The sequence below is a fragment of the Mesorhizobium sp. WSM4311 genome (assembly GCF_002295115.1).
Lineage (GTDB): Bacteria > Pseudomonadota > Alphaproteobacteria > Rhizobiales > Rhizobiaceae > Mesorhizobium.
The window spans coordinates 394232-436077 of the sequence record NZ_NSFV01000007.1; the positions used below are offsets into that span (position 1 = coordinate 394232).

The following is a 41846-nucleotide window of genomic DNA, read 5'->3' on the forward strand; positions in this document are numbered from 1 at the left end:
GCCGTGATGGAGCACCTGGATGGAATCGCAGAGTTCGAAGAGTTCCTCCAGTTCCTCGGAGATGACGAGGATCGCCATGCCTCCGTTGCGCAGTGTGACGAGGCGCCTGCGTATGGCGGATGCGGCACCGATGTCGACGCCCCATGTCGGCTGCGCCACGAGCAGCAGTTTCGGGGACAGCATGATCTCGCGGCCGACGATGAATTTCTGCAGATTGCCGCCCGAAAGCGCGCCGGCCTCCGCGTCCGGGCCGGGCGTGCGCACATCATATTGCCGGATGCAGTCATTGGTGAACGCCGTCGCCCGCGCCCTGTCGACCAGACCGCGTCTCAAAAGCCCGAGCGGATGAGCCGTCAGCAGGCTATTGCGGACGAGCGACATCTCGGGTACCGCGCCGCGACCGAGCCGGTCTTCAGGGACGAAGGCAAATCCGAGTTTTCTGCGCGAGGCCGCGTCGAGCGCGCTCACATCCTTGCCCATCATGTGGATATGGTCGCGCTGTCCCTTCGGCAGCAGCGTCTCGCCGGAGACGAGCGCGGCGAGCTCGCTCTGCCCATTCCCCGAAATGCCGGCTATGCCGAGGATTTCGCCGGAACGCAGCGTGAGGTCGACATCTGAGAGCGCAACGGCAAAGAGGTCGTGGGGCCGATAGTCCAGGCCGATAATCTCGAGCCGCTTTTCCCCCCGGGGCATGGGAAGTGCCGGCGCTGGCTCCGGCATGTCGCGGCCGATCATCATGCAGGCAAGGTCGTGCGTATCGTGATCGCGCGGGTCGACGTTTCCGGTCACGCGCCCGCCGCGCAGGATGGTCGCCCGGTCGCAGACTGCACGGATTTCGTCCAGTTTGTGCGAGATAAACAGGACGGAGACGCCGCCGTCGCGTAGCCGGCGCAACGTCTCGAAAAGCTTGCCCACCGATTGCGGGGGCAGGACAGAGGTTGGTTCGTCGAGGATCAGCAGCTTCGGATTGGTCATCAGGCAACGGATGATCTCTACCCGCTGCCGCTCGCCTACGGAGAGCGCATGCACTTGGGCGAGTGGATCGACCTCCAAGCCGAACTCGTCCCCGAGCGCGCGGGTGCGCTCCGCCAGGCGGGCTTTCCGGCCTGGCACGACCAGTCGAATGTTCTCCACAACGGTCAGGGTTTCGAAGAGCGAAAAATGCTGGAAAACCATGCTGATCCCCTTACGCCGCGCCTCCGCGGGGGAGGCAAGGCGCAAGGGTTCGCCGTCCCAGAAGGCGGTTCCGCCGTCTGGCTGTTCGACGCCGTAAATCAGCTTCATCAGCGTCGATTTGCCCGCCCCGTTTTCCCCGAGGATCGCGTGAATCGACCGTGGAGCCACGTCCAGATCGATGTCCTGATTGGCATGGATCTGGCCGTATTTCTTGGAGATGCCGCGAAGCGACAGGAGCGAAGCAGTCATAGGATCACTTCGGCAGAGGGGTGGTGACGCCCTTGACGTGCCAGTCCATCGCGACAATCTCGGCATCCGTGAGCGTAGCGCCGGCGGGGACGCCATCGCTGCCATCGGCTTTGGCGATCCGTCCGGTGAATGGCGAGAAACCGCCATTAGCGATCTTGGTCTCGACCTCCTTGATCCTGGCCATCATGTCGGCGGGCACGTCCGGGCTCCAGTCGACGACCTCGACGACCTTGTCGCCGACGCCGAGGAAGGCGTTGGCACCCTTGAACGTGCCAGCGAGATGGGCGTCGACCGAGGCCTTGAAGAAAGGCGACCAATCCGTCGCGACGCAACCGAGATAGGTTTTCGGAGCGTATTTCTTCATCGAGGAATTGAGGTTGAAGGTGTAGATGCCGGCCTCCTCGCAGACCGCGATGACCGACGGCGTGTCCTGTGCATTGGAGAAGATCACGTCGCATTTCTGCGCCAGCAAGGCCTTGGCGGCTTCCTGTTCCTTGGCCGGATCGAACCAAGAGTTTACCCAGACGACCGAGACCTCGATATCAGGCTTCACCGCCTGCGCGCCCAACGTGAAGGCGTTGATGGAGGTGATCAGTTCTGGAATGGCGAAGGCAGAGACCGAACCGAGCTTGCCGGTCTTGGACAGCGCGGCAGCGGCCATTCCCATCAGATAGGTACCCTGGAAATACTTGGCGGCGAAGGGCGAGAAGTTCGGCGCCACCTGAAAGCCGGAGGCGTGCAGCACGGTGACGCCGGGATTGCGGTGGGCGGCCTGGAGGGCGCCGTTCTGGTAGCCGAAGGAGCCGGCGATCAGGAATTTGTTCCCGTCGGCAACGGTCTTGTTCATGATGCGGTCGGCATCCGGGCCTTCCGCGATGTTTTCGATGATCGTGACTTTTACCTTGTCGCCATAAGCGGCCTTTACCGGCTCCAGGCCGTCGGCAAGCGCCCGGCCCCAGCCGACGTCGCCGACCGGCGAGGGGACCACGAGCGTGATGCCCAAGGGTTCGTCGGCGGCGAGCGCGGAGCGACCGCCCAGCACCGCGGCGAGGCCGGAGGCGGCGGCGGCCTTCATCAGTATTCTGCGGTTGAGATTTTTCAGCATTTAGGTTCCCCTGTTTTCAAGTTTCTAGATTTGAACCGAGGCAAGTGCCGCCTCGGCGTCGGCGAATAGCCGCCCCTCGTCGAGCCCGGTGAACTCGCCTTTCGACCAGACGACACGGCCGTTGATCATGGTCAGGTCCGTCGGCATGCCGATGCCGACCTTGGCGATCAGGCTCAGCGGATCGTGCCGGGTGCCGACATAGTCCATGCGCCGGGTGTCGATGGCGAAGAGATCGGCGGCCATGCCGGGCGCAAGCCGGCCGATGTCACCTCGGCCCAGGAGCGCCGCGCCGCCCGTCGTGGCATAGCCGAGGAAGTCGGCCGGTGGCGGGACAGGATGCGCACGCGTCGATGCCGCCAGGCACTGCAGCACGTAGGCGGAGTGGATGCAGTGCATCAAGTTGGAATTGTCGTTCGAGGCGGCACCGTCGCAACCGAGCCCCACACGGAGGCCGAAGGCCGACATGGCCGGAATGTCCGTGACTTCCGCGCCAACCAGATAGACCGGTTCTGGGCAATGGGAGACGCCGGCTCCGCTTGCAGCCATCTTGCGCAGTTCGTCGTGGGTCAGTTCCCAGCAATGGGCATAGAAGGCGTCCGGCCCCGCGAAGCCGAGTTCCGCGCAGTAGTCGACGGTCCGCATGCCGTACCGGGCCTCGATAACCCGGCTTTCGCCTTCGCCGACATGCGTGTGCATCTGGACGCCCCGATCTCGTGCCAGCGCCACCGATTCCACAAAGGTTTCGCGGTAGCAGTTGACCGGCTGGCAAGGGGCGACGACAAGCTGGCGCATGCTGAACGGGCCGGCGTCGTGATAGGTGTCGATAAGGCGGGCGCAATCGGCGATGAACTCGTCAGTCGTTTCCAGCATGGCGTCGGGAATGGTGGAGCCTTCCGACTTCGGCAGAGTGTTGCCACCGCGGCCCGCATGGAAGCGCATGCCCAGGAGGTCGGCGGCCTCGAATTGGCGGTCGATCAGCCGCTTGCCGGCATGGCGTGGAAAACAATACTGGTGATCGAACGCCGTGGTGCAGCCGTGCTTGATCATCTCGGCCATCGCGGTGACCGAGGCGTGGTAGAAGCAGTCTTCGGTCAGCCGCGAAAAGATCGGATAGATGCGGTCGAGCCATTCCATCACCGACAACTTCGTCCAGTCGAGATCCGCTCGGTTGCGCACGAAACACTGGAAGAAGTGGTGGTGGGTGTTCACGAGCCCAGGATAGACGAACCAGCCAGCGGCGTCGTGCGTGATGGTCCCGGCGGGCAGCGGTCCTTTGCCAAGACCTTCGCCGATCGCCCTGATCGCGGGGCCATCGGTCAGCACGTCCACGTTGCGCCGGACACCAAGGCCGTCGCCCGTGTCGACGATGACTGCCACGCAATTCTCAAAAAGGTAGCCTGCCACGTCAGAACCCACTGGTTTCAGGGAGGGGTTCCGGCTTCAAATCGTGCAACCGGTGGATGCCGGGCATCTCGATGAAGCCTTCTATGCTGCGTACGGCACGGGACCAGAGCCGGATCGTGGGGTAGGGATCGAGCGAGACGCCGCCGTCCGGCGCCAGCGCCACATAGGGAAAGCAGGCGATATCGGCAATCGTCGCCCGTTGCGAGGCGAGGAACCGCATGCCACGGATACTCTGTTCGACGAGACCCGCTTCCAATTCGCGCAAGGCTGCGGTTCCCTGTGCCTGTAGGCCGGCGATATCGCCAGGACGCAGAAGCATCTCGTGGAGGCGCGCGCCTCCGAGGCTGGCCGTCAGCCGATGCGAGAAGGAAAGCCATTGCTGGACACGCGCTGCTTCCTCGGCCGTACCGCCGCCAAGCCATCGCGGGTCGACCTTTGAGGCGAGGTAGACGAGCATGGCCGAAGATTCGGTTAGGATCAGGTCGCCATCCTGCAGAATTGGAATGGCACCGGCGGGATTGAGCGCCAGGAGTTCGGCACCGCGATGCTCGGCGCCGGGATGGAAATCGACCGCGCGGATGTCGATCCGCACATCCGTCAGCGCCGCCATCAGGCGAACCTTGTAGCAACTGGGCGAAAGAATGTAGTCGTAAAGCTTCATTGCGCCACCAGTTGCGCGCCATAGGTATAGCCGTGGCGCTTCAGCCAGCGCCGGTAGGCGACCGAGGTCAGATCGGCCCGGGTCGGGATCTCCATGCCGGGGTCAAGCGGCAGCAGCCGGGGGATCTGGTTTTCGAGGATCGACCTGTCTTGCACGAAGATGGTCTGCTGGAAGTGGATCAGGTCGGTCATCGACGTCTCATCGTCGAAGAGCGCCATCCATGGCCAGACGTCGCACAGGTCTTCCGCGAGCGGCTGGACGAAGAGGGTGATCACGTCCCATTCACCGGGACGCGGCGGGCAGGTCTTGTAGAGGATGGAGCAGGTTGGCGCCGGCACGCGGTACATGTATTCCGTGGTGACGCCCCCGCTTGCCGATTTGGCGGCCTGCGGCTGGTAGAATTTCACTTGCGTTGCCCAGACCTCGTCTTCGTCCTCGCGTATGTCGACCTTGTAGTTCTGAACTTCCGTATGCGGCTCGGCACCAAGGATGTCCGTGTGCACAAAGGGAAAGTGCGCGATGTCCAGAAAGTTTTCCACCGCGCGCAGCGGCGAGCAGCGCACCCGGACCACGCCGACATCGACAAGCCGGCGGCCGAGTTGGTCGGCCTCGGGAATCGCAAAGAGCGGCTTCCGCGGTTCGCCGAGCGACGTCCATATATGGCCGTAGCGCACGCAGACGGGCAGCATGCGGCCATCGGCGGATGTAACCCTGACGGTTCCCTCGGCGTCGCGTCCCACCTCGACCGGCTCGCCCATGAGGGCCGTCTTGCGCCCACTCACATCCAGTTGGCTGAAAAGGCCGACCGGATACCATTCGTCGACCATTGCGTTTGGGATCATCATGCGATCCCTTTCCGCTGAATATGCTCGGCCATGCGCCGTAGGGCCTCCGCTGCCCGTGACGCGGCGATCCGCTCCGGTGGGCTGGCGTCACCCTCCACAAGGACATGAATCAGCGCCTGTTCGTCTTCCAGCGAGGCAACCAGCATCCGGATCGTCTGTGAATTGTTGGCAAATCCGACAATGCCCCCGGGGGAGGCATCGGTGCCAGCGGCCGCCTCTATCGCCGCAATCCCGGCACATGCCGTCAGGGAGCGCAGCGGAGCGAGACCGTCAAGTCGCGGAGGACGAGTTGCCGATTGATCCGCGGCAATCCAGATGATCCCGTCGCCTTCTTCGACCTGCCGCGTCGCGACCCGGATCGCCTCCGGCGGTGTCAGGCCCGGATGGGCCGGGATGCGCACACAGTTTCCGGCTTGGGCATAGCTCCAGCCATGATAGATGCAGGAAAGGGCCTCGCCGCGCACGAATCCATGGGACAACCGCATGCCGCGATGCGGGCATCTATCCGCGAATGCCGACACGCCCCCGGACTGGCTTCGCCAAAGGGCAATCGGTCCGGTCGGCGTCCTTGCCGGAATTACGGTTCCCACCGGCAAGTCGGCGGAAAGGGCGACTGGCGTCCAAGAGCCGGTCGTACGTGACTTCATGCTTCAACTTTCCGAACAGGATCGACATCTTCTGAATGCAAATTCGTGGCCGACGACCTCCTACCGGCGTTGTCACGTTTGCACAATGTTTTCGCACTGGCAATAATGACTAAAAAAAAGGCAAGACTGGTCCAATGCGCCGAGGAGCCGGTCCCTGCATGAGGTTCAAGCTAGCCGGTTTCTCCCTTGATCGGCGCGCGGTGGATTGCCTCGACCCAGACATCGATGGGACCGAGGGAACATCCCATTTCCATCATATCGATCAATTCCACTGGGCCGGCAACGTCGAGTTCGATCCGGCCGGTACTGGTGCTGGATATGGTCTGCACAAGCCCGAGCTTGGCGGCATGGCGCCGGATCCACGGCACGAAGGAGACAGCATCGACGTCGCCAAGGATCGTCATACGCTCGCGCGAGGCGCTCTTAATTTGCTCCGCCATGAAGGACCTAACACATTAGCCTAGTCGGTCATGCAACACAATTTCTCACGAGCAAATGGGCGCCGGCAATTTTCCGTGGATCCGACCGGGCAATTGCGACATTTCATCACCGGGAGGCACCGACGCGAAAGGGATATCTTGCCGGCTCCTGTCTTGGAGGCGGAAGACCATCTCCCGCGCGACAGGCGCCCGATGTGTCGGGCCGGGGCCGCAATCACCGCGGAGGCAACGCCTCACGCGGCGATGAGCTTGATGATACGCACGGCTCGAAGGCGTGCGACCGCGCGGCCATAGACAGCCAGATTGGTGTGCCCGTTCAGTCGGGAGAGATAGAGAATGCCATCCGGTTCGTCCGGATGATCATCGAGAGCAACGGACCACGCACGCGCCAGGGTCTGGTTAGTCGCCTTGGCGACGTCCACAGGAATCCCCATGACCACCGGCCCGTCATCTCGCAAATCAGCAAGCCCGCGAAGCCGACCAATTCTGCGCCGGATTCGTGCCTTACGCCGCCTGAACGATCTCGACCAGTTCAACGTCGAACACCAAATCCTTTCCGGCCAATGGATGATTGCCGTCGAGCTTGACGCTGGCGTCGTCAACTTCGACGACTGTTACCGGGATGGGACGACCGTCGCGGGTTCTGACCTGCAATCGAGTGGCGATATCAACGTTGATGTTGTCTGGCACCTTGGCGCGGTCGATGGTCATGACCGCTTCGGGGCGGTGAGGGCCATAGGCGGCGTCGGCTGGAACGGTGACGGTGCTTTTCGCACCCACCTCCATGCCCTCGACATGGGTTTCAAGACCGGGGATCACTTGTCCTTCACCCAGCGTGAATTGCAGCGGTTCGCTGCCGGAAGCATCGAATTGAGTGCCGTCGACTAGGCGTCCATTGTAATTGATGCGCACGGTGTCGCCATTCTTGGCCTGTGTCATAGCAGTCATCCTTTCGGAAGTTCTTGAGGGGCCGGCCTAAGCTCACGGTCCCGTTCTCGATCATCCACGCACTCGGGGTGCACGGCGCGAAGCTCTAAAACTAGGGGCTTGGCTACCGATGTAAACCCAGAATGCCGATTTGAGCTATTCGATGCCGTGGCTCGGTACGAAATCAAGTCGGAGAGCGTTTTCCGTCTGGTGGGAGTGCCTTCTGGAGCAGCGTCAGGTTCTCCCTTAGGACTTCAATCGAGAATTCGATCTTGGTCACCAGACCAGGATAGGCTGGGCGGTCCTTCTCCAGCAGCGCGATTGTCAACTCCCGGATTTGCTTCTCCGCCATTTCAAGCCGTCCCGCCATCCGCTCGGAATACAGGCGCACCAGGAACCCCACCTGTGCGGCTTCAATGAGCCGCTGGCGACGGCGCCGCTGACGCTCGGCTGGGGACATCGGAGCGCTGCCCTTCAGTGGGCGGCCTCGCTTCCGTTTGGGCGTGTCGTCGGCCATGGTATTTTCGCGATTATCGTGCGTCACGAAAACTGAATCTGACGCCGACCGTCAAGAGGGGGTGTTGCAATTTTGCGAGCAAGGACTGGACGAACTCGTTGAGAACGTAGGTTTGCCTTTGCGGTAAGGATTCAAACTGGCCTCGTTCACCTCTAGCAAGGATCTGCTCGCGTCAGGTGCTGACCTTCGGAACGTGCCCCTGTAAGCGACCGCTATTGGGCCGAAAAAGCGGACTGGCGAGTTCGAGGCTCGGAAGGCCAGAAGCGGACCTTCAGGCTCGTCGCGCGTATCGACTTGATCTGACCCGAAGCAAACTCTCGCAGGTGACGTCCGGCATGACCGCTTCGCGCCCCATCCTCGCCGTTCCCGGGCCTGAAAACGGCCATTCGTTTCGATTGCCCGTTTTGCTACGCTACGGAGATCGACGGCGGCCCCGGATAGGGTTGCGAGCAACCGGATACCTCCGAACTTGATACGGAATGGTTCTGTGCATGGGCACGGCGTTGGGGAGACAGAAGGCGGAAAGTTTGAGGACATCTCATGTCGGACGTCAAAGGTCGCCGGTTTCAGTGCCGCATTCTGTTGGACCGCCGACCGGCAGACATAGCTTCAGAATGTTGATTTCGACGGCGGCACGGAGATGTTCGTCTCGCTACTCCATATACGGCGCCAGCACATCTTCGATCCATTTCATGAATGCGCGGACCCGGCGCGACAGATTGCTCCGATGTGCCACGACGAGGGACACGGCGAGCGCCCGGCGACGAAAATCGGGTAGGATCTCCACAAGCGTGCCACTCTCCAAGTATCGACCAATCCCCAAGAGCGGCGCTTGTATCAGGCCAAGGCCGGCGAGGGCAGCGGCTTCGTAGGTCTGCGCGCTGTTGACGTGCAGCGCACCTGGCAACTGAAGCGTCGCGTAGCTGTCGCCGTCCGGATATTCCCATCCATGGGGCCTTGCGCCCAGTGTCGTCGAAAAATGAATTGTCCGATGTTCCTGACGCTGGAGATCGTCTAGCGATCGAGGGACGCCAAAGCGCGCGAGATAGGCGGGACTGGCAGCGTTGACCATACGCAACAGGCCCAGTGGGCGGGCAATCAGCGTGTCGTCCCTTATGGGGCCAAGCCGCAATACGCAGTCGAACCCCTCTTGAACCAGATCCACCTGTCGATCCGTGCTCGACACCTCCAGCTCCAACTCGGGATGTGTCGCCATGAAATCCGGCAAGGCCGGCACGATCGTTGTGCGCGCCACCTCGGTCGGAAGATCGACCCGCAAACGCCCACGAAGTGCCACGCGATCGCCTGCGAACATCGAGTGCAGGTCATCGACTTCAGCAAGCAGATCGCGGGCACGGGCATGAAATGCGCGTCCGTCCTCCGTCAATTGCACGCTGCGCGTCGTCCGGTGCAGGAGCCTGACACCGATATCTTCCTCCAGCTTCCGGACCGCCGTTGAGGCCCTCCCTTTTTGGATACCCAGGCTATCCGCCGCGCGGGTGAAGCTCCCCATTTCCGCTACCGTTATGAAAATGAGGACGGGTTCGAGATTCTGCATTTTCGTGCCTCGGTATTGTGTCCAAAAAAGAGAACAGTTGGTTCGTTTTCTCGGTGTTTATCATGCCTAAGAGGCACAGTAAGCTTCGAATATGGGATCCTCCCATCGGAGAATGACAAGTGTCCGAAACTATGAACCTGCGTCGTCAGATGCCTAAAACTGTGGCCCTGCATGGCGCCCTGTGGGCCGGCCGGATCATGAGCGCGTTTGTCGTTGTCGCTCTGGCGGCAGACGGCACCATTCAGCTTTTCGCGCCGGCACAGATCGCCGGCATGTTGCAGGAAACCGGGTTCTCGATGGACCTGACCCATGTCGTGGGTCCGATCATACTCGCCTGCGCCATCCTTTACGCCATCCCAGCTACCACCGTGCTCGGCGCGATCCTGGTGACGGGCTTTTTGGGAGGTGCCATCTGCGCCCATGTCCGCATCGGTGAGTTGGGGTCGGCGCCGGAAATCATCTCCCTGCTTCTGGGCGCGATGACATGGGGCGGCCTCTACGCGCGCCATCCCCGTATCCGGGCCGTTCTGCCGCTCATCCGTTGAACCAATAAGGGCAGTCCTCTGTCCCCCAAGATCAGGAGAAAACACATGCTTTTAGTGACGGGAATCACAGGAAATGTTGGCGGTGCCGCCGCAAGGCATTTGCTGGCGCAAGGCAAGAAGGTACGCGCGCTGGTCCGCGACCGCGCCAAGGCGGCAAGCTGGGCGGACCAGGGCGTCGAACTGGTCGACGGCGACTGGAACGATGCGACCGCCATCGAGCGGGCGCTCGAGGGCATCGACGGCGCGTTTATCATGTTGCCGGCCGTCTGGGCACCTTCGCCGGATTTCAGGGAAGCCAAGGGCGTCATCGCGAACTATGTCGAGGCGCTCACCAAGGTGGCGCCGCCGCGGATGGTCGCACTCTCGTCGATGGGCGCGAACAGGACCAGCGGGCTGGGGATGATCACGGCCCTGTCGCTTCTGGAGCAGGGCTTTCGCGACCTGACACTGCCGATCGCATATGTACGGGCCGGCGGGTTTTTCGAAAACTTCCTCTACGGCTTGCACGTAGTCCAGGGCGGCACGCTGCCCGTCTACTACAACCCGACAAATCGGAAATCGACCATGGTCGCGACCAACGACATCGGCGCTGAGGTTGCAAGGCTTCTGAGCGGGCCGGCGTGGTCGGGGCATCGGGTCATCGAACTCGGTTCGATGGTGAGCGCGGATGAGGTCGCCGCGCAATTGGGTGAAGTCATGAAGCTCGACGTCAAAGCCTTTGCCGTCCCGCGGGCCGAGTGGCCAGCAGCATTCGAGCAGTTCGGCATTCCGAAGGGCCAGACAGGACCGGCCGAAGCGATGTTTGAGGCCGTCAACGCGGGATGGATGGCCCTCGGGGTCCAGGGTACGGAGCACGTAGCGGGTACGACGTCCGCACGCGATGTATTCGAGGCTGCCCGGAACGCCGCCAAGACGTAAGACCTGGACGGATCAGGCATGAGACGGATACTCCCCCGCTTCGCGTCGGAAGCGGGGGAGCCGCTCACAGTTCAAAGCAACGCGAAGCTCCTCTACTCCCGCCTGACTTCCTGAATCTCCGCAGAATCCAGTAGTTTCCGATGCATGCATCCGCTGGTGCGAAATTCAAGGCATCTTCAAGCTGAGTTCGAACTGATGTTATAAATTGGATGCGGCTTTGAAAGATATGAGCAAAACTCTGAAGACATCGGTCAGGCTTAACCTTGTCTTCTGATCTCGACGGCTTCTTCCCACATTATTGGGTAAGTTTTTGACTCTTGTGTGACGTCAGGTATACGGTGCTGATTTCCGGCCTCGACCCCATTGGCGCACTGACATTGCTAGCCGTCCGCGGCTGGTGCCGCGGTGATCTTCGTGAGCGAGCCAAAATGCCCATCGCCGCGGTCTGGCAAAATAGCTAATGCTGGATGCGGTCTGCCTCGATCCCACAAGCGTGCCGGCCTTCGTCAGCGAGCACACGGAAGAAGGCGTTGGTATTGATGTCGCCATTGAATGCGCGAGGGCAGGTCGCGGTCTAGAGGCCAGGTCAATAGCTAGCTTCGCCAATTCCAGGAGGCGACCGTCGTTGACCTCTCTGAAAGCGACGATGAGGTCATCGGGATCGTCAGCCCGTCTCACGCCAAAGTCTGTGGGTGGCGCAGACGCAGCAGTGCCGGCTTGGTTAGGCCCAGCCTAAGCAGAATTATCGAAAATCATTATTTGTGCATCGCACACAGCGTGCTTTGCTCCATCCGCCGGCTGAAAGAGAACAAAAAGAACGTCAGGTGGCAGCCTTCGGCGATGCGTCCGAAGCGGGTTATTTTGGTGCGGACAGCGCCTGCCCTCAGAAAAAGACAGGGGAACATAATGACGACAATAATCTCGAAGTTTCGCCGTGCCGCGCTTGCGGCCGGCATTGCCCTCAGCGCGCTTTCGGTGAGCCTCCACGCCGAAGCCGGCAGCTTGAAGCTGGGCATGACGACCTGGGTCGGATACGGCCCGCTCTTCCTTGCGCGCGACATGGGCTACTTCAAGGAAGGCGGCCTCGATGTCTCGCTCGAAGTCATCGAGGAAGCATCGATGTACATGGCGGCCGTCGCCGCCGGCGAGCTCGACGGCAGCGCCTCGACCATCGACGAAATCATGAAGTACCGTTCCAAGGACGTCTGCTTCAAATCGGTCTATGCCCTGGACGACAGCCATGGCGGCGACGGCGTCCTGGCGCCCAGCAACGTCAAGAGCGTCGCTGATCTCAAAGGCATGGAAGTCGGGCTGAACGAAGGCTCGGTCTCTCAGTTCTGGTTCAACATCCTGCTCAAGCAGGCCGGTCTCAGCCAGGCCGATGTGAAGATCACCAACATGACCGCGGATGATGCCGCCGCCGCCTTCATGGCCGACCGCATTCCCGTTGCCGTCACCTGGGAACCGCATCTGACGCTGGCCAAGAAGGAAAACAAGGGACAGGTGCTGATCGACTCCTCAAAGACACCCGGCCTGATCGTCGATGTGGTGGCGCTGAACTGCGATTACATCACGAAGAACCCCGGCGATGTCGAGGCGCTGGTGAAGGGGCTCTACAAGGCCAACGAGTTCATCAAGGAAAATCCCGAGAAGGCTTACGAGGTGATGGCCAAGGGCGTCGGCGGCTGGCTGAAGGAGCCGAAGGACTTCGCCTCCTCCGCCGCGGGCGTGAACTTCTATGGCAAGGAGCGCAATGCCCAATTCTTCGCCGGCGGCGAGGGTGGTGAAGCCGGCAAGCTGATCAAGCTCGGCGGTGATATCTGGGGCGGCTTCGGCAAGCTCAAGATGGACATCAAATACGACGACCTCGTCGATACGTCTTTCCTTGCGAAGTGATCTGGCCCTGCGAAGTAACCTATCCTGGTAAAGTGAGCTCGCTGGACCGCGGGCCGAGCCTCTCGCCTGCGGTCCATCCAGCCCAAAAGGTTTCCCTGTGACACTGGCACCGAATGCAACGTCTCCCATCAGCCATATCGTGACCACGAGCGTGGAAAAAAATCAGCCCGGTCGATCCGCCTGGAAAGCCATCACCACGCCTTTTCAGGCCGTGTCGCGCCCTCTCTCCATCACGCTCAGCGTCCTGGTCTGGGGCGCGGTCATCGGCGGCTGGTTTGCCTTGACCTATTCCGGAGCGGTCAAGGAAATGTTCCTGCCGCGCCCGGAATCCGTACTGTTCACCACCATCAGCATGGCGCTTGACGGGTCGTTGTGGGAGCACGTGCTCGCCAGCGTCCAGGTGGTGCTGATCGGCTTCGTCATTTCGAGCGTCGTGGCGGTGCCGCTCGGTTTGACGATGGGCACCTACCGCATCGTCCAGGCGGCGCTCGACCCGCTCGTCAACTTTATCCGCTATCTGCCGGTGACGTCCTTCGTGCCGCTTTTCATCTTGTGGATCGGCATCGGCATCGAGCAGCGCGTGGCCGTGATCATCTTCGGCATCTTCTTCCAGCAGCTGGTGATGATCGCCGACAGCGCCCGCGGCGTTCAGCGCGACCTCGTCAACGCTGCCTATACGCTCGGCACGAAACGCGGCGACACGGTCTTCCACATCGTCTTTCCGGCCACGCTTCCGAACGTGCTCGACGTGCTGCGCGTCACCATGGGCTGGGCCTGGACCTATCTCGTCGTTGCCGAACTCGTCGCCGCCCGCAGCGGGCTTGGATACATCTCGCTCAAGGCGATGCGCGGCTTCCAGGTCGACGTCATCTTCATGGCCATCGCCATGATCGGCATCCTTGGTCTTTGCACCGACCAGTTGTTCCGGGGCATTCGCCGCCTCGTCGCTCCCTGGGCCAATTGAGGAGTTTGCCGACATGGACGCCCTGACACTCGCGACGAAACCGAAGAGTTCCGACATCGCCATCGACAATGTGGTCCTGCGCTACGGCAAGGGCGACAACGCGGTGCTGGCGCTGGACGGCATCTCCTTCCATGTCGTGCCCAATGAGTTCTGCGTGATCGTCGGTCCGTCCGGCTGCGGCAAATCGAGCCTGCTCTATCTCATCGCTGGCCTCGAGGAGCGCACCGGCGGCATGATCTCGGTCGGCGGCAAGCCGGTTACCGAGCCAGGTCCGGATCGCGGCATGGTGTTTCAGGCCTACACGCTGTTCCCCTGGCTGACGGTGGCGCAGAACGTCGAATACGGTCCCAAGCGCAAGGGCATGTCGGCGGCCGAGCGCAGGGCCATCGTCGAACATTTTCTCCATGAGGTCGGCCTGGCAAAATTCGCCAACCATTATCCCTCGCAGCTGTCGGGCGGCATGAAGCAGCGCGTGGCGATTGCACGTGCGCTCGCCAACGATCCGCAGGTGCTGCTGATGGACGAACCCTTCGGAGCGCTCGACAGCCAGACACGCCACTCAATGCAGAAGCTTTTGCTGAGGATCTGGGACCATTCCAAGAAGACGGTTCTGTTCGTCACGCATGACATTGACGAGGCGATCCTGCTGGCGGACCGGGTGCTCGTCATGTCGGGCCGGCCCGGCCAGATCAAGAAGGAAATCCGCGTCGGCCTCCGGCGCCCACGCAGCATGGATCTGGTCATGGAGCCGAGCTTCATCGCCATGAAGCGGGAAATCCTCGAGCTCTTGAAAAACGACGAAGACGAAGAGCACTAGCAGGCATGGCATGAGCATCGCGACCGCGGAATTCGACTACATCGTCATCGGCGCGGGCTCGGCCGGTTGTGTCCTGGCCAACAGGCTGAGCGCTAGCCCCGCCAACCGCGTCTGCCTGATCGAAGCCGGCGGTAGCGACGACCGCACAAGGGTGCGGGTACCGGCCGGCATTCTCTCGCTCTACGGCAATCCGAACTTCGACTATGGCTACAAGGGCGTGCCGCAGCCGCTGCTCAACAACCGCCGCATACCGGTCAACCGGGGCAAGCTTCTTGGCGGGTCGAGTTCGATCAATTCGATGGTCTATATCAGAGGCGCCGCGCAGGACTATGATGAGTGGGCGGCACTCGGCTGCGCGGGGTGGTCCTATGCCGACGTGCTGCCGGTGTTCAAGCAGCTCGAGCGCAATCTCCTGTCGCAAAACCCGGCCTATCATGGCTTCGAGGGCGAACTGCTGGTCGACAATCCGCGTGACCCCAACGCCGTATCCAGGCTGTGGGTAGAGGCGGGTCGGGGCGTGGGCCTGCCCGAAAACCGCGACTTCAACGCCGATGGCCAACTCGGCCTCGGCATCTACAATGTGACCCAGAACAGGGGGGAGCGCTTCTCAGCCTACACTGCCTTCGTCCGGCCGGTTCTCGGCCGCCCGAACCTCCAGGTCCTGTCAGGCGTCGAGGTGCTTGACCTGGCGATCGAAAGCGGACGCGCCACCGGCGTCAATGTGATCAGGGACGGATCAGCCCAAAGGCTGACGTGCCGCGCCGAAATCGTGCTCAGCGCAGGCGCGATCGGATCGCCGCGCATCCTGCTTGCTTCCGGCATCGGCCCAGCCGACGAGCTGAAGGCGGCGGGGGTGGAACCGGTCATGAACGTGCCGGGCGTCGGCAAGAACCTGCGCGACCATGTCGACGGAATGATCACGATGCGATCGAACAGCGCCAGGACGCTCGGCCTGTCGCTCGCCAATCTGCCAGCGATGCTGGCGGCGCCTTTTCAGTATTTCGTCCGCCGCAAAGGCATGCTGACGACCAATTACGTCGAGGCCGGCGGCTTCGCCAAGACGAAATATGCCGGCGATATTCCCGATGTCCAATTCCACTTTGTCCCCGGCTATCGCAGCCATCGCGGCCGGCTTGTCGAATATGGCCACGGCTATGCCGTGCACACCTGCGTGCTGCGGCCCGGAAGCATCGGTGAAATCACGCTCGAGCGTGACGGCACCCGCCGCAACGTGCTGATCGATCACCGCTTCTTCAGCGACGGGCAGGATGCACTGACCCTTGTCGAAGGTATAAAGGTCGCGCGTTCCATCCTTGCTTCGCCGGTTTTCGCCGACATCCGCGGACCGGAAATCCTGCCCGGACCCGATGTCGTCACCGACGACGAGATCCTCGCCTATCTGCGTGCCGAAGCCTTGACCGTCTATCACCCGGTCGGCACGGCCAAGATGGGCAACGACAGCATGGCGGTGGTCGATCCCGTCAGTCTCAAGGTGCGCGGCTTCGACAATCTGCGTGTGGCGGACGCCTCGATCATGCCGACGCTGATCGGCGGCAACACCAATGCGCCGTCCATGATGATCGGCGAAAAAGCGGCCAGGGCGATGCTGTCGTAGCCGCGCGTCGGCCCGTGTCCCGGCATTTAGGGACAAGCTAACCACTGCCACGTGAAATCGTAATTTTCGCTAATCAGTCCCTCCAGTACACCAGCGATCTGACCTCCTCGCATCAGAAACTCTTGGGGGGAAAGGACGCAGAAATGTCGGTGGAAAAAATAGACACGCTTGTCGTCGGCGGTGGCCAGGCGGGAGTGGCTATGTCGGAGCATTTGAGCAAATGCGGCGTGCCGCATCTTGTCCTTGAGCGTGGCCGGATCGCCGAGCGCTGGCGTTCGCAGCGATGGGACTCGCTCGTCGCCAATGGCCCGGCCTGGCATGACCGTTTCCCAGGCATGGAATTTCCCGTGACGGGTCCTGACGGCTTTCCCTCCAAGGAGGAGGTTGCGGACTATTTCGCCGCCTATGCAAGGCAGATCAATGCGCCGATCCGCTGCGGCGTCGAGGTCAAGCTCGCGCAAAGAAATGTCGGTCGACCCGGGTTTCGCGTCGAGACGTCGGCCGGGGTGATCGAAGCCAGCAGCATCGTCGCGGCGACCGGACCTTTCCAGGTCCCCGTCATCCCCGCCCTTGTCCCCGGCGATGCCGGCATTCTGCAGATTCATTCCAGCGCGTACCGCAATCCCGGGCAGTTGCCAAAGGGCGCGGTGCTGGTGGTCGGGGCAGGATCGTCAGGTGTGCAGATCGCCGATGAGCTGCAGCGCTCGGGGCGGCGCGTCTACCTCTCGGTCGGCCCGCACGACCGCCCGCCGCGTGCCTATCGCGGGCGTGATTTCTGCTGGTGGCTTGGCGTTCTCGGCAAATGGGACCTCGAAACCCCGGGGCCTGGCACGGAGCATGTCACGATTGCGGTGAGCGGCGCGCGTGGCGGCGAAACGATTGATTTCCGTCGGCTGGCGGCGCAGGGGCTTACCCTGGTCGGCATGACAAAAGCATATCAGGACGGCATACTGACCTTCGCGCCCGATCTGGCGAAGAACATTGCCCGCGGTGACGCCAACCTGATGTCGCTGCTGGACGAGGCCGATGCCTATGTCGCGCGCAACGGCCTCGACCTTCCGCAGGAGCCCGCGGCCCGTCGGATCGACCCGGATCCGGACTGCTTGACCAACCCGCTTCGTGACCTCGATCTGGCGGGCGCCGGGATAGCGGCGATCATCTGGGCGACAGGCTTTGCCGTCGACTACAGCTGGTTGAAGGTCGATGCTTTTGACGAGAGGGGCCGGCCAAGGCACCAACGCGGCGTCTCGGTCGAGCCTGGGATCTATTTTCTCGGCCTGCCTTGGCAGTCGCGAAGAGGGTCGAGTTTCATCTGGGGCGTCTGGCATGATGCCAAGCATGTCGCCGACCGAATTTCGACGCAGCGCAAATATCTGGCCTATCACGCTGCGGCGCAGCGCGAGACGGTGGACGCCTGACCGACGCTGACAACAGCCACGAGCCCGATCTGATGGAGACCTGGATGGCGCATACGAGAATCCGCAAGTTCAACACCAAGGACACCTATCCCGAGCAGAAGCTCGACAATGATCTGTGCCAGGCGGTCGTCACGCGGGGCGGCCGGACGGTCTATCTGCGCGGCCAGTGCCCGCAGGATCTCGACACCGCCAAGAATATCGGCAGCCACGATCCGGCCGAGCAGACGCATAAGGTGATGCAGAACGTCAGGCAGCTCATCGAAGAGTGCGGCGGCACCATGGAGCATCTGGTCAAGGTGGTGGTCTACATCACCGACGTGCGCCATCGCGAGGCAGTCTACCGCACCATGGGCGAGTATATCAAAGGCGTGCATCCCGTTTCGACCGGTCTCGTCGTGTCGGCCCTGGCGCGGCCGGACTGGCTGGTCGAGATCGACGGCACCGCCGTCATCCCGGATTGATCTCATGACCTTTTCCATTGTCGCGCGGTGCAGCCGCACCGGCATGTTCGGCGTCGCGGTGTCGTCTTCCTCACCGGCGGTGGCGGCGCGCTGCGCCTATGCGCAAGCGGGCGTCGGCGCGGTCGCCAGCCAGAACGTCACCGATCCGACGCTCGGCGCAAGAGGGCTCGAACTGCTGGCGCGGGGCGCCTCGGCCGCCGACGCGGTCGCCATCCTGAAGCGCACCGGCGCTTATAGCGACTACCGGCAGGTGCTGGCTGTCGATGCCGCCGGCACCACCGCCATTCATTCAGGACCCAGGGCGCTTGGCATCTGGGCGGAAGCGCGTGCGGACAATGTCGCCTGCGGCGGCAACATGCTGGCCCATGATGGCGTGCCGCAAGCCATGGTCGACGCTTTCCTGGCCTCGGAAGGGCACCTCGGCGACCGCCTGATCGCGACCATGCGCGCCGCGCTGAAGGCAGGGGGCGAGGCGGGTCCGGTGCATTCGGCTGGAATGAAGCTGGTGCGCGAGGTCGCATGGCCCGTCGCGGACCTGCGCTGCGACTGGACCGACGGCTGCCCGATCGAGGAACTGGCGGCCTTGTGGGACCGCTACAAGCCCCAGCTCGATGCCTATGTGACCCGCGCGATCAATCCGTCCGACGCGCCGAGCTACGGCGTGCCGGGCGACGAGTAGCCATCACGCAGGGGGAGGCATCCGCATGAGCGAATTCAGTCACAAGGACTGGATCGGCAAGGCATCCGCGATCCGGTTTCGCGACAGGGCGTTCATCGACGGTAAGACGGTTGCCGCGCGTTCGGGCCGCACCTTCGCCAGCATCAATCCGGCCACTGGCGAAACGCTCGCCGAGGTGGCGTCCTGCGGCGAGGAAGATATCGATCTCGCCGTTGCCGCGGCGCGCCGCAGTTTCGAGGCTGGTGCCTGGTCACGCGCGAGCCCGGCGCACCGTAAGGAGGTGCTGCTTAGGCTGGCGCGGCTGCTGCGCGAAAACCTGCAGGAGCTTGCCCTGCTGGAATCGCTTGACATGGGCAAGCTCGTCACGGATGCCGCGACTGTCGATGTCCCGGGTTCCGCGGCTATCTTCCAGTGGTATGGCGAGGCCATCGACAAGATCTATGACGAAGTGGCGCCGACCGGCGGCAGTGATCTGGTGCTGGTGCGGCGCGAGCCGCTCGGCGTGGTCGGTGCCGTGGTGCCGTGGAATTTCCCGCTCGACATGGCCACATGGAAGTGCGCGCCCGCGCTGGCGGCGGGCAATTCGGTGGTGCTGAAGCCCGCGGAGCAGTCGCCTTTCTCGGCGCTCAGGCTGGCGGAACTCGCCATGGAGGCGGGGCTGCCCGCCGGTGTGCTCAACGTTGTGCCCGGCCTTGGCGAGACGGCCGGGCAGGCGCTTGGCCGTCACATGGACGTGGATTGCCTTGCCTTCACCGGATCGACCTCGGTCGGCAAGATGTTCCTGCAATATTCGGGTCAGTCGAACATGAAGCAGGTCTGGCTCGAAACAGGCGGCAAGAGCCCGAACCTTGTCTTCGCCGACTGCGGCGACCTCGATGCGGCGGCCGACATGGCGGCCTTCGGCATCTTCTTCAACCAGGGCGAGGTCTGTTCGGCCAATTCGCGCCTGCTCGTGCAACGCGGCATCAAGGATGCCTTCGTGGAGAAACTGGCTGAGCTCGCGGCGGCCGCCCAGCCTGGCGATCCGCTCGACCCTGCCTCGAAAATGGGCGCCATGGTCGATGCCCGCCACGCCGCCAACGTCATGCGCTTCGTCGAGGCCGGCAAGAAGACCGCGCGCCTGGTTGCCGGCGGAGATCGGGTCACGGTCAACGGTCGCGGTAGCTTCATACAGCCCACCATCTTCGATGATGTTGCCCATGACGACCCGATTGCCAGGGATGAGATATTCGGACCGGTGCTGTCGGTCATTGCCTTCGACGATGAGGAGGAGGCCATCCGCATTGCCAATGACAGCCCGTACGGGCTGGCCGCGTCACTATGGACCGACAGTCTTTCGCGCGCGCACCGCGTTGCCGGCCGGCTCCGCGCCGGCACCGTTTCCGTCAACACGGTCGATGCGCTGAGCCCGATGACGCCGTTCGGCGGCATCAAGCAATCGGGCTTTGGCCGCGACCTGTCGCTGCACGCGCTGGACAAGTACACCGCGCTGAAAACGACATGGATCAAGTACTGAGGCGGAGCGGGCGCTTGATCGCAGCGCCCAAACCGGCAACATAGAAGCCCATGCCGCTACGCTTCACCCTGAGACAATTGGAATATTTCGTCGCCGTCGGCGAAGCCGGCTCCATTACCAAGGCGGCCGAGCAGGTCAATGTTTCGCCGCCTTCGATTTCGGCGTCCATCGCGCAGCTCGAGGCCGAATTCGGCGTCCAGCTTTTTGTCCGCAAGCATTCGCATGGCCTGTCGCTCACGGCCGGCGGGCGTGTTTTCCTCAAGGAGGCCGCCAGGTTGCTGGCCGACGCCGACGCTCTGCACGATATCGCCGGCGACATCGCCGAGAAGGTGCGTGGGCCGCTGGCAGTCGGATGCCTGCTGACCTTCGCGCAGATCGTCATGCCGACGCTGCGCGCGAAGTTCGAGCGCGCCTATCCCGAGGTGCGGTTCCGGCAGTTCGAACGCAACCAGGGTCAGTTGCTCGAAATGTTGCAGCGAGGTGAAATCGATGCGGCGCTGACCTATGATCTCGAACTGTCGCAGGACACGACGTTCGAACCGCTTATGCTGGTGCCGGCCTATGTCATGCTGCCGCAGGGGCACCGCTTCGCCGGCAAAGCTTCGATCACGACGGAAGAACTGGCCGACGAGCCCATGGTGCTGCTCGACCTGCCATACAGCCGCGAATATTTTCTCTCGGCCTTCCAAATGCGGGGCATCCGGCCGAACATTGCCGAGCGCACCGGCGACATCGCGGTGATGCGGTCGATGGTTGCCAATGGCTTCGGCTACGGCATCGCCAACATGCGGCCGCTCAACACCCTGGCGCCGGACGGCAAGCCGCTGGTCTTCGTGCCCCTGGAAGGGGATTTGCGGCCTCTGACCATGGGGGTCGCATTGCCCAACGCCGAGCACCGCACCCAGACGGTGCAGGCATTCATCGATCATTGCCGCCGCTTCGTTGTCGAACAGGGCGTGTTCGGCAGCGGACGGGTCGTGGAATAGCAGCGGCCTTTGTCAGGCGACCTTCAACTGTTGTCCGGCAAGCCGCCGCAGCAAATTGTCGAGCATGTCGTCGCAGCGGCGCATCTGTTCGATGCTGACGAATTCGTCCGGTCTGTGCCCTTGCGCCATCGAGCCCGGCCCGCACACGATGGTCGGCGTGCCGAGGTCGCGGCTGAACAATCCGCCTTCGGTGCCGAAGGCAACCTTGATGGTGTCGTTGGCCCCGGTCAATGACTTGACGAAAGCCACAGCCTGCGAATTCGCCGGCGTGTCCAGACCCGGATAGGTGTTGGTGATATCGATGTCGATGGCCGCCTCCGGCGCGATCGCTGAAGCGGCTGCGGCAATGCGCGCTGCCTCTGCGCGCAACCCATCGAGGATTTGGTCGGGGTTGTCGGCCGCGACATTGCGGATCTCGAAGTCGAGCTGGCACAGGTTCGGCACGATGTTGAGCGCAACGCCGGCATGCATCTTGCCGACGTGGACGGTCGTGTAGGGAATGTCATAGTCACCGTCGCGCGCGCCATCGCTGGCCAGCCGGTCCTGTTCCCGGCGCAGTGCGGAGACGAAGTCGCAGCCGAGATGAATGGCGTTGAGCGCCAGGGGAGCGAGCGCCGAATGGCTTTCGCGTCCCCTGCAGATGGCGCGCGCCGCAAGCTTGCCCTTGTGGGCGGTCGCGACCTGCATGTTGGTCGGCTCGCCGACGATGCATAGCAATGGCCGATGCGGCGCCGAACGCAGCATGTCGATCAGGCTGTGCACGCCGATGCAGCCGATCTCCTCGTCGTAGGAAAGCGCCAGATGCAAGGGCGTTTGCAGGCCCATTTTCGAGGCCTTGAGACAGGCGGCAAGCGCGCAGGCGACAAAACCCTTCATGTCGGCCGCGCCACGGCCGTAAAGCTTGCCATCCCGCGCGCTCATCTCGAAAGGCGGCAGCGTCCAGTCCTGTCCGTCGATCGGGACGACATCGGTGTGGCCGGACAGCATGACGCCGGCCGCGTCGGCCGGCCCGATGGTGGCGAACAGGTTGGCCTTGTGGCCGTCCGCGCTGCGGATGATCTGGCATGCAATGCCCCGCGTCGCCAGCAGGTCTGTCACGTAGCCGATGAGGTCGAGGTTCGAGTCCCGGCTCACCGTCGGGAATGCGATCAGCTTTTCAAGGATCTGGATGCTGTCCATGCGTCTCACGTCTCGTTGGCCGTGTGCGCTATCTAGCATCGCGTGGCCGCGGCCTTGAAGTCGCATTTGGCTCAGCCGGGATTCTTCGGATGCTAATCCAGGCGGCGGGGGGCGGATTAGGCGCGTCCTAATCGGCACAGAAGAAATCTGTAGTTTTCCGGCACGCGCCGCAACTTATGAGTAGGTTCACGGCGTCTACCCACCGGGCAGACCGGCTTGCGCCAGGTTTGAAACCATCACCGCGCATGCCGCGACGCGACGCTGGCAGGAAGGAAGCACCATGCGTGACCCACGCTACGACATTCTGTTCGAGCCTGTGAAGATCGGCCCGGTGACCGCCAAGAACCGCTTCTACCAAGTGCCGCACTGCAATGGCGGCGGCTATCGTGATCCGTCCGCCGCGGCCGAGATGCGGCGCATCAAGTCGGAAGGCGGCTGGGGCGTCATCTTCACCGAGCAGACCGAGATGCACCACACCTCAGAGATCACGCCCTTCATCGAGCTCAGGCTTTGGGACGACGCCGACATCCCAGCGCTGGCGAAGATGGCCAAGGCCATGCACCAGCATGGCGCGCTGGCCGGCATCCAGCTCGCCTATTCCGGTATCAACGGCCCGAACCTCTACACCAAGGAAGTGCCGCGCGGACCGTCGGCCTTGCCGATCCGCACCTTCACCAACGATCCAGTCCAGGCACGCGCCATGGACAAGCAGGATATACGTGACCTCAGGCGCTGGCACCGCAATGCCTTCAAACGCGCGAAGCTGGCGGGTTTCGACCTAGTCTGTCTCTATGGTGCGCATGGCTTCGGCATTATCCAGCACTTCCTGTCCACCGCCACCAACCAGCGCAGCGACGAATATGGCGGCCCGTTGGAAAACCGCTCACGGCTGATGCGCGAGCTGATCGAAGAAGGCCGCGACGCCATCGGCGACACTTGCGGCCTGACGCTGCGGCTGTCGCTGGACGAGATGATCGGCGAACTTGGCTTCGCCAATTCCGAAGTGCGCGACATGATCGAGATGCATGCCGAGCTGCCCGACCTCTGGGACCTGGCGCATGGCGCCTGGGAGGATTGTTCGGGGCCGTCGCGGTTCAAGGAGGAGGCGGCACAGGAGAGCCTGGTGTCCGGCATCAAGACGCTGACGTCGAGGCCGGTCGTCGGCGTCGGTCGCTTTACCTCGCCGGACGTGATGGTCAGGATGATCAAGTCCGGCACGCTCGATTTCATCGGCTGCGCCCGTCCATCGATCGCCGATCCCTTCCTGCCGAAGAAGGTGGAGGAGGGACGGATCGAGGACATTCGCGAATGCATCGGCTGCAACATCTGCATCACCGGCGACATGACCATGTCGATCTCGCGCTGCACGCAGAACCCGACCTTCATGGAGGAGTGGCGCAAGGGTTGGCATCCGGAGCGGATGCAGGCCAAGGGCGACAGCGACAGCGTGCTGATCGTCGGCGCCGGTCCCGCCGGGCTTGAGGCCGCCCGCGCACTCGGCCTGCGCGGCTACCAGGTGGCGATCGCCGAAGCAGGCACCGAGCTCGGCGGCCGCGTGTCGCGCGAGTGCCGCTTGCCTGGCCTCTCCGCCTGGGGTCGCGTACGCGACTATCGCCAGTATCAGCTCAGCCAGATGTCCAATGTCGACGTCTATTTCGAAAGCCGGTTGTCCGCCGAGGATATCCTGGCCTTCGGGTTTCAGAACATCGCCATTGCCACCGGCTCGGCATGGCGCCGTGACGGCGTGGCGCGTGCGCATGTCATGCCGATGCCGGTGGACCCGGCCATGCCGCTCTATACCCCGGACGACCTGATGGGCGGAAATGTACCGACCGGCACTGTCGTGCTGTTCGACGACGACCACTACTACATGGGTGGCGTTCTGGCCGAGCTGATGGCGCGCCGGGGCGCGAAGGTGACGCTGGTGACGCCGTCCGCCTATGTGTCCGACTGGACCCGCAACACGCTGGAGCAAGGCGCCATCCATCGACGGCTGGCCGAGCTCGGCGTCGAGATCGTGCTAAACCGGATCGTGACACGCGTCGTGCCGGGAGGCGTCGCCACCGCCTGCGCCTACACCCATGCCGAACGCGACATTGCCGCCGACGCCGTCGTGCTGGTGACGTCGCGCCAACAGGACGACCAGGTCTGGCGCGACCTGAAAGCGCGGCGCGACGAATGGGCCGACAATGGCATTCGCTCGATCAAGGTCATAGGCGATGCCGAGGCGCCAGGTCCGATTGCCTGGGCGACCTACGCCGGCCATCGTTTCGCTCGTGAGATGGACGAACTCGATATCGGCGACGCGCTGCCGTTCCGGCGAGAAGTGACGGCTTTGGCGGCGGGGTAGGCCGATGGCATGGCTTGATAGGAATGACGTCGCCACAAGCCGATAGTGTTTCGCGCTAGCGTGTCGAAATCTGATGTCGGGATCAATCGCAAGACAATACGGAACGATACGGGAAACTTTCTAATTTTGGCCCACGAAAAACGCAATAGAATCAACGTCCTTACTATGTCCTCCGGGCTCACCATTATCGTTATTTATCAATGGCTTACGGATAGGTTCGCCAAAAGGTTCGCCAAGCATCGGCTTGCGGGTCACCAGCCGCACGACGCGATCCCCACCCTGAACCGCCAGACGAACCTGCGATGCCGGCCGCAGGAAAGCCGTGCTGCGGATCCGTCGACAGCTCGCGCACCCATTTGCGCAACACATTCTCGTGGACATCGAGGTCGCGGGCGGCCTGGGCCACTGCAACGCCCCGGTCCTTGATCAATCTCACCGCCTCAAGCTTGAACTTGCGGCCGAACTTCCTTCTTTGCATTCCCACCCTCCAGTTCCGTTAAACACCTTGTCTCGGTGTCCACGAAACCGGCGGCAGGCCAGAGGAGCCCCTCTCGGCATTGAGCGGAGCAGGGGCTTCCAGAAAAAAGGTGCCAGCTGTAGTAGTCCGTGAGCCCGTAGGCAGGCTTGGACGTATCAACCCTCACGGCGGCGCGGCCGGGCACGTCGGGGCCATAGTCAGTACGCGGCGCCGAAGATCAAGCTTCAACTTGATGCCCGATAAGCGCCCGGTACGAAGACGCCTGCCATGTGGCTGCCCATGTCGCCTCTGCTCGGCGTGCCGGCCCTGCGGACTGATGCGCAGCTTCTTTAGATATCGGATAGGATTAGCCGATATTCATCGGAAAAAAGGAGCCGGAAAGTCATGACCGAGATCTGGCAATCACTCCTCGCCAATCTTGCTCTGGTCTCCGTCCTGGTCGTCGCCTGGGACCTTGTGGCCGATTTCACCGGGCGTCTCTCGCCGCGAATACAGTCGCTGCTTCTGGGCGCGGTCATGTGCGTGGGGGCGGTCTTTTCAATGGCGACCGCCTTGTCTGTCTCTGGCTTCGTGGTCGATCTGCGCGCCGCCTTTATCGGCGCCGCGGCGTTCTTCGGCGGATGGCCGGCAATGTTCGTTGCCACGATCGGCTCCATTGCCTATCGCCTCTATCTTGGCGGGCAGGGGGCCAATGTCGGCGTCATGGGTATCCTGATCACCGCCGTCGTCGGCCTGGCATGGCACCACATTGTCGCGGCCCGGTCGCGCACGATGCTCGACATATTCGGCTTCGGCGTGTCAGTTGCACTCGCCGGGCTGATCACGCTCCTGGTCATACCCCCGCAAGTCGTCACAGGCCTGATCCAGCAAAGCACGTTCCCGTCCCTCCTGTTCCGCTTCCTTAGTACCATGGTGATCGGCATCCTGCTCGACCGGCAACAGCGGCGGCGCGATCTCTCCATGTCCAACATGATCTATCGGGCCATGGTTCGTGAACTGCCGGACTGCCTGAACATAAAGGATGTGGACGGCCGCTTCATCGCCGCCAATCCCGCCACCGCCGAAATGCTGGGGGCCGCTTCAGTCGAGGAGCTCATCGGCAAGACCGATTTCGATTTCTATTCGAAGGACGTGGCCGAGCGCTTCAGGCAGGACGAGATGGGCGCACTGAAGGCCGGGCAGACATTGCGCATCGAACAGCCTGCGGTGTTTCCGGATGGCAAACAGGGCTGGCTTTACACGCTCAAGGCGCCGTTCCGCGACGAGGTCGGCAAGATCACCGGTGTCATCACCTACAATCGCGAGATCACCGAGCAGAAGCGAAACGCTCAGCTCAAGAACGATTTCATTTCGACGGTCAGTCATGAGCTGCGCACCCCATTGACATCCATCCGAGGCTCGCTGGGCCTGATCGCGGCGGGCGTGGCGGGCGAATTGCCGCCGAAGGCCGCCAACCTCGTCAATATCGCTCACACCAATAGCGAGAGACTGGTTCTTCTCATCAACGACATCCTCGATATGGAGAAGATCGAGTCAGGCGTCATCGCCTTCAAGATCAAGCAGATGCCTGTGCGCCCGATCATGGAGCAGGCCATTGCCGCCAGTTCCAACTACATGGCCGAGAGCCGGATACGCATCGTCCTGGTCGACGATGCCCCGCGCGCCGAAGCCAACATCGATCCGGACCGCCTGCACCAGGTGATGGCCAACCTTCTGTCGAACGCGATCAAGTTCTCGCACGCCGACGGCACCGTGATGGTGAAGCTGCAGCGTCGTGATCGCGACATGTTGCGCATCTCGGTGATCGATCAGGGGGCGGGTATCCCCGAGGCGTTTCGCAGCCGTATATTCGGCAAGTTCGAACAGGCTGACGCGTCCAGCACCCGCAAGAAAGGCGGCACCGGCCTCGGCCTCAGCATCGTCAAGACCATCGTGGAAAAGCTGGGCGGCGCCGTTTCCTTCGAAACCGAGGAAGAGAAAGGAACCTCGTTCCATGTCGACCTTGCCGAAGCCCGCAGGCTCCAACCGAGGCCGTATCCGCCACCGCGCCCGCCACGGGAGCCCGATGGCCGCCTACGGGTTCTGATCTGCGAAGACGAGACCGACGTCGCGGCGGTGATTGCGGCACTCCTGGACGCGGAAGGCTTTTCCAGCGACGTCGCCCCGGACATCGCCACCGCGAAGGCGCTTCTGCAGTCTCGCGATTATGTGGCACTGACACTCGATATCAAGCTGGCGGAAGAATCGGGCATCAAGCTCTTCCATGACATCAGGGCGTCACCGGTGAATTCCGACATTGCGGTCATCGTCATCTCCGCCGTCGCCGATGAGGCCAGGCGCTCGCTGAACGGCACCGCCGTCGGCATCGTCGACTGGCTGGAGAAGCCGGTGGATTCGGGGCGGCTTCACGCCGCTCTTGCCAAGATCGTCGCCGGCAGGAATGAACAGAGGCCGAAGATCCTCCATGTCGAGGACGACGAGGGTGTGCTAGCCGTGATGTCGGCGGGACTGGGCTCGGACGTCTCGATCATCTCGGCGAAAACGCTGCAGGAGGCACGGCGGGCGGTTGCGAAGCGTCGCTTCGACCTGGTCATCCTGGACATAGCACTTCCAGACGGATCGGGACTGGACCTGCTCGCCGATCTGCCGCTGGAGACCGGAGTGATCGTGTTCTCGGCGGCGGAACCGGACCAGAAACTCGGCGATCGGGTGCAGGCAATGATGACCAAGACCAGGGCGTCGGAGATCGATGTGGCAAAGCTTGTCAGAACCATGTTGGCCTCATCGCGCGATGGCACCAGACCCGCCGCCCGCGCCAAGGAGTGACGATCATGCCGGCAAGAATCCTCTACGTGGATGACGACCACGATATCCGCGAAATCGCTCAGATGTCGCTGGAGCTCGAGCCGGAATTCGAGGTGCGGTCCTGCTCTTCGGGCGCCGCGGCGCTGACCGATGCCGCCGCATGGCATCCCGACCTCATCTTGCTCGACGTGATGATGCCGGACATGGACGGGCCGGAGACGCTGAAGCGCCTGGCTGCTTCACCGCTGACGGCGTCGATACCCGTGGCCTTTATCACCGCGCGCACCCAGACGCATCAGGTCGAGCGCTATCTCGCCATGGGAGCGGTCGGGGTCATTGCCAAGCCTTTCGATCCGCTGGCGCTCGCCGGCGAAGTCAGGAAGCTGCTTCCGGAGCGACCCGGGCAGGCATAGCCGCCGGGTCGAAGGCAGCGGCAACAAGCCTGTCAGCAACCTCCGTTTGCCGTTTACGGCACCTGTACCACACCCCAATATTCATCTACTGATTGTATCGAAATACGGCAGTCGCGAATCGGTTTTATTTATGATTGCGCGGCATCGGCCGGCGCGGGAGACCCGCACCGGCGTTGGCATGGACCACATTGGCGGATGTCGGTTCATGAGTTGATCACTCCGGGGGGCAACGAGGCGTGAACCGGAGCCGGACAGGTGAATGGAGCGAAGGCAAGAGTTCTGATCTGCGATGATGATCCCCTGTTGCTTGAACTGATGGAATTCAGGCTGAGGGCGAAGGGATACGAGGTCATCACGGCAGTGGACGGTGCCGAGGCACTGGCGAAGGCGGAACAGGACGGACCCGATATCATCGTGCTCGATGCGATGATGCCCAAGGCCGACGGCCTGGAGGTGTTGGCTCGCCTCAAGGGCGACCCGGTCCTGTCGGACACGCCGGTGGTGATGCTGACCGCCCGCAAGGCCGAAAGGGACATCGTCTCGGCCCTCGAGAAGGGAGCCGACGACTATCTGGTAAAGCCATTCATCCCCGAGGAACTGCTGGCCCGGCTGGCGCGTCTGATCGCGCGCAAGACTGGGAAACGCTGATGAGGCGCAGCCGGCGCGCAGCGCTTGCCGCATGCCTGATCCTGGCAATCGCGGCCACTCCTGGTGCGGTGCTTGCGCAGACGGTCGATGAGCTCTACGCGTCCGCCGTGAAAGCCAGGCAGGCCCGGCATTTCGACGAGGCGGTGGATCTGCTTCGGCGCGCACTCGCGCTCAAACCCGACAATGCCGACGCCCTGGTTCAGCTCGGTTTCGCCGAACTCGGCCGCAACGATCTGGCGGCGGCGCACGACGCCTTTTCCAAGGCGCTTTCCCTTGCTCCGGCCTATCAAGATGCAAGCTTTGGCCTGGCCGAGATCGAGTTCCGTTCCGGCAATCTGGATGCCGCGCTGCCGCTCGCCGAATCGGTGGCGCGCGCCCAGCCCGGCAACACCGACGCCGCCGCGCTTGTGGAGAACATCCGCAAGGCCATGCAGGCCGCCGGCGGTGAGGCGAGGAAGGCGTCGGCGGCGGCGCCGAGGGCGAAACCACGGCCCGATCCCGTCGCCGGCCTGATGGAGCAAGGTCGACGGTTGCGAACAGCGGGAAAGCTGCCCGAAGCGGAGAAGGTCTATCGCCGCGCGCTTGGGCTGGCGCCGAAGAACACCGACATCTTGGTTGCCCTTGGCCTTATCCTGGGCTCCAGCCAGCGGTTCGACGAAGCCGGGCATTTCTTCGACCGGGCGCTGGCCATAAAACCCGGCCTTCTCGACGCGCGGATCGGCAAGATCCGCCTGGCGATTTGGCAGGGCGACGTGCCGGGCGCCCGCGCGCTGGTCGATGACGTGTTGGCCTCGTCGCCGGACAATGTGGAGGCGCTCGACCTCGATGCCAAGGTCGCCCTGCTCGAGGCCGACTACACGCGGGCCGGACAGTCGTTCCAGCGCGTGCTTGCGATCGATTCGCGCAATGCCGAGGCGCTGGTGGGGATCGGCGATGTGCGCCGCGCCCTAGGCGACGACGATGCAGCGCGCCAGGCCTACAGAGAGGCGCTCGCCATCGAGCCCGGCTCTTCCGACATCGAGCAACGACTGGCCGTGCCGCCCCCGCGCAGATGGCGGCTCGACCTTGGCACCGAGGTGAGCGATCTCACCAACGGGCTGAGCGACTGGACCGACAGCTCGGCTGGCCTTGCTTATCGGCTGTCGCCGCGCACGACGATTTCAGGCCGCACCCGCGTGGCAACCCGCTTCGGCCGTACCGACGTTCAGATCGAGGGCCGCATCGACGAGGCCTTCTCGCCTGCCTTCTCCGCCTATGCGCTCGCCGCGGCGACGCCGGATGCCGATTTCCTGGCGCGCTATGCGATCGGCGCCGGCGCGTCCTTGCAGGTCATGGCGGCGGCGAAGGCGTTCGGCCCTTTGTCGCTCAACATCGACACCCGCTACGACAATTTCACCAACACAAACGTCACCAGCGTCTCGCCCTGGGTGCAGGGCTATATCTTCGACGGCCGCCTGGGGCTTTCCGCCCGCTGGGTGCATGCGGCCGACGATATCGGCACGCGCGCGGACGGCTATGTGCTTAGGGTCGACCTTGCGGTGACGCAGCGCTTCAACCTGTTCGGCGGCTATGCGGACGCCCCCGAAATCTCCGACGGCACGCTGGTGCCGACGCGCACCGTCTTCGGCGGCATCTCCTGGGACGTCAACGATCCGCTGACGGTCCGCGCCAGTATCGCACATGAGCAACGCCCGACATTCGACCGAAGCATATTCGGGCTCGGCCTGACCGCGCGGTTCTGATCATGTGGTACGTCTGGGATCTTTCCATTTTGCTCAGCGCCGTTTCCCTGGTGATCATGCTGTTCCTGATCGTCCGGCGGGTGCTGCAGGAACGCCGAGGCAGGGTGCAGATCGATCAGCGGCGCCAGCTTCACACAGCACTGATCGCCTTCACCGAAAACCGGGACCGCGAGGCCTTGAAGGTGGTGGTGCTCGCGGTGCCGGCGGGCGTGGCGATCAATGCCGGCTTCGAGTTCATTTCGCTGCTTCGCGGCGAGGAGTATGACGACGTCCTTGCCGCCTTCAACGAATGCGGCCTGCCGGCGCTTGTCGGCAGCCAGCTGGAAAAAGGCAACGGCGCCGAGCGCATCCACGCGGCCGAGATGCTTGCGGCGCTGCGTTCGGAAAACGCGGTGGCGAGCCTGCTTTCGGCGCTCGACCGTGACCGTTCGCGCGAGGTGAGGATCGCCGCCGCCATCGCGCTCTGCGATCTCGGCAGCCTGCCGCCGCTCGATATCGCACTGGGCAAGGTCGGCGTGGTGGGACAGCGCTCGCGGCGCCTGATCGAGTTGTTCAGGCGCTTTCCGCCGGCGCGCTTCGAGGAGCTCAGGGATCATGCCGCGCGCACCGACGCGGTGCCCTTCATCCGGGCGGCCGCGATCGACGCGCTGGCTCGTGCCGCCGGGTTCCATTTCGCCGATTTCTTCGCCCGCGCCACCGGTGATCAATCGCCCGAGGTCGCCGCCGCGGCGCTGCGCGCGCTGGGCCTCACCGGGCACGCCGAGGCGCCTGCCATCCTGGCAAGCGCGATGGCCAACGGCGACTGGGACGTGCGCGCCGCCGCCGCCGATGCCGCCGGCCGCCTCGGGCTCGCCGGGCTCGCCGCGCCGCTCTCCGCGCTGATGGACGATGAGGCGTGGACCGTGCGCTATGCCGCCGCCAACGCCCTGCGCTCGTTTGGCCAGCCGGGAGAACGGCTGCTGCGCGACATCGCTGCGAGCGAGGTCTCGCGCAGCCAGCGCACCGCCTCGCTCATCCTTGCCGAGGGGCCGGCCGCATGATGTCCGACTGGAGCCACGAGATCGTTCTGGCCGCTTCCATCCTGTCCTGGTTCATCATCGGGGCGGGGCTGGCGCAGACGACGATCTATCTGTTGCAACTCATTATTGCCGCCTACGCGCTTTCCAAGCGCCCGCCGGTCGCGCGCTCGGCGCTGCTGTGGCACCGCTATGGCGATGTCGCGCCGCCGATCGCGCTCCTCGTACCCGCCTATAATGAGGAATTGAACGTGGTCGAGAGCGTCCATTCGATGCTGGCGCTCGAGTATCCAAATTTCGAGGTGATCGTCATCAACGACGGCTCAAAGGACCAGACGCTGCAGCGCCTGATCGGGGCCTTCAAGCTGGTGAAATTCCATCGGCCTTATGAGGAGGCGCTGGCGCACAAGCCGATCCGCGGCCTCTATTCCTCGCCAATGACCGAGCGGCTGTTCGTGGTCGACAAGGAAAACGGCGGCAAGGCCGATGCCCAGAATGCCGGCATCAATGTCTGCCGCGCGCCGCTTTTCTGCGTGATCGACGGCGATTCCATCCTCGAGCCCGACGCGCTGATGCGCGCCGCCCAGCCCTTCATCGACGACCCCGAGCGCACCATCGCCGTCGGCGGTACGATCCGCATCGCCAACGGATCGAGGATCGAAGCCGGCAGGGTGCGCGAGATCCACCTGCCCAACCGCTTGCTGCCGTTGCTCCAGGTCGTCGAATATCTAAGGGCCTTTCTCATGGCCCGGCTGGCCTGGAGCCACATCAACACGCTGATGCTGGTGTCCGGCGCCTTCGGCATGTTCCGCCGCACGGAGGTGGTGGCGGTGGGCGGCTTCACCATGGGCTCGATGGGCGAGGACCTCGACCTCGTCATCAAGCTGCACCGCCACATGAGAGATGCCGGGCGCAAATACCGCATCCAGTTCATTCCGGAGCCGGTGTGCTGGACCGAGGCGCCGGAAACACTGAGCGTGCTCGCACGGCAGCGCACGCGCTGGCAGCGCGGCGCGCTCGAGTGCTTCTTCCGCCACCGCGCCATGCTCTTCAACCCGCGCTATGGCCGCGTCGGATTCCTGGGCTTCGGCCACATATTGATTGTCGATGTGCTAGGGCCGGTAGCGGAGGTGCTGGGCTACATCCTGATCCCGGCATTCTGGCTGCTCGGCATCCTGTCGACCGAGTATCTGCTGGCCTTCACCTCGCTCATCTTCACCTATGGCGTCTGCGTCAGCGTGTGCTCACTGGTCCTCGAAGAGGCCGAGCTGCAGCGTTTTCCGCGCGCCAGGGACCTGGCGGTGCTGACGGCGGTGGCGGTGATCGAGAATTTCGGCTACCGCCAGCTCAACAATTTCTGGCGCGTGAAGGGCTGGTGGCAATATCTGCGGGCCGACCAGAGCTGGGGCGAAATGACCAGGACTGGCCTGTCCGGTGCGAAGAAATAACGCCCGCTTCATTTCAGCGTTTGCTCAATCTCCGCGATGAGCGCATCGAGCGCGGCTTGGGCGGCTCCTTCATCCGGCTGTTCGATCAGCAGCGTTTCCAGCGCCGACGCCCGCGCGCCGATATCCGGAAAGCCGAATGTCCCCGCCGCACCCGCCAGCGAGTGCGCTATCCTGACCAGCGGATCGCCCGCCCCGCGGGGCAAAGGACCGCCCTCACATGCGATGACCTTCAGCTGCCCGAGCTGATCGGCGCATCGGGCAAGGAAGCGTTGCCGCAAGGGGGCGAAAGGATCGTTTGAGATGGGGTGGTGCTCCAGCGGGATGTCGAAAGTATTCAAGCAGAAAGCGGCGTAGGTTTGAACTGCTTGCTTCTCGCGCACGACCTCCTGCTCGAGGACATTGCTGGTGCCGGCGCTGAGGCCGCGGTTGCGCCAGAAGCGTCGTCGATGCTCAGAAATCGGCTTCCTCGAAGTATTTGGCCTTCAACCATGTGTTCGATGGTCCGCTCGTGTAGCTGCTGTCGGCGCGCTTCGAGATGATGCTCTTGAGCCCCACATTCTCGATGGCGCGAAAGATCGCTGGCGCACTGCTCTCGAAATGCTCGCTGTACTGGATCTTGCCGAGGCCGTGCTCAACCAGTTGCCATAGCGCCTGCTTGCGCTGCAGCAGGGGCAAGGAGACTAGATTGCGACCGTCCAGATGGAGGATGTCGAACGCGACGAACGCGAGCCGGTTCGGTTCGTTCCAGATCGCGGCTTCCAGCGAAGGGTAATCGTGAGCGCTCTGCTCGTCTGGCACAATGACATCGCCGTCGATAATGGCGGCCCGGCATGGCAGCTCGACAGCCAGCGCGATGGGCCAATATTTGGTGGTCCAGTCACGGCCGTTCTTGCTGTAAAGGCGCACGCTGCCTTTATCGATGATGATCTGCGTGCGGTAGCCATCGAGATTGACCTCGTGAACCCATCCCTCGTCTCGGGGCGGCTCCTCGACCCGAGTCGGGATCTGCGGCGGAATGAACTCCAGCCGGCCGCCGGTCACCTTGGCACGCTTACTCAATGACGCCACCTTTGATCGCGCAGCGGCGGCTAATCGGCACAGGCAGCCCGACATCCCCCCAACATGGACGCCTGCCGCCTGTGCCGAGCCCCCGCCGGGCAATTGCCAGCATCTGCGCACCAGGCCGAATTGTCGTTACCTTCGCATCCAAATACTTGTCATGGAGTACATATCTCACTCGGTGCGTCGTAGGCTGATTTCGGGCGACCTTAGTCCATCAAAAGCACCAGGGCGGGATGCAGCTTCTTCAGGTTCGGCAATGATTTCGATTGCCAGGGTATGTCGGGCGTTCCACGCACGACGAGTCGAACATCGGGATGTTTGCGCACCTCGATGGTGAATTTCGCCAGCAGGTTGATGCCGGAAGAGTTGAGAAAGTGAAGGTCCTTCAGATTGAGCGTAATGGAAGCGGGATTCGAGGCAAGGACGCTGGTTGCCAAAGCCGTAATAGGCGCACCGGCCTCGGAACTCGCGAGCCGCATGGCGCCGTCGAAAAAAATATCGCTTCCTTCAATCCACACGCGGTAGTCGTCTGTCTTGATTTCCATGGCCTGGTTCGTTTCTTCTAGTTGTGCGTTTGCGAGATCGGAATGGAGGCGTATGTCTCCAGGCAAATCCGATCGCTTTCGTCGGTCGGGCTGAATATCCAGGCCAGGCGTGCGCCATAGTCGCTCATCAACGTCAGCAATCCGAGTCCGGAGCCTGACACGTCGGGGTTCGCGGCATTCGCTTCAATTCGCTGTATCAGCAGGTCCCTGGGGTCGCCAACCGTGATGTCCGCCAGGAGGCTTTGGAACCCGGACGCGTTTTCACCGTCGACGTCATTCGACACCTTGATCTTGAAGCACTCCGAATCCATCGACGTCTCTATCACGATCTCACCCGGCGCGCGGAACTTGACGGCATTTTCGATGAGCTCGTTGACCAGATATCCGATGGAGTGCCGCACTTCTCTGTAGTCATTGCGGGACGCCTGAAAGCGCAAAGCGAAAAGATCGGCGATGAAGTCCGACGTCGTGGCACAATGACGCCAGCTCAAGTCGAGAGGTCCGTCGAACAGCCGCACGCGACTGACGCTTTCCATCATCCCGATTGCAATGTCAGGGGTCCCGAACAGCGTTGTCATTGCCTAGGTGTGCCTTATGATCACGAGGGTGATGTCGTCGTGGATCTTCTGGATTCCGATATGGGCCATCAGATCCTCGACGATCCCGGTTTTGATTTCCTCGGCGCTCCCGCCCTGACGTTTTCGTGCGCTCTGGCAGAGGCGCTCGAACCCGAACAGCCTTTTGTCCTGATCCTCCGCCTCGGTCACACCATCGGTGTGCAGCACGATCACGTCGCCACTCTCGAACGGGATGTCACGCGTGTCGATGAACTTCGAGATGTCATTCTCAAGGCCAACCGGCAGACCCAGATCAAGCGTATCGATGCGTTCGACTTCCCCGTCAGCGCGCACGATGAGCACGTCCTCATGCTGACCGGATAGCGTTACGCGCTCATCCTCGAAGTCGAGGAAGGCCAGCGAGAGATGCTTATCGGTCTTCGTCCGCTCGATGTTCTTGTAGATCGCTCTGTTCAGCCGGTCCAGGAACTGGTGCGGATTCCGCTCGTTGGTCTCCTGCAGCGCGCGTGCAACGGATTGGACCATCAGCATCAAAACGCCGCTTTCGAGACCATGACCGGTCACGTCGCCGATGCCGATCTTGACCCGTGACCCATTCTGCAGGACGTCGTAGTAGTCACCGCCGACCTCGTCGGCCGGCCGCATGTAGGCTGCGATCTCCAGTCCCGGAATCGCTTCGAGTTCGAATTGTTTCGGCAGGACCATCATCTGGATCTGCCTGGCAACCGCGAGCTCGGCGCCGAGGCGGACGTTCTCGTCCCGTAGCTTTTCGTTGAGTGCGGAAATCTCCTGATTGGCGTCCCCGAGCTCCCTGGTGCGTTCGTCGACGAGTTGCTCGAGGTTTTCGGTGTGAAAGCTGATCTGCTCAGCCATCCGGTTGAAAGCGATCCCCGCCGCTCCAACTTCGTCACGCGTCGGAATGCTCACGCGGACTGAATAGTCCTTGGTCTGGAGCCGCTGGGCGGCACCGGCAAGCGCCCTGAGGCCGGCGGTGATCCGCTTCGAAATTCCGAGCACAGCCGCGAAAACAATCAGAAGCGAAACGATGATCGCACCCATCTGAAAGAGCAGGATACGATTGGTTGCGCGCGAAATACTCTCCTGCGCCGCGAACAAGGACGCATAGATCTCCCGTTCGGGGACGACGATCCCGACCGACATCGTTTCGGACTTGATCGGTCCCGAACTCCACAGATTGGTCGGCTTCAATCTCTTGAGGACGACGATGTAGGGTACGCGCTCGCCCTTGTTGTCGAGCATGATATGCTGAATGACGCCGTCATTGTTCTGGTCGAGAGGCAGTGACGCGATTGCCGGCTGCACACTTCCCCGCAAGGACCTCTCCAGGCCGGTGACGCCCTGCGTGCCCGCGTCGTTCGATGAAGTCAGGCCGATGATCGCCTGGCCCGACGGATTGATCGCCACCACGTTGCCAGTCGACATCGTGAGGAAGCCGAACCCGGTTTCGGCGATCTTCACCCTTTCGACGACTTCCGCGAGCTGGTCGAGAGTGATGTCTGCTCCCGCCGTACCGGCGATACCGGAGCGCTCGCGCGTCCACAGCGGCTGGAAAAAGCTGACGATCAGCTTTCCCGTGATTGCATCGGTGTAAGGCGCAGTCTGGGTAATGTCGTCAGGGACCGGACGCGACGCCGGATCCCTGGCCCACTGCTGCCATGACCCATAGATCCCCGGAAAAAAGAACTCCCAGAATTCCGACTTGTTGTGGCCTGGATAGAGCCGGTCGAAGGTCTGTGCCTGGTTCGTATACGGCACTGTCCTGAAGATCGGCCGTTCTTTTGGACCAATATAGTACATCTGCAGTTTGGACGACCCGCTGGCCATGAGAGTTGGCGCGACGAGATCGATCACGGTGCTGTCGTCTATTTCCTTCTGAACGCCCGGCAGCGGAGTGTGGTCGGCACCCAGCAGGTAGCCCCAAACGCTTACCACCGAAGGCGCGCCCGGCAGATTCTGCGCCCAATCGCCCCGCGCGTCGTAGACGACCTTCACGGAGCCGGGCGCCTCATGCGACAGCGTCGCTCCAACCTGTTGCTGCCTCGTCGGATCGTCGATCTGGGCCTGCAGCACGCCGGCCAGCGCCTTGACGTCCCCATGAACCCGATCGAGCAGCAGGTCGACGCTCAACGCCGTCGATTCGGCATAGGATCGAATGTATTCCTGGTTTGCGGTCGTCAGGCCCTCACCGACTTCCGATGTGGCATCGCGCGACAGCTTCTGAACGTTCCAAAGCGCCAGGCCACCGCTCAGCAGGAGGTCGAACAATACGGCGCCGCCAACGACCAATACGAATTTTGCCCGAAAGGAGCGCAGGCCGAAGCGCGGGGCGGGCTCATTGTCGGCTTTCATTGCGGCCGTCGCCCCGATGCGACCCAGATCGGCCAACCCGCGTAACCCTTGGGGTGGAGCGCTGCGAAAATGTGGTCCTGGAAGCCCTGCCGGAACCGTGCGACGAACTCTGGTCCGTCGCCGCGTCTGGTCGCCATCTCGCCCGCATAGACATCCGCCCAGGCCGCAATGATATCAGCGAAATCCTGCGGATCGCCGTCCAGGTTAGTGACCATGAAGGTCTCGACACGGATGTCTTCGAATCCGGCTTCCATGAGATAGCGCCGGCTCTTGGGCCCAAGCTCGACGTCCATCTCGAAATGCCCGAACAGCTTCGCCACCTCGTTGTAGGTCCAGCGAATGCTTTCGGCGCGCGGCTCGCCGAGGCAATGCGAATTCTTCTCGTTGGTGATGTAGACCCGACCGCCCGGCTTGCATACGCGGTAGAGCTCCTTGAGGATGAGTTCAGGCCGATTGAAGATCTGAAGGGAATGCCGGCAGGTCACCAGGTCGAACTGCGCTTCGTCGAGCAGCATCTCGGACGCATCGCCATAGGTATATTCGATGCCCCGGATATCGAACTCCCGCATCACCTGTCGAGCATAATCCAGGCTCGATTTGGAGTGGTCGAGGGCGACGATCCGCGCTGGCTGGAATTCCTTCTGCACGAGCACGGCGAAATCACCGATCCCGCAACAGATGTCGGCCATGACGATCCCCTGCCTCATGCCGTGTCGGGGCAAGATTGCGCGCTCGTGGCGCCAGGTCATCTTTGTCTGTGAGCGCAGGATAGGTACGAATCCGCCCTCCTCGAGGAAGCCCTGTCCCGGATAGAATTCGCTGTCATATTCCTCGATCGTTATGTTCGGTTCGATTCCGCTCAAGCGACCGAATTTTCGCGAGGTCCATCCGACGACGCTTGACGTGATGACCACGAATTTGAGATCGGGTCGAGCGCGGCAAGCGTCAATGATGATCCTTGAAAAGGCATGAAATGCAGCGTTATTCATCTGCGTGAGACGTCTGACATTGACGTAGAGAACGCCGCGCACGCGGTCGATCGCGCCACGAAGCAATGCTATGCTGGGCCCAAGCTCATCGATCGCCTGAGGCCGGACCACTCCCGATATGGAGAACTCCTGGTTGTTGGCGTCGTATTGCGCCTTGAAGCGTGGGAGAAGGTCGTAAGGGCTCAATGTCGCAGGCCCTCGAGCGGAAGATCCACGACGAGCCTGATAGCATTCCCGTCGGCTTCCTCGACCCTGAGTATCGCATTGTAGTCGACAGCCAGTTCCAGGAGCACGATCTCCCGACTGGGCGCAAGATCCCCGGACACGGAATTGAGGTAGCGCTCCCTGGCCTCGGTTCCCGTGGCTTGCGACATGGCTTCTTCGTAGAATTGGCGCTCCTCCGGGACACAGGGGAATGTCAACTCGATCCTGTCCGTCGCGCCATGGCGGGACACCCTACATGCCAGCTCGCCGTCGCCATGGCGGCTACGAAACGCGACTTCCAGCAATTCGTTGAAGGCAGAGGAAAAGAGATTTGAATGCCGGACCGAGTCGGACCTGTTTTGACTGATCATCCGGGCCATGTATGTCGAGACATAATCGCAGTGTCTCCATGCGGAGACGAACGTTTTGATTTCCATCTCGATCTGGATCATGGGCGCAAAAGTCGGCTCGCCAGCCAGCTCATGATGAACAGGTTCCATCGGCATCCTCCCCTTGTTCCATCAGTACTGAGCCCCGCGGCGAAAATTTCGCCGCGCGCCGTGATTAAGTCACTCTTGCACCGACTCGATGAATTGCGCGGTATCCGCCTCGATCGCTTCCACAAATCTCCACTTCAAGGTTAACAAAGGGTGCAAGGCGCTAAACCGCCCGATTTGCTTCCTCCATCGTTCGTACCACCCTCAACGGGGACCGTCTGATGAAATTGCCGGTTGCCTCGGCTCCGAGCGGCCGTCCCAGGAAATTACCTTGCAGGCTATCGCAATTCTCCTTGATCAGCCACCGGGCCTGTGCCGACGTCTCGACTCCCTCGGCTGTGACGCTTATTCCCAGGCCGTGCGCCAGATTTATGATCGATCGCACGATTGTTTGGCTTTTGAGATCGGTATCCAGGTCGGCAATGAAGTACTGATCTATCTTCAATGTGTCGAAAGGAAAGTTCTTTAGGTAGCTCAACGAAGAATAGTATGTTCCAAAATCGTCGAGCGATATTCGTATTCCCAAGACGTTCAGGGTATTTAACGTGTCGATATTGTCGATCGTCTTCTCGAGGAGGACCGTCTCGGTTATCTCGAGTTCAAGCCGGTCTGCTCGGATTCCAACCGCATCGATGATCTGAGCGACTGTATCCGTCAGCGAACCGCTAAGGAACTGGGCCGGCGACAGGTTCACTGCGACTGTCAGCGAGGAGGGCCACGTCAACGCCTGGCGACAGGCTTCCTCGAGCACCCATCGTCCGATCTCGTCCATCAGGCCGTCGGCCTCGGCGATCGGTATGAACACGCTGGGTGGAATGATCCCGATCTCCGGGTGCCGCCACCGGAGCAGCGCTTCGAAACCGGTCACCGACGCGGGAGACCGAATGAGCGGCTGATACTCCAGATAAAGTTCGTCCCGTTCCAGCGCGGTTCGAAGCCTGCGCCTCAGATTCTCGCGCTGCTCGAGCAAGAGCAGCATCGAACGGTTGAACGTTCGAGCGCAGCCGCGGCCATCCGTCTTGGCTGCGTAAAGAGCAATGTCGGCGGCTTTCATCAGCTGCTCGCCATCGGTCCCGTGCTCCGGCCCGAAAGCAATTCCGATACTCGAGCCGACGAAGACGGAAATGCCGTTGATGACGAACGGCTCCTTGAACGCGTCGACCAGCGATCCCGCAAGGCGCTCGGCTTCCGCGGGCTGGTCCTTTCCCAGTTGGATGACGGCGAATTCATCGCCGGCATACCGGTACGCGGATTCGCCGTCCTGCAGCGCGTCGCGGATACGACCCGCCGCGAGCTGGAGAAGCGTGTCGCCCGCTCCATGGCCGAGCGTGTCGTTGACCGCTTTGAAATCGTCGAGGTCGATTTGCAGCAGGGCAGCCTTGGGTTTTGCTCCGCCGGCGGCCGCCAGTGCAAGTTGCAGCCGGTCGCCGAATCGCCGGCGGTTCTGCAGCCCGGTCAGCACGTCGTGCGTCGCCTGGTGGAGCAGAGTTACATGCTCTTGCTCCTCCGCGGCGCTCCGCCCGCCGCGCCCCCTTGATTCGATGATTCCCACGCCATTCGCAGTGCCGAAGACGAAAACGGATCGGGGCGCTTTGCCCGGTGACCCCGGCAGGTCGATGTTTGCCGGAGTGCCGCCCTGGAACACCCGAAGAAATTCGTCGCGAAACCTCGAATCGAGGAAGCTCGGGTAGATCTCCCAGATGGCAGCGCCGGGCGCCACGGCGCCTCCATACATGCCTTTGAGCACAGCCGCGTGGTGCGTCAGTTGGAAGTCGCGGTCATAGAACGACAAAAGTTCGGTCGTGTTCGCCAAAAGGTCGGCGAGAAGCCCTTCGCCGGCACGAGGACCATCGCTCGAGGAAGGCCCCTCACTCTCTGTGCCGACGCCTGATGCCTCTGGGTACAAGAGCCACCTCCATAGGCAATGCGAATCCACATCCCCCAGTCCAGAAATAGCATAACTGTCAAGCTTGGCAAAGTTTCAACTCGCAGTCCTAACAAGTTCCTCATGCGGCTTAGTTGCAATGCATGCTCCGCTGTGATTGGCGGCGATAACGATGAACAGTCCGGTTGGTTAATAAATCGGGAATTGGCTATATGATTGATGACGTGGTGGACGCAGCACGAAATATTCTGGTCCATGAGGCGGCGTGGCCTTCCCCGCCCCTGTCTTGAGCC

General features: G+C 62.4%; 38 protein-coding genes and 1 pseudogene (1 of these 39 cut by a window edge). 18 read left to right on the forward strand and 21 right to left on the reverse strand.

Going from position 1 to position 41846, the window contains the following annotated elements; all coding sequences use genetic code 11:
• The 11 genes from CK226_RS21005 to CK226_RS21055 all read right to left on the reverse strand — a co-directional run.
• Positions 1-1425: the 5' portion of an ABC transporter ATP-binding protein gene (locus tag CK226_RS21005; RefSeq protein ID WP_095792949.1), read on the reverse strand. 99 nt of this gene lie to the left of the window's left edge; the window shows 1425 of its 1524 coding nt (coding positions 1-1425); its start codon is at positions 1423-1425; the stop codon falls past the left edge of the window.
• Positions 1426-1429: 4 nt separating this feature from the next.
• On the reverse strand, positions 1430-2527 hold the full coding sequence (locus CK226_RS21010) for a BMP family ABC transporter substrate-binding protein (RefSeq protein WP_179296006.1): 1098 nt from the start codon (positions 2525-2527) through the stop codon (positions 1430-1432).
• A 27-nt stretch (positions 2528-2554) separates the two neighbouring features.
• Positions 2555-3934, reverse strand: a complete 1380-nt coding sequence (locus CK226_RS21015) for an amidohydrolase (RefSeq protein WP_095792950.1) — start codon at positions 3932-3934, stop codon at positions 2555-2557.
• 1 nt (position 3935) lies between these two features.
• Positions 3936-4595: a glutathione S-transferase family protein gene (locus CK226_RS21020; protein WP_095775899.1), complete on the reverse strand. Its 660-nt coding sequence runs from the start codon at positions 4593-4595 to the stop codon at positions 3936-3938.
• Positions 4592-5437 (reverse strand): aromatic ring-hydroxylating dioxygenase subunit alpha, encoded by an 846-nt coding sequence (locus tag CK226_RS21025; protein ID WP_095775927.1) that lies wholly within the window; start codon positions 5435-5437, stop codon positions 4592-4594. The genes CK226_RS21020 and CK226_RS21025 overlap by 4 nt, the downstream gene beginning before the upstream one ends.
• Positions 5437-6087, reverse strand: coding sequence for a Rieske (2Fe-2S) protein (locus CK226_RS21030; RefSeq protein ID WP_095775898.1), 651 nt, complete (start codon positions 6085-6087; stop codon positions 5437-5439). The genes CK226_RS21025 and CK226_RS21030 overlap by 1 nt, the downstream gene beginning before the upstream one ends.
• 170 nt (positions 6088-6257) lie before the next feature.
• Positions 6258-6527, reverse strand: coding sequence for an acylphosphatase (locus CK226_RS21035; RefSeq protein WP_095775897.1), 270 nt, complete (start codon positions 6525-6527; stop codon positions 6258-6260).
• A 233-nt stretch (positions 6528-6760) separates the two neighbouring features.
• Positions 6761-6949, reverse strand: a complete 189-nt coding sequence (locus CK226_RS21040; RefSeq protein ID WP_245437796.1) for an RES domain-containing protein — start codon at positions 6947-6949, stop codon at positions 6761-6763.
• Between the two features lie 82 nt (positions 6950-7031).
• Positions 7032-7466 (reverse strand): peptidylprolyl isomerase, encoded by a 435-nt coding sequence (locus tag CK226_RS21045; protein WP_095792952.1) that lies wholly within the window; start codon positions 7464-7466, stop codon positions 7032-7034.
• A gap of 172 nt (positions 7467-7638) precedes the next feature.
• On the reverse strand, positions 7639-7971 hold the full coding sequence (locus CK226_RS21050) for a hypothetical protein (RefSeq protein ID WP_095792953.1): 333 nt from the start codon (positions 7969-7971) through the stop codon (positions 7639-7641).
• A 652-nt stretch (positions 7972-8623) separates the two neighbouring features.
• Positions 8624-9529, reverse strand: a complete 906-nt coding sequence (locus tag CK226_RS21055) for a LysR family transcriptional regulator (RefSeq protein WP_095792954.1) — start codon at positions 9527-9529, stop codon at positions 8624-8626.
• A gap of 119 nt (positions 9530-9648) precedes the next feature.
• Here CK226_RS21055 and CK226_RS21060 point away from each other — a divergent pair, with 119 nt between their 5' ends.
• The 11 genes from CK226_RS21060 to CK226_RS21110 all read left to right on the forward strand — a co-directional run bounded on the left by CK226_RS21060 (position 9649) and on the right by CK226_RS21110 (position 21344).
• Positions 9649-10074 (forward strand): DoxX family protein, encoded by a 426-nt coding sequence (locus CK226_RS21060; RefSeq protein WP_095792955.1) that lies wholly within the window; start codon positions 9649-9651, stop codon positions 10072-10074.
• 99 nt (positions 10075-10173) lie between these two features.
• Positions 10174-10992 (forward strand): NmrA family NAD(P)-binding protein, encoded by an 819-nt coding sequence (locus tag CK226_RS21065; protein ID WP_245437798.1) that lies wholly within the window; start codon positions 10174-10176, stop codon positions 10990-10992.
• Between the two features lie 906 nt (positions 10993-11898).
• Positions 11899-12888 carry an ABC transporter substrate-binding protein gene (locus tag CK226_RS21070; RefSeq protein ID WP_095775890.1) on the forward strand — a complete coding sequence of 330 codons (990 nt, stop codon included), beginning with the start codon at positions 11899-11901 and terminating at the stop codon, positions 12886-12888.
• A 211-nt stretch (positions 12889-13099) separates the two neighbouring features.
• Positions 13100-13852 (forward strand): ABC transporter permease, encoded by a 753-nt coding sequence (locus CK226_RS21075; protein WP_245437799.1) that lies wholly within the window; start codon positions 13100-13102, stop codon positions 13850-13852.
• A 13-nt stretch (positions 13853-13865) separates the two neighbouring features.
• On the forward strand, positions 13866-14669 hold the full coding sequence (locus tag CK226_RS21080; RefSeq protein WP_095775888.1) for an ABC transporter ATP-binding protein: 804 nt from the start codon (positions 13866-13868) through the stop codon (positions 14667-14669).
• A 10-nt stretch (positions 14670-14679) separates the two neighbouring features.
• Positions 14680-16284 carry a GMC family oxidoreductase N-terminal domain-containing protein gene (locus CK226_RS21085; protein WP_095792957.1) on the forward strand — a complete coding sequence of 535 codons (1605 nt, stop codon included), beginning with the start codon at positions 14680-14682 and terminating at the stop codon, positions 16282-16284.
• A 143-nt stretch (positions 16285-16427) separates the two neighbouring features.
• Positions 16428-17702 (forward strand): NAD(P)/FAD-dependent oxidoreductase, encoded by a 1275-nt coding sequence (locus CK226_RS21090; protein WP_095775886.1) that lies wholly within the window; start codon positions 16428-16430, stop codon positions 17700-17702.
• Positions 17703-17746: 44 nt separating this feature from the next.
• Positions 17747-18163, forward strand: coding sequence for a RidA family protein (locus CK226_RS21095; protein WP_095792958.1), 417 nt, complete (start codon positions 17747-17749; stop codon positions 18161-18163).
• 4 nt (positions 18164-18167) lie between these two features.
• Entirely contained in the window at positions 18168-18842 is a 675-nt protein-coding gene (locus CK226_RS21100) for a DUF1028 domain-containing protein (protein ID WP_095792959.1), read from the forward strand.
• Positions 18843-18867: 25 nt separating this feature from the next.
• The gene (locus CK226_RS21105) at positions 18868-20358 is read left to right on the forward strand and encodes an aldehyde dehydrogenase (RefSeq protein WP_095792960.1); all 1491 of its coding nucleotides are present in this window, start codon (positions 18868-18870) and stop codon (positions 20356-20358) included.
• Between the two features lie 50 nt (positions 20359-20408).
• Positions 20409-21344 (forward strand): LysR family transcriptional regulator, encoded by a 936-nt coding sequence (locus CK226_RS21110; RefSeq protein ID WP_095775883.1) that lies wholly within the window; start codon positions 20409-20411, stop codon positions 21342-21344.
• 12 nt (positions 21345-21356) lie between these two features.
• On the opposite strand, the gene argE is transcribed toward CK226_RS21110, so the two are convergent.
• Complete coding sequence (argE, locus tag CK226_RS21115; RefSeq protein WP_095792961.1) at positions 21357-22523, reverse strand: acetylornithine deacetylase; 1167 nt, start codon at positions 22521-22523, stop codon at positions 21357-21359.
• 280 nt (positions 22524-22803) lie between these two features.
• Between argE and CK226_RS21120 the strand changes: the two genes are divergently transcribed.
• Complete coding sequence (locus CK226_RS21120) at positions 22804-24873, forward strand: NAD(P)-binding protein (RefSeq protein ID WP_095792962.1); 2070 nt, start codon at positions 22804-22806, stop codon at positions 24871-24873.
• Between the two features lie 325 nt (positions 24874-25198).
• Here CK226_RS21120 and CK226_RS21130 read toward each other — a convergent pair.
• Positions 25199-25351, reverse strand: a pseudogene (locus CK226_RS21130) (transposase); the annotation flags it as partial.
• Positions 25352-25735: 384 nt separating this feature from the next.
• Between CK226_RS21130 and CK226_RS21135 the strand changes: the two are divergent.
• From CK226_RS21135 to CK226_RS21160, 6 genes are all read left to right on the forward strand, one after another.
• Complete coding sequence (locus tag CK226_RS21135) at positions 25736-28177, forward strand: response regulator (RefSeq protein ID WP_095775880.1); 2442 nt, start codon at positions 25736-25738, stop codon at positions 28175-28177.
• Between the two features lie 5 nt (positions 28178-28182).
• Entirely contained in the window at positions 28183-28569 is a 387-nt protein-coding gene (locus CK226_RS21140; RefSeq protein ID WP_095775925.1) for a response regulator, read from the forward strand.
• 255 nt (positions 28570-28824) lie between these two features.
• Positions 28825-29217, forward strand: coding sequence for a response regulator (locus CK226_RS21145; protein ID WP_095775879.1), 393 nt, complete (start codon positions 28825-28827; stop codon positions 29215-29217).
• Positions 29217-30959 carry a YaiO family outer membrane beta-barrel protein gene (locus tag CK226_RS21150; RefSeq protein ID WP_095792963.1) on the forward strand — a complete coding sequence of 581 codons (1743 nt, stop codon included), beginning with the start codon at positions 29217-29219 and terminating at the stop codon, positions 30957-30959. Before CK226_RS21145 ends, CK226_RS21150 begins: the two co-directional genes overlap by 1 nt.
• 2 nt (positions 30960-30961) lie before the next feature.
• Complete coding sequence (locus CK226_RS21155; protein ID WP_095775877.1) at positions 30962-31999, forward strand: HEAT repeat domain-containing protein; 1038 nt, start codon at positions 30962-30964, stop codon at positions 31997-31999.
• Positions 31996-33423 (forward strand): glycosyltransferase family 2 protein, encoded by a 1428-nt coding sequence (locus CK226_RS21160; RefSeq protein WP_179301103.1) that lies wholly within the window; start codon positions 31996-31998, stop codon positions 33421-33423. Before CK226_RS21155 ends, CK226_RS21160 begins: the two co-directional genes overlap by 4 nt.
• 8 nt (positions 33424-33431) lie before the next feature.
• Here CK226_RS21160 and CK226_RS21165 read toward each other — a convergent pair whose 3' ends face one another.
• The 8 genes from CK226_RS21165 to CK226_RS21200 form a co-directional block, all read right to left on the reverse strand.
• Positions 33432-33803, reverse strand: coding sequence for an Hpt domain-containing protein (locus CK226_RS21165; RefSeq protein WP_095775876.1), 372 nt, complete (start codon positions 33801-33803; stop codon positions 33432-33434).
• Positions 33804-33873: 70 nt separating this feature from the next.
• Positions 33874-34491 carry a DNA ligase gene (locus CK226_RS21170; protein WP_245318376.1) on the reverse strand — a complete coding sequence of 206 codons (618 nt, stop codon included), beginning with the start codon at positions 34489-34491 and terminating at the stop codon, positions 33874-33876.
• 200 nt (positions 34492-34691) lie between these two features.
• Positions 34692-35030 (reverse strand): hypothetical protein, encoded by a 339-nt coding sequence (locus tag CK226_RS21175; RefSeq protein ID WP_095775874.1) that lies wholly within the window; start codon positions 35028-35030, stop codon positions 34692-34694.
• A 17-nt stretch (positions 35031-35047) separates the two neighbouring features.
• Positions 35048-35608, reverse strand: coding sequence for an ATP-binding protein (locus CK226_RS21180; protein ID WP_179296002.1), 561 nt, complete (start codon positions 35606-35608; stop codon positions 35048-35050).
• A gap of 3 nt (positions 35609-35611) precedes the next feature.
• Complete coding sequence (locus CK226_RS21185; protein WP_095792997.1) at positions 35612-37978, reverse strand: SpoIIE family protein phosphatase; 2367 nt, start codon at positions 37976-37978, stop codon at positions 35612-35614.
• On the reverse strand, positions 37975-39153 hold the full coding sequence (locus CK226_RS21190) for a class I SAM-dependent methyltransferase (RefSeq protein WP_095789203.1): 1179 nt from the start codon (positions 39151-39153) through the stop codon (positions 37975-37977). Before CK226_RS21190 ends, CK226_RS21185 begins: the two co-directional genes overlap by 4 nt.
• Positions 39150-39671, reverse strand: a complete 522-nt coding sequence (locus tag CK226_RS21195) for a ubiquinone biosynthesis methyltransferase UbiE (protein ID WP_095775921.1) — start codon at positions 39669-39671, stop codon at positions 39150-39152. The genes CK226_RS21190 and CK226_RS21195 overlap by 4 nt, the downstream gene beginning before the upstream one ends.
• Before the next feature lie 160 nt (positions 39672-39831).
• Entirely contained in the window at positions 39832-41481 is a 1650-nt protein-coding gene (locus CK226_RS21200; protein WP_095775872.1) for a bifunctional diguanylate cyclase/phosphodiesterase, read from the reverse strand.
• Positions 41482-41846 lie beyond the last annotated feature (365 nt).

What these genes read in the sequence shown, in the direction of transcription:
- CK226_RS21020 (WP_095775899.1), bottom strand. Translation starts at nt 4,595, where the DNA reads ATGAAGCTTTACGACTACATTCTTTCGCCCAGTTGCTACAAGGTTCGC.
- CK226_RS21025 (WP_095775927.1), bottom strand. Translation starts at nt 5,437, where the DNA reads ATGATCCCAAACGCAATGGTCGACGAATGGTATCCGGTCGGCCTTTTC.
- CK226_RS21030 (WP_095775898.1), bottom strand. Translation starts at nt 6,087, where the DNA reads ATGAAGTCACGTACGACCGGCTCTTGGACGCCAGTCGCCCTTTCCGCC.
- CK226_RS21035 (WP_095775897.1), bottom strand. Translation starts at nt 6,527, where the DNA reads ATGGCGGAGCAAATTAAGAGCGCCTCGCGCGAGCGTATGACGATCCTT.
- CK226_RS21045 (WP_095792952.1), bottom strand. Translation starts at nt 7,466, where the DNA reads ATGACACAGGCCAAGAATGGCGACACCGTGCGCATCAATTACAATGGA.
- CK226_RS21050 (WP_095792953.1), bottom strand. Translation starts at nt 7,971, where the DNA reads ATGGCCGACGACACGCCCAAACGGAAGCGAGGCCGCCCACTGAAGGGC.
- CK226_RS21055 (WP_095792954.1), bottom strand. Translation starts at nt 9,529, where the DNA reads ATGCAGAATCTCGAACCCGTCCTCATTTTCATAACGGTAGCGGAAATG.
- CK226_RS21070 (WP_095775890.1), top strand. Translation starts at nt 11,899, where the DNA reads ATGACGACAATAATCTCGAAGTTTCGCCGTGCCGCGCTTGCGGCCGGC.
- CK226_RS21080 (WP_095775888.1), top strand. Translation starts at nt 13,866, where the DNA reads ATGGACGCCCTGACACTCGCGACGAAACCGAAGAGTTCCGACATCGCC.
- CK226_RS21085 (WP_095792957.1), top strand. Translation starts at nt 14,680, where the DNA reads ATGAGCATCGCGACCGCGGAATTCGACTACATCGTCATCGGCGCGGGC.
- CK226_RS21090 (WP_095775886.1), top strand. Translation starts at nt 16,428, where the DNA reads ATGTCGGTGGAAAAAATAGACACGCTTGTCGTCGGCGGTGGCCAGGCG.
- CK226_RS21095 (WP_095792958.1), top strand. Translation starts at nt 17,747, where the DNA reads ATGGCGCATACGAGAATCCGCAAGTTCAACACCAAGGACACCTATCCC.
- CK226_RS21100 (WP_095792959.1), top strand. Translation starts at nt 18,168, where the DNA reads ATGACCTTTTCCATTGTCGCGCGGTGCAGCCGCACCGGCATGTTCGGC.
- CK226_RS21105 (WP_095792960.1), top strand. Translation starts at nt 18,868, where the DNA reads ATGAGCGAATTCAGTCACAAGGACTGGATCGGCAAGGCATCCGCGATC.
- CK226_RS21110 (WP_095775883.1), top strand. Translation starts at nt 20,409, where the DNA reads ATGCCGCTACGCTTCACCCTGAGACAATTGGAATATTTCGTCGCCGTC.
- argE (WP_095792961.1), bottom strand. Translation starts at nt 22,523, where the DNA reads ATGGACAGCATCCAGATCCTTGAAAAGCTGATCGCATTCCCGACGGTG.
- CK226_RS21120 (WP_095792962.1), top strand. Translation starts at nt 22,804, where the DNA reads ATGCGTGACCCACGCTACGACATTCTGTTCGAGCCTGTGAAGATCGGC.
- CK226_RS21135 (WP_095775880.1), top strand. Translation starts at nt 25,736, where the DNA reads ATGACCGAGATCTGGCAATCACTCCTCGCCAATCTTGCTCTGGTCTCC.
- CK226_RS21140 (WP_095775925.1), top strand. Translation starts at nt 28,183, where the DNA reads ATGCCGGCAAGAATCCTCTACGTGGATGACGACCACGATATCCGCGAA.
- CK226_RS21150 (WP_095792963.1), top strand. Translation starts at nt 29,217, where the DNA reads ATGAGGCGCAGCCGGCGCGCAGCGCTTGCCGCATGCCTGATCCTGGCA.
- CK226_RS21155 (WP_095775877.1), top strand. Translation starts at nt 30,962, where the DNA reads ATGTGGTACGTCTGGGATCTTTCCATTTTGCTCAGCGCCGTTTCCCTG.
- CK226_RS21160 (WP_179301103.1), top strand. Translation starts at nt 31,996, where the DNA reads ATGATGTCCGACTGGAGCCACGAGATCGTTCTGGCCGCTTCCATCCTG.
- CK226_RS21175 (WP_095775874.1), bottom strand. Translation starts at nt 35,030, where the DNA reads ATGGAAATCAAGACAGACGACTACCGCGTGTGGATTGAAGGAAGCGAT.
- CK226_RS21180 (WP_179296002.1), bottom strand. Translation starts at nt 35,608, where the DNA reads ATGACAACGCTGTTCGGGACCCCTGACATTGCAATCGGGATGATGGAA.
- CK226_RS21185 (WP_095792997.1), bottom strand. Translation starts at nt 37,978, where the DNA reads ATGAAAGCCGACAATGAGCCCGCCCCGCGCTTCGGCCTGCGCTCCTTT.
- CK226_RS21195 (WP_095775921.1), bottom strand. Translation starts at nt 39,671, where the DNA reads ATGGAACCTGTTCATCATGAGCTGGCTGGCGAGCCGACTTTTGCGCCC.